The following is a 57,671-nucleotide window of genomic DNA, read 5'->3' as shown; positions in this document are numbered from 1 at the left end:
GCTACTGTGAAACGGCTACTGATTTTCATATATTAACCTCCATGTAACAATTATAGTTACAACAAAAACAAAATGTCAAGTTGCAGTTATTCCTAATTTCTTATCAAATAATAAGTTTTTTCGTAGTCTTTATTTAAGAAAACTCTGAAGCAAATCTTTTTACATTTTAACTATAATATTAAATAATAATTAATACAAATTAATAATAAATGTAAAAGGAGATGAATATATGTCCATCTATCACTTTGAAGTAAAAAAGCCTAACGGCCAAACAGTCTCATTATCTGATTATAAAGGAAAAGTGCTTTTGATTGTCAATACCGCCAGCAAGTGCCACTTTACCCCTCAGTTTCAAGACTTGCAGAAGCTTTATGAAAAATATCGCGACTATCATTTTGAAATTCTCGGCTTTCCGTGCAATCAGTTTGGCGAACAAGAACCAGGAAGCAATGAAGATGCCGTTGCCTTTTGTCAGCTCAATTACGGTGTAACGTTTCCGATTTTTTCAAAAATTGAAGTGAATGGCAATAATGCTCATCCATTATTTCAATATTTAAAGAAAGAAGCACCTTTTAGAGGTTTTGACGAAACAAGCGCAACTGCAAAGATTTTAAAACTAATGATTTTGGAAAAAGCACCGCAATGGCTAATGGGCGATGAAATCAAATGGAATTTTACAAAATTTCTTATTGACCAAAATGGAAAGGTAATTCGCCGATATGAGCCAAATGAAGAACCTGTAGATTTTGAAAAGGACATTGCTGAACTGCTCGTTTCACAGATGCAAAATCATTAGTCAATATCATAAAGATGACCTGCTTCATTTACTGAAGCAGGTCATCTTTATGATATTGACTTAAGTGTTCCTCTTCACGTTTTTCTTGTTAATACAACATTCCTTACGAAAGTAGCGGGATTTTACAAAACTCAACACCCAAAAATATTATTAATACATCACATCTTACTTTCCTTTATGAGGCCACTAAGATTGAAAAAACAGCCTTATCGTGTGTCTAAATACAATAAGATGTCTAATTTACTTGATTCTGGCTTGACACGCCAAACGCATGTTTACATTCTGGGATTTTTCCAGCTCTCTTTTCGTTCTCCGATATAATAAATTCTGTCCCTCAAGAACTTCAACCGCACACCTCCCGCATGTTCCCTTCCTGCATTTATAATCCAGAGGTATCCCTTGCTTTAAGGCTATATCCAGCAATAACTCATTTGAAATAGGTAACAACTGAAAAGGTCGATTATTTTGTTTTATTTTAATCACACTTTGCATTGCACTAGGAAATTCTGCGATCTCCATTCTTTGTTTGTTTTTTATTAGTGACCCCACTGTTAATCTTCTCTCCATATAATATAACCCCTCCCTAAAATTACCACGTGTTTTCGAAAATGAATATCATTTATAATTTAGTTGAGAATTGTTATCATATCCAAGAATGGAGGCATCTTTGTGAGGATCCAAATTAATGGTTTACGGGATATACATGCGATTTTATCCAACCAAAGAAAACTCGGCGGAGTCATCGAAACTTCTTTTCTTCGTCTTCGTTCAGGAGAAGAATATCCATATGCCTGCATTACCCATGTAGACCTTTTAGGTTCAAATTATTATTCCATTGGCTTTGTAACAAATGAAGGAAAAAAAATGATTGTAAACGTTAACGAAGTGAGTGTCATCTCCTCTCCAGAGCATAAAAAAATAGCCGAAGTAAAAAATTCAGTATATAAAAATTTGGTTATTAAAGAAAAATTCAAATACTTAAAACGTCTTTTCGATATCCATCAAGGAAGTTATACCATTCACTTTCTAAAAGAAGTAAAGATGATCATCGATGATATAGGCTTTGATATTCCTGACCCAGAGTTATCTTCCATGATTTTAAAAATAAAAGATCAATTCAAATCGATTTCATAAAATTCAATATAAACAGCAAACGCTGTTTATATTGAATTTTATTATTTTTATTCTTCCCCTGGATCTTCTAACGTACAGATAGCGCTTGGACGTTTTATTCTCGGTACAACTGACTCATAAACGCGGAAAATATAATTCATATTCTCAACATCTAAAAACACTGTTTGGAAATCTACGGCAATGGTTAAGTCTATATTTTGTTTTCCTGCATCAATCACCACACCTCTTCTCCCTTTAATCACTGGTGTTTGATAAATACCTGCAGGCATTAACTCTCTAATATGTTCAATTTCCAGTACATGGGTACCCTCATGCACTCTATGAATAAGAGCATACAATTCGGGTGAAAGCACTAAAGCATATGGACCCGTATGTCCCAGTTGCAGCAGTTTGTTTCTGGCTTCTACCACATCGGAAAAAGCGTTTCCTGACTTCATCCAGTCGCTACGTATGTGAGCAATCTTTCCTTTTACGTTCATAATCCCAGGAAGATCAAATTGAGCAGATCCATTAAAAATTAAATCATCCTCTAGTAATGCACACTGCTGAGCAGCATTCGCAGCAGCTGAAAAGTCAATAGGGCTACCAAGCTGTTTCGCCAGCTGAATATCACGCCAATACAAAATAAAATCTTTGTGTATAAGCGGAATCGTCAAATGCACACGGCGCGTTGGCTCTGAAAGATTTAGCTCTCCGCCATGAAAGCTGATTTCCCCGCTTTCAGGATCTTCATATACGTCATTCGCAACGGATTGAACTCCTTCACCGAGTGGGCCATATATATCAATAAATCTCCTGCCTACTAGTTGCCTTCGAGCACTATCAATGACTGTTTGATCCAACTCTCTCCATTGTTCACTATTTAACGAAGATTCGGAATACGCTAGCGCTTTATCCATCGTTTGTTCTCCTCCTTACATATTTTTTAAACTACCGACAGTTAGATACTGCTTTCTCAAAGTAGCTTGTTGAATTATGTTTTGATTCCCTGTTGTATACTCCTGTATTTTTAAAAGCTCCGACTGGTTCTCTTTTTCATCTGTAGGTACTGAAGCTTCAAAATGAACAGATGCATCGAGCTCTTTGTTCAATGCCTCAAATGTATATTTTATTTTTTGATAATCCTCAGCCGTCATATTTCTTAATGATTCAATAGTCTCCTGATATTCCGTATCCTTATAATGAAAAAGAGATAAATCAAGGTGCTCTAAAAAATTATGCAGACCAAACTTCTCAAGACTAATGTCTTGCAGTAAACGCAGGAAATCACCATTCCCTTTCGAAACAGCAGAACTGTTTTGGATTTGCGATTGCAGTTTCGGTAACAACGCCTCCAAACGATCAAAACGATGTTCTTCTTCCTCATAAATATGATGCCAATACAAGCGTTCATGGTCATCTTTTGCTTGTTCAATCGCCGGAACTAAAATATCCTTAAACTTATTCAGTGCATCTTTTGAGCGGACTAAAATATCTTGTATCTCCATTAGATTTTCAATCAACAAAATCCCCCCAAGCTTTGGTCTTTTAAGGTAATTTTTTAACTATCTTTTCCACATTAAAATGTATATAAACCTTAACTTTAGCAAAATATATGATGTTAACCAGCTATTTTAACGTATTATGCAGGTTGGATAATTCTCACAAAAATACAGCTGTAATGATTGGCATTAAAGAAATAATAAAACGGCAGCTAATTATCTGCCGTTCACTCCGTACTCAATATTCCATCTGCCGCCGTTCTTAGGGTTCATAGGTTTTTACTGTTTTACTCTCTGGATTAGTGCTTTTTAAATGACATCTTCCAGAAGAGATATGAAAAAGAGTGGAATCTGCTTGTTAGAATTTATATACTTTCCATTCATTAAAGAACTACCTAATTCGCTAGTTTATGATTTGCAAGGTGAATGAGCCTCCCCCCTTTCTTAGAGTAGGAAAATAAAAAGTGATATCCAATCGGATATCACTTTTTTCGATTATCCTATTTGCTTAAACTGACCAAATGATAATTAATGGGCAGGAGCTGTCGGACTTTTGCTATTTTGAATAAGGCATGTGACCCAGATGATGAGAGCCGCGCCAACAAGATAAGAAAGTAAAATGAACGTTTGTTGTTGTAATTGAGACCAATCCCCTAATAAAATGACATCTTGAAACCCTCGAACGGAGTAAGTCATCGGCAAGCATTGACCGATGCTTCTCATAATTGGAGCATTTAGCTCTATTGGGAATGTTCCTCCACATGTTGCAAGTTGAAGAATTAAGAGCGTAATAGCGGCAAATTTTCCAACCAGCCCAAATACTGTTGCTAGCATCAGAATAAAGGTCATAAATGTAAAGGAAACTAGTAAACTAAAAAGAATAAATAAAGGTATGCTCGTCACGTGTAACTTAAATACACAAAGAATGAGCGTGTCCACAATAGCTGTTTGGATCAATCCGATTGAGTAAAATAACCCCAATTTGTTGATAAAATGGGCAGTCCCAGAAATTTCTTCCCTACGAACGAGCGGAAGAATGTTAGCTCCCATGATTCCGCCAACGTAAAGACCTAAAGAAAGAAAATAAGGTGCAATTCCGCTACCGTAATTCGGAACATCGGTAAGTTTCGATTCGACAAGTTTCACTGGCTGTGAAAACATAGTCGTTACTGCATCGCCTGTATGAATCGTAGATGTTTTTTGTGCAGCCTCATTTAATTTCGTTGATAGCTCACTCGTCCCGTCAGTAAGTTGAGTAAGTCCATTTGATAGTTTTTCTGCCCCATTATAGAGTTGCTGTTCTCCGTTGGTCAGAGCGGTAATTCCTTTGCCCAAAGAGAAAAAGCCATTTTCCCATTGTGAAAAGCCGTCAGCTAGTTGCACTGCTCCAACGGACAATTGTTTCGCCCCTTCAGTTGCTTGGTTCATCTTAACTCCAAATTGTTTCATACCTTCTTCTATTTTCCCTTGTGCCGCATTTAATTTTTTTGCACCTTCAACGAGCTGAATCTGTCCATTGTGTAACGTATTGGTCGCAACAGCTATCCCTTCAGAGATTTTAATAATCTTTTGCATATCAGCATCCCGCGCGGCATCTGGATGTTTTTGAACATACTGGTCCAGTGCAGCTTTTAAGATGTTGGCCGTGTCTTCTAGTTGAGCTTGCCCTTGTTCAACCTTCGTATTTCCATCCACCCATGCTTTTGTTCCTTGAGTCAATTGATCCATACCATTTTCTAACTTTTGATGTCCGATAGCCAGTTGACTCATACCGTTTGATAAATTAGTTGTCCCTTGTTGGAGCCTCTGGAGCCCTTGATCTAACTTTTGCACTCCAAGAGAAAGACGATTGCTTCCTTGTTGGAGTTGTGTAGCCCCATTCGTTAAACGATGAATCCCATTCGTCAATTGTACCATCCCATTTTTCGCTTCTGAGGTACCCTCATTTAACTTCTTAGCACCATCTGCTGCTTTACCCAGCCCTTTTGCTAATTCAAGCATTTTATTAAATACGCCTTCCGTATAGGATTTCGTAATACTGTTCGCAAGTTTTGTTTTCATTTCTTTCACAGCAGTACTGCTAATCTGGGACGCAACGAAGTTTTTTCCTGGATTGATTTTATACACAAGTTGTGCCGGTTGTGGGTGTTTATCCATCAACGTAGTTACCTTTTTTGAAAAATCTTCAGGGATCGTAATGGTCATGTAATATCGTCCATTTTTCAGACCGTTTTCAGCCTCTTTGGAAGACACAAACCGAAAGTTCAAGTCTTTGTTTTCTTTTAATTTTTTTACAAAATCATTACCAGCATGAATCGGTTGATTGTCCATCACAGCCCCTTTGTCCAAATTGACCACAGCTACAGAAAGTTGATCGAGTCGACCATATGGATCCCAATATCCAGTTAAAAAGAATCCTGCATAGATTAAAGGAACAATGAGTAGAAAGCCTAGTGCGATCCGTCCATGTTTATTACTTAGCAGTAATTTCCAATCTTTAAAAATCAATTTTATACCATTCATGTCTGTTCCCTTCCTCTTTCATTATTGCTTCAGCGTTAATCCATTCAGGAGAAGGAGATTAATGTATTGTTTGACTACTTCTTTATCCAATGATGGACGAGTTCGATTCCACTCCAAAGTAAGAGCTATGTAAAGCTGAACAATGGAATAACTTACAATTTTCGTATCACAGGGCACAATTTCTCCTTTCTGTAAGGCATCTTGCAATAAATGTTCGATAAAACGTTCCAGTGCTTCTTCATATTTTTTTTGCGCTTTCAGAACAACAGGAGTACCTGCAATACGGATTTCTTTCAATAACTTGTCAAGCAATCTGCTCTTTTTCCGAAAAGTCATTACCTCATCAAAAATCGCTAACATATTTTCTTGAAATGAACGCTCCGATGAAATGGCACTTTGAGCAACACGGACTACTTTCATGATTGCCCTATTAATCACTTCATCGAATAATTCTTCTTTACTTGAAAATATGGTATAAAGAGTTCCTTTACCAATATTAGCCATCTTCGCTACCTGATCCATCGTAGTCCCTTTATATCCAAAGAGAGCAAAGGCTTCCGCAGCGGATCTAAGGATAGCTGTTTTTTTGTCTGCTGTCACATGTACTTTTCCTTTCTTTTTTGACTATAAAACTAAAATTTAAATTTAGTCTACATTACCGTAAATTATATTTAATTACACTATAAAAAATGTGTCAATAGTTTTTTTATCCCTCCATTTTTCACTAAACGTTGTAAACGGCAGAAGCAGAAGTCTTCCCAGCTGTCATGATAAAATAAAAACGCTGCCATGATGATGGCAGCATAGCGAAGAATCAATATAATTTAAGTACAAAACCGTTCCCTTATCCTTTTAAGACGAATTCGTTTCCATCAATGTCTTTAAATTGTACAAATGTCCCCCATTGCATTTTTTGCGGTTCTCCTAAAAATTCTACACCTCTTGCTTTCATCGTTTCGTATGTTCCTAAAACATCGTCGCATTCAAACACAATAGACGGCTTTCTCTCATTCCAATCTTTCATCATCGTTTTTGGATAAATGACTAGTGCTGTTTGGGCTCCTTTTGGAGCTACTTCCAACCAGAAAGCATTCGGCCCCATTGGATGCTCGGCAACAACTTCAAATCCTGCTTTTTCTGTCCAAAACTCTTTCGCTTTTTGCTGATCTTCTACATAAATAGCAACAGTCGCAATTCGTTTAATCATGAAATTTCCTCCCTTGATCTTATACAAGACATTTCCACTATAGCACATATGTTCTTGTTTTACCACACAAAAAACAGCTCCTTTCTCACTTATTTTTCATGATTGTAAGCAAATTTGAGCCAATTTCGTATCTCAATGAACATACAATTTATTAGGGATGTTGGGTGTCATTGTCCGAGGGATAGCTGGCAGAATATTCATGGCAACAATCTGCGAAAGGACCGACGGATTCGGAGGACAGAGAACATGAAGAAAAAGAAAGATTGCGCATGACTTACCGCAGTAACCCAGCTTACAACCAATTAGAACACTTCACAGATCTTCCTTACTGTTTTATATGACTTTTGAAGAAACAGCAAAATTGCCGTCCCCCTATTCATAATAAAAAAGTAGCCGGATAACGCGATAACCAAAAAAAGAGGGTGCTATATCACCATCAGCACCCTTTTTCCTTTTATATATACTTCCGATGCACCATTTTTCCATCATACGTAAACAAGACCGGCTTGTTTTCCACAACCGTTTCGATATGCACTGCTCTTCCCCATAACTGATAAATGTATGGAAGCACTTTTTCCAAATACTTAAGGTCTAATTCAATGCCTTCATACCAATGTTTTAAATACAGCTCACCATTCCGCATATAATCTCCGTCATTGACGGTAATGTACGGAAACCCACCATTTACGCGTATGCTCACTAATTGATCGCGAATGTTTTCCCAATTCTTATCGATGACTTTGTAATCTTTTCCTTGTTTTTGAAACAAGTACATATCTTCACGCATCACTAATTCTTTTGTTAAATAGTTGCGCAAGAAGGAAATGTCTGATTCAAGCTCACGTACTTCAAAAATCTTTTCGCGACCTGAACCCGGTTTGACGCCGCGTTGTTTCATTTCCTCTGTTGGATTGTTCCATCGTTCTTCAATGTCTTCAAAAATTTTCAACCCTAAATAGTACGGGTTAATGCTTGTACGTGATGGCTGAACGACGCTGGCATTTAATTTAGCGAATTCAATCGCTTCATCGCTCGTTAAATCCATCTCCCGTAAAATTCGCTGATGCCAATACGAAGCCCAGCCTTCGTTCATGATTTTTGTTTCTAGCTGCGGCCAAAAATACAACATTTCTTCGCGCATCATTGTAAGAATATCACGCTGCCAATCCTCTAATTCACGGCTATACTCTTCAATAAACAACAGCATATCTTTTTCCGGTTGTGGCGGAAATTTTCTTCGTTTCCTGCGAGGTGGTGGAGCCGGGTTATTTCGTTCATCAAGCGACCACAAATCGTCATACGGAGTCGTTCTTGCCGGTTCTTCTTCATACACTTCTGTATCTTCAAGCGTCCATGATAATTTCGAGCGAAGGAGTGATGGATCGATATGCTCTTGAATCGCCAATACCGCATCTAAAAACTTTTCCACTTCTAATTTTCCGTATTGATGTTCATACTGTTTAATACGTTCAGCAGTCGCTGCCATGCTTTCGACCATATCGCGCTTTGTATTACTGAAGCGAATGTTGTTTTTGAAAAAATCGCTATGTGCCAAGACGTGAGCGACAATTAATTTGTTTTGAATAAGTGTATTTGTATCAAGTAAAAAGGCATAACACGGATCAGAATTAATGACCAATTCATAAATTTTACTTAGCCCTAAATCATAATGAATTTTCATTTTATAAAATTGCTTCCCGAAACTCCAATGGGAAAAACGCGTCGGCATGCCGTAGGCACCAAATGTATAAATAATATCGGCAGGGCAAATTTCATAACGCATCGGATAAAAATCCAACCCAAATCCTTGCGCAATTTCCGTAATCTCGGCAATGGCACGTTCCAATGCTTTCAAGTCATCTTGGCTCATTCGCATCTCCCCCCTTTTTCCTCTTATCACAATGTATGAGGGAAAAAGAGATTTGATACTTATTCAGTTTTTGCAAATGGAAAAGCAATATGTCAGAAATCGTTTTTCTTTTATCTGCCTCATCGTTTATAATGAAAAATAGCTTACCATAAAGTGCGGTGGTTAGATGGAGTATTATTTACATCATTGGATTGAACAATTTGGATATATCGGTATTATGATAGCTCTAATGGGCGGGATTGTCGGTCTTCCGATTCCTGATGAAGTATTGTTAACATATGTTGGCTACAATGTTTTTACAGGAGCGATGTCCTTCCCGCTCACATTAGTATGTAGTTTCATTGGAGCCATCATCGGCATTTCCATCAGCTATTGTTTAGGGATTAAATTAGGACTACCTTTCTTGCATAAATTCGGACCAAAAGTACATATTACTGAGGCACGAATCGAACAAACAAAAGTTCTTTTTGCCAAAATGGGGCCATTTGTTTTAGTGATCGGCTATTTTATTCCGGGCATCAGGCACATTTCTGCCTTCCTTGCGGGAATTAATGAGTATAAATTCAAAAAATTCGCCATTTATGCTTACAGCGGTGCGTTACTTTGGGTCTTGACATTTATTACATTAGGAAAAGAATTAGGGAAAGATTGGAAAAATGTAAAACATTACATGGAACACTATAGCACCCATTTACTTCCATTATTAATTATCGCTTTACTGATTGGGGCTTGTGTGTCCTATTGGCGTCTTGGAACAAGCGCCAAAAACGATGCATGAACACAAAAACACCGGTTTTTGGCAACCGGTGTTTTTTCATGCTAACACAAACGAATTTACGCACTTGTCTCCGTTTTTTGATATGTTTCCGTTAGAAGCCCCATAAATGTTCCAAATCCGAACATAAACATGGAAGCTCCCATAATTCCTAAACTGATAATGGTGAGGAAAAAGTCTTTATTGTAAGCGCTCGCAATAAAACTTAATAAAAATAAAGCGAATCCAACAATTAATCCTACTGAAGCAATCATTTTGCACATTTGCGTAATTGCTTTCCCTTCACACCGTTCCTTCATTCTCATCATCCCCTTATCCCCTTTCTTTAAAGATAATATTTTTGTCACAAAATTGCAACATTTACATTCAAAAATACAGCCCATTTTCGTTTATAATTTATTTTTTACCTAATCACGTAACATTTACAGCGCAAAAAACACATGAACTATCACACACTAAATGTGACTCCTCAAATGAAGGAGGAATACACATTGAACACAATGGATTATGATAAAGCATTATATTATACCCATCGTTCCGAGTGGGATAACCTGCTTATTTTAATGGTACGCACAAAAGACGATTTACTTTCAAAAAAAATTGAGCATTTTCTTCACGCCTATAATTTTGAACACGATTATTCTGTTATTCAAAAACGCTTAACCGCTCTTTTGCGCTACATTGACCATGCGCTTGAAGTAAGTGAACAAAAAACGGGGATAGAGCAGTATGCTTACTTCTATTCGTAAATAAATAAAGGAAGGGAATTTCCCTTCCTTTTATAGCGCTTTTGAGATATCCGATTGTTCTTTTTTTACTGATGTTCCGAGCCTTAACACAGCCAGTCCAGAAATGACTAGCAGCCCGCTTAATATCGCATACGGAATGAGAACGTTTTGTAAAGAAACCGCACCAGTAAACACACTCAATAAGAACGCGCGAATCATGAATCCTACCGCGCGGAACAAACTATCGACTCGCCCGATTTTATCATTAGGAATTCGGTCCATCATCAATGAACTTCGCGCGACCCTTGTTCCTGCATTTCCAAACGCTGTAAGTCCAACGAGCACATAAAAAACAAGCGTGTTTCTCACTAAAAGAAACAGCGTAATCGCACAGGCATAAATCAACACCGTCACTGTGATGCTCAATTCTGTACCGATTCTCTTCAACAAAAAAGGAACAACCGCTCCTGCAAACGCCGCACCGAAACCGTATACCATACTTTGAATTCCATATACAGAACCATCTTCCTTTAATACGTCAGCGATATAAATTGGATGAAGATAATTCGTCATCATCACTCCGATAAAAGGCATAAACGAAGCAAGTAAAAACCAAAATAATGATGGATGGGCTCTCATGTAACAGCATCCTTCTGTCATCTTCTTCCAAAAAGAACTTTTTTCTGCCTTTCGCATGGAGCGATGATACGGAATGAACAACAGACAACAGATTGCTATTCCATAGGTTAACGCATCTAACGATAAAATCCAGCAAAGCGGCACTTTCGTAAGAAGCAAGCTCGCCGTTCCTCCAGAAATAACGGTAGCCAGTTGCCCTTGAATTTCCATGACTCCATTCAATGCCTTGTATTGATCGCGGTCAAATACTTCCTGATTAAAGGCAAACAGCGTTGGATAAAAAAGAAAATAATAAAGTGAACCACTTGCAAATAAGATAGCTAGATGCCATACATCATACTTCATTCCTGCTATTCCGCACAGCGCAAAAATAGCAACGATAATCAAGCCCATCGCCTCACCAATCAGTAACATTGCTTTTCGGGAAATGTGATCAATCCACATCCCTACATATGGTGTCAATAAAAACATAATGATCGTCATGGCTGTTGTAATATAGCCAAACAGTGTTTCGCCACCGCTTTTTTGAATCAACAGCCAAGGAATAGCGGTCATCGTAATTCCTGTTCCGACAGAGGAGAACAGATTGGCGACGAGCAATGGATACAAACGGCTGTCGCGATAGAGGCTATTCATTCCTGTTCCCTCAACCACTTTGCCGCGTGAATATAACGCTGTAACTCGGAAAGGACGGCATCCACTTGCACAGCCGCTGCTTCTGTTAGACGCTCATGAACAAAGCAAGGCGGATCTAAGACGATCTGCTTCGGAATGGCATTCGCGTATACTCCACGCATGACGGTGCGCATATTGTTTAATGCATTAATGCCGCCTTTTCCCCCTCCTCCTACAGCGATAAGAGCGACAGGCTTATGTTCAAATTCATCACTGCTTAAAAAGTCAAGGGAATTTTTTAACGCTCCGCTCATTGCGCTATGATACTCTGGAGAACAAAGGATAACGCCGTCTGCTTGTCGGATTTGTTGACGCAGCTGCCGAACAGCAGGCAATTCGTTTTGGCTTGCTTCGCCATTATATAATGGCAATGTACCTTCACTCAAATCAATGAGCTCTGCTCCGTACCGTGCAGCAATATACTTTGCGACAATTCGTGTTCTTCCCGATTGGCGCGGACTTCCGTTGATCACAACGATGTTCATGTTTCTCTCTCCTTGTTTATCGTTTTCCTACTTATAGTGTAACCAAGATAAACGCTTCATCCATCGCCAAATCGGGGGAGCTTTTCCTACGAAATTAGCCAAAGAAGATGCTACGACTAAAGTCTGAGATGCTTCACCGCATAAAGAGCAGCTTGCGTGCGATCAGCAAGATTTAATTTTGCGAGAATATTCGACACATGCGTCTTTACTGTTTTTTCTGTAATCATGAGTGAGGCAGCAATTTCTTTGTTGCTTTTTCCTTTAGCAATTTCCGCAAGCACTTCCTTCTCCCGCTTTGTTAGTTCCTCTAATAATCGTTCTTCGTGAGTCTCTCGCTTTGATAAGTGGGTCATGAGATGAGTCGTAGCTTTTGGGTGAAGCTGGTTTTCGCCTCGATAGACTAATTTGATGGTCTCAACAAGCTGGTCCGGTTCAATATCCTTTAACTGATATCCCGATGCACCAGCACGAATAGCTGGGATGACATAATCTTCATCGGCGAAACTCGTTAAAATAAGAATTTTTGTGTTAGGGGATATTTCCTTTATTTTTTTCGTTGCTTCAACACCATCCATGACAGGCATAACTAAGTCCATTAAAACAATATCCGGTTGAAGCTCTTTCGTTCGTTGTACCGCTTCCTCGCCATTGGCTGCTTCGCCAACGATGTCGATCTCTTTTTGTGTTTTTAAAAAAAACACTAATCCCCGGCGAACAACGTGGTGATCATCCGCAATGAGCACTTTAATTCCCATTATCCTCTCCCTCTTTTCAATGGAATCATTACTTGAATGGTCGTCCCTTCGCCAATGGTACTTTTGATGTGAATCTCACCGTTTAACGATGTTACTCTCTCTCTCATGCTGCTTAAGCCAAGAGAAAGTGTATTTTCTCCAATGTAGTGAAATCCGCATCCTTGGTCGTGAACACTCATTTTGACCTTATTGCTTTGTACACTAATGACAATATAGACCGTTGAAATACCAGCATGTTTTTTACAGTTGTTCAGCGCTTCCTGTCCAACACGCCATAAACATTCTTCCACTTCATTTGGTAAATCAATAACTCCTTGAATATCAATGTCTATCTTCAATCCAAGCATGTTTCCGTAATGCTTAAGAGCGCTTGCCAGCCCATTTTCTAACCCTTGTGGACGAAGCTGCCAAATGAGCGCCCGCATTTCATGAAGAGCCTCTTGCGCCAATTGCTGAATGTAAGTAAACGTGTCTTTCATATTTTCGTCTTCCGTCATTTCTTTTGCACCGCGCGCCGTTAAAAGCAGTGAAAACAATAATTGATTAACGGAATCGTGCAAATCACGCGCTAACCGGTTTCGTTCAGCTAATAACGCAAGTTTTTGTTCATTTTCTACAAGCTTTATGCGCTTAATAGCGGTACCGATTTGGTAAGCAACAGCTTCAAGCAATGCCAGTTCCTCGCTCGTAAAGTGGGTTTTGTGAGGGGCAGCAACATTTAATAATCCAAATTTCTCTTCACCGGCACGGAGCGGAATGCTGGCATGATGTGTAATGCCATTAGTGTCTCCCCATTTCTCCTCTATGGCATCTTCTAGCCGCTTGCACTCAATGACATTGGCTGCCCGCTGCAATCGTCCATCCTTGCATCTATCCAAACACCAACAATCACCTTCACACATCGGCTTCTTGTTTCCCCATGTAAGAGCAGGCGGCAATTCATAGTCAGCAACAAGTGAAAAATCTCCTTTTTCGTTAACAAAAAAAACCCATCCGCATTGTAATTTCATCACTTGCATTAATTGTTTTAATACCGCCTGTAGCATTTCTTCCAAATCATTGGCCTCATTCAATGTTTCCGCAATTAATTTTAATGTTTGCAATTCTTGAATACGCTGCTTTTCTCTTTCCATCTCCCTCTCCCCCTTTCGTAAAGTAGATAGAAAAAGACAACACCGCTATCGGCATTGTCTTTTCACATTAAGCAATAGGATACTGTTGAATGAGCGGATGAAGAACAATTTCATCAATGAGCATATGTTTCGGGGCACCGGCCATGTACACAACGGCTTTAGCAACATCTTCCGCCTTTAACCAATCTTGTTTTTCCGGTACACCTTGCACAGAGTTGGCAAAGTACGTATCAACCATTCCCGGATTAATCGTGCCGACACGAATGCCGTAGTTTCTTACTTCTTGTGCCAACGAACCAGAAAAGCCTTGCACTGCATATTTCGTTGCTGTATAAGCGGCACCGTTTGGAATCGTATAACGCCCGACATCTGACGAAATCGTAATAATCGTTCCTGATTTTCTTTCTTTCATATGCGGAAGTACCGCTTTAACTCCAATAAAGACACCTTGTACATTGACCTCAAATACTTTTTTCCATTCCTCGATGGTTGTTGATTCTATCGATTTAAAAAAGCCGATTCCTGCATTGTTGACGAGTATATCGATTTGTCCGAATCTTTCAAGTGTCTTTGCCACCATTTCGTTCATTTGTTGTTCGTTTGCCACATCGACTTGAAATGTTTCAATATAGTTAAATCCTTTTTCTCTCAATTCCTTGCCTGTTTGATAAATGTCTTCGGAACTTCCGACAAGCGCCAACTTCGCCCCTTGCTCTGCAAATTTAAGGGCGATCTCCTTTCCAATCCCTCGAGAAGCACCTGTAACAATAGCCACTTGATTTTTTAACATTAAAAACATCCTTCCACACGCAAACTATCTCTAATTTATATGCCATCTTTATATAATATAGTAATCGTTTACATGATGATAAGCAACTAAAACAACATAGGAACAATTTTTCGCATGGTTCGCAAAAACAGAAAGAAAACTGTCGAATTTTTATACGCCGACTTTAATTATTTGATTGCCTTTTAACCTTTTCGCCCGGATTAAATTCAAGTTTTGCCGCTTTCGCAATTAATTTTGATATATCGGTGTTATCTAAAACTCCCTCAAAAATTTGACTACCGACCCCCGTGGCAAATACCGGAACCATATTACCCGTATGGCCACCTGTTGAGCTTTCCGCACGAATCGCTCGGTCAACGATGCCGACTTTATAATGTTTAGCAATAACTGAACCAATTTCCCACGCTACTGCAAAAGATGTATAAACTTTTCCTTTAGTCTCCCTCACATTACGCAAAAACTCTGTTATTTCTTTATCTGTTAAGTCAATGTAGGCATATGTTTTAAATACTGTCTTTACACTTTCCCTTGTAAACATACCTGTGGTCTTGTCTGTTACTAGTTTTGCTGCCATATATTCAGGAGAAACACGAATTTTCTTAAGTCCCTTTATGTTCATCGGTTCTGTCGCAGAAATTCCCATCGTTTCATGGTCAGCCAATACAACAATTAATGTGTCATTCCGTTTTTTCGCCCAGTTGACCACATCGCGCACTGTATTATCTAATTCAATCGTCTCCTTCCAAACACCAGGAATGTCTGCAGCATGTGATGCATGATCAATACGGGCTCCTTCAACCATTAAAAAGAAGCCGTTTTTTCCTTTAGAGAGTACGTCTAATGCTTTCGCTGTCATTTCATTTAGTGTTGGTTCATTGCTGTTGTACTCTTCTCTATCCTGTTTATAACTCATATAAGACGGATGAAATAAACCAAGCAATTTATTCGGTCTTCCCACCTTCATTAGCTCATCGCGGTCCGTGACTACGGCATAGCCTTTTTTACGGAATTTTTCAATTAAGTCTTCTCCATTTTGTTTTTTAGGACTGAAATATTGTGAACCTCCCCCAAGAAGAACATCGTATTCATTCTTAACCAGTTGTCTTGCTACTTCTTCTTGACCCCAGCGGTTTGCTACGCTTGCCGTGAACGCAGCAGGCGTTGCGTCTGTTACCGTATTTGTAGAGATAACCCCTACTTTTTTTCCATTTGCTTTAAATACGTCCAAAATGCTGTCAATCTCACGACCGTTTTCATCAACGCTAATCGACTCATTCTTTGTCTTTTTTCCTGTTGAAATCGCCGTTCCCCCTGCTCCAGAGTCTGTCACAATATTATTGGATGAATATGTATGCATTAAAGCGACATTCTCTAATGATTCCATAAAGAGGCGTCCATTTTTCCCGTATTCAAATAACCGAGCGATTTCAAGTTGTCCAATTCCCATGCCATCTCCAATTAGCAAAATCACATTTTTTGGAACATCACGTGCAATTACTGATTCACTTGCTGCTTGAACATTAGGAAAAGAGGATTCCTTAAGCGAAAAAAAGGGGCCGATAGTTGCTAAATTGCCAAGCAAAATGGCGACAAGAACTTTAGATTTGAGTGACATGAACATCCCTCCATCATTCGGAATATTTGTCGTTAATATCCCCAAAAAACTATAAAAATTTCGTACGACATAAAAACAAAAACAGCTGATAAGGCATTACGCCTTATCAGCTGTCGCATTTAAAAACGCATGAACTTGCTTCATAACAGCGTTAGAAAGCTGCTCAAGTTGTTTTTCGCTATCTGCTAAAGAATGTCCTTTTACCCCAAAATAAACTTTCGCTTTTGGCTCTGTTCCTGAAGGGCGTAAGCAAAACCATGAGCCGTCTTCTAAGAAATATTTCAGTACGTTTGATTTTGGGAGTATAATCTCTGTTTTTTCTCCAGTGGCTGTGTCGAAGCGTTCGCTCGTTTTATAGTCCTCAATAATCGTTACTTTTTTTCCTGCAACTTCTGCTGGCGGTTCATGACGAAACGCTGTCAAAAGCGCTTGAATTTTTTCTGCTCCTTCTTTCCCTTTTAACGTTAATGACTGTAATCCTTCACGATAATATCCATATTTATCAAATAATTGCAACAATCCTTCGTATAATGACATACCTTGCTTTTTATAAAATGCACATACTTCCACCGCTAACACCGCTGCTTGAACTGCATCTTTATCACGAGCGAAATCACCAATTAAATAACCGTAGCTCTCTTCATATCCAAACTGAAAAACATATTGTCCGGTTTGTTCGTATTCTTTAATCTTTTCTCCGATAAACTTAAACCCCGTTAACGTATCAATCGTCTCTAGCCCGAAAGACTTGGCAATCGCCCGTCCAAATTCAGATGTCACAATCGTTTTTAACACAATGCCGTTTTTCGGTAATGTTCCTTTTTCTTTCTTTTGTGACAAAATGTAATGAAGCAATAAGCCACCCGTTTGATTTCCTGTCAATACGATATATTCACCGCTGTCATTTTTGACAGCAATCCCCAAACGATCGGCATCCGGGTCTGTAGCGATTAATAAGTCAGCATCTATCTCTTTGCCGACTTTTCTCGCTAATTCAAATGCAGTATGTTCTTCTGGATTTGGTGACTTAACCGTTGAAAAGTTTGGATCTGGAAATTCTTGTTCTTTCACGACGACGACCTTCTTATATCCAAGCGCTTCAAGAGCGTGACGGACTGGCTTGTTGGCTGTACCGTGAAGCGGTGTAAATACGACATTTACGTCTACTTCTTGTGAAAGCTGTGGGTTGAGTGAAATCGTTTTTACAGCTTCGATATAAGCACGATCGACTTCTTCACCAATAATTCGAATGAGTCCTTTTTCTTTTAGCGTCGACTCTTCCTCGACTGGAATCGTAAGTTCATTTTCCACTTCATTAACATATTGAATAACACGATCAGCAATATCCGGTGGAAGTTGTCCTCCGTCTTCTCCATACACTTTATAGCCGTTATATTCAGGTGGATTATGACTCGCTGTAATGACAATTCCAGAAAACGCTTGTAAATGACGGACGGCAAACGAAAGTTCCGGCGTCGGCCGCAATTCATCAAATACATAAGTTTGAATGCCGTGTGTTGCAAGCGTTTTCGCCGCTTCCATTGCAAATTCCGGGGACTTATGACGAGAATCGTACGCAATGACGACCCCGCGCTTTTTGGCCTCCTCACCAAATGATTCTATGTATCGTGCCAATCCTTCTGATGCTTTACGTACGGTGTATATGTTCATCCGGTTCGTGCCGGGACCGATTTCGCCACGCATTCCTCCTGTACCAAATTCCAAGTTTTTATAAAAACAATCCTCTAACCATTGATGATCATCACGATGTTCTTGCAGCAGTTTTTTTAATTCTTGGTCTAAATGTTCATAAGTGCTCCATTGCTCATACTTATTTTTCCAACTCAATCCATATCCCTCCGCATTTTGTTCCTTTACTCTTTTTATTCGTTATCATCATACGATATTCCTTTTATAATGAAAAGGATGCCCCATGAAAATGAGACATCCTTTTTGAGTTAAGCTTGTGGTTGGGATGGTTCAGAAATATTTGTAAGAGCTTGTTCTGCCGCTTCGTCATAAGCATGGTTCGTCGCAATGTCACCTAAGGCCACAATACCACGAAGTTGATTGTTTTCTACGATTGGTAAGCGGCGAATTTGATGCTGCGCCATGACATTTGCTGCTTCTTCTATGCTCATATCTGTCGTTCCTGTCACGATGTTTGTCGTCATGACTTGTGATACAGGAGTGGAAGAAGCATTTTTCCCTTGTGTCGTTGTACGAAGAGTAATGTCACGGTCTGTAATTATTCCTTTTACTTGACCATTTTCCACTACTGGAAGTGCACCAACATTTTTCTGGCTCATTAATTGAGCTGCTTCTTGAACTGTTTGGTTAGGAGAAACAGTCGCTATATTTTTTGTCATAATGCTTTCGACTTTATTATTATTGTTCAATGTGATCCTCTCCTTTCACCGATTAGTCTGACCATTTTTCGTGTGTATATGGGTAGAAAATAATGCTTACATATTTACTTTTTTGTATGAAAAAATAAAAAGGGCGGCTTTTTTACTGAAACCGCCCCACATGGTGTTATCGAATTTTGTAGACACGTGCTTCCCACGGCTGTAAACGAATTTCGCGGAGATCTTCTTCTTCGCTGACCTCATAATTGCTGATAAGCAGCTCTTTTGTCGTATACGTAATTTCCTCAGGAAGCAGGAAAACTGGTGTTTTACCAGAGAAGTTGGTGATGACGACTAATTTTTCATCTCCTAATGTGCGCGTATACGCATAAATATATGGGTCATCTTCTAAAATTAAGTCGTATGTGCCATAGACGATAATATCATGCTTTTTCCGCAGCTGGATCAACTTTCTATAATAATGAAACACAGAATTCGGATCTTCCAGCGCAGCCTTCGCATTAATCTCTTTATAATTTGGGTTGACCTGAATCCACGGTGTACCTGTTGTAAAGCCGGCATGTTCACTGTCATCCCACTGCATCGGAGTTCGCGCATTGTCACGACCTTTATAATAAATTTTCTCGAGCACTTGTTGGGGATCTTCCCCATATTCTCCCACGCGTTCTTTATACATGTTTAATGTTTCGATATCCCGGTAGTCCTCGATTGATGGGAAGCGCACATTCGTCATTCCTAGTTCTTCCCCTTGATAAATGTATGGCGTGCCTTGCATCATATGCAGGAACGTGCCAAGCATTTTTGCTGATTCGACTCGATATTTTCCATCATCACCAAAACGAGAAACGGCACGAGGCTGGTCATGGTTATTTAAGTAAAGGCTGTTCCAACCTTTTCCTTCTAATTCCTTTTGCCATTTCGTCATCGTTTTTTTCAAATCCGCTAATGACCACGGTTTAATATCCCATTTTCCGCCTGAACCTGAATCTAAGCCAACATGCTCGAATTGAAACACCATATTTAGCTCATGACGATCGGGATCGGTGTATAAAATTCCTTCCGCTGGCGTTACACCAGGAGTTTCACCAACAGTCATAATGTCATATTTCGATAACACTTCCCGATTCATTTCCTGCAAAAACTCATGCACACGCGGTCCATTCATAAAATATTTGCTGCCTGATGCATATTTTTTCCCTTCTTGAGGCTCACCATCTGGCAATCCCGGCACTTTCGAAATCATATTAATGACATCCATACGGAAACCGTCGACACCTTTATCGAGCCAAAACTTCATCATTTCGTATACTTCTTGGCGCACCTTCGGGTTTTCCCAGTTTAAGTCAGGCTGTTTTTTTGAAAAGAGATGCAAGTAATATTCACCTGTCGTTTCATCATATTCCCACGCCGAGCCACTAAAAGCAGACTCCCAATTGTTCGGCTCCTTTCCATCTTTCCCTGAACGCCAAATGTAATAATCGCGATACGGGCTATCCTTCGATTTTCTCGATTCAACAAACCACGGATGTTCATCAGATGTATGGTTAACGACTAAATCCATGACTAGTTTTATACCGCGCTTATGCATTTCCTCCAGCATTTCTTCCCAATCTTCCATCGTCCCAAATTCGTCCATAATTTCACGATAGTCGCTAATATCATAGCCATTATCATCATTTGGTGATTTATAAACAGGCGATAACCAAACAACGTCAACTCCGAGCTCTTTCAAATAATCAAGTTTGGAAATAATGCCGCGAATATCTCCGATTCCATCACCATTGGCATCTTTAAAGCTGCGCGGATAAATTTGATACACAACCGCCTCTTTCCACCACTTTCGCTCCACGTCTCTCACTCCCATCTATGTATATGAAAACGATTTCATATTTACATTGTACTATAAAAAGATATATGTGCCTATATATTTTACATTCCTTTTTCCCTCTACTATAATAAAAATGGTAAAAATACTTAGGAATAAGGGGATTTATATGAATAAAAAAGAAAAAGCGCTCGAAAATTTACTTATTAGCGCTTGGGGGATTTCTCTGATCGCAACATTAGGCAGCCTCTATTTTTCAGAAGTTCTAAAATTTATTCCATGCGACCTCTGTTGGTTTCAACGCATTTTCATGTATCCTCAAGTGATTCTTTTAGGACTAGCAGCCATTCGAAAAGAATACGGGATTGCGCGCTATAGTTTGACACTATCAATCATCGGAGGAACGATTTCTCTTTATCATTACTTAATGCAAAAAATCCCTTTTTTTCAAGAACATTCGATTTCGTGTGGTCGTGTTCCATGCACGGGACAATATATTAATTGGTTCGGTTTTATTACGATTCCGTTTTTAGCATTGATAGCCTTTTTCTTGATTAGTGTGCTAAGTATAATCATTATTCGTAAAGCGAAAGAAGGGAACTAAATTGAAAAAACTGATCATTTTTGGCGCGGTCATCATTGGGTTATTTGCCGCTATTGCTTTTGTCACGTCCTATCAGCAAAAAGAAGAGGTAAAAGATAATCCATATCACAAAAAAGAACTTCATCCAGCTACTGTTGAACAGCTTGACGATCCAAACTATCAAAACATTATTTTGCCAGACGAATTAGAGAAAAAGCTAGCAAATCACGAAACGGTGACCGTCTACTTTTACAGCCCTACTTGTCCGCATTGTCAAAGAACAACTCCAATTGTCGTGCCGATGACAAAAGAAATGGGCATTGACTTAAAAATGTTTAACTTACTTGAATTTGAAGAAGGCTGGGACAAATACCATATTGATGGAACACCGACGATTGTTCATTATGAGCACGGCAAAGAAGTGAAACGAATCGATGGTTACCATGATGAAGCTGTCTTTCGCGAGTGGTTTCAATCATTAAGAAAGTGAGCTGGGCAAATACTCTCCCCCCGAACATGAGGCATTTAGGACTTTTAAAATTTATGCTTTCTTACCTTTTATAAAATGGAAGAGGGCTCTTATTCAAAGAGCCCCTAATCTTAACTGCATCTACATAAACCAATCGTTTTCCCGTGGTGCATACTTGCTGAAGATAAACGGTCGTTTCTTGCTAAATTGCTCAAGCGTAAATGGAAATACAATGCCATACTGACTTAGTAAAGTAACATTACGCTCAAATAAATTTCGGTATTCATCATACCCTCCATTCTCCTCTATGCATTCAATAATGGTAATCAATGATTGTAGTGATGAAATAATGTGAAACGCTTCTCGCATTGTCCCATTATATGTAAATTCTCCTCCTTGAAAAGAAAGAATTTGTAAATGTTGAAATTCCTCTATTTGCTCGTCATCAAAGTAACGTGGAAAAATATGACTATAAAAATAATGAGCTAAACTGCTGATATACTCCTCTTGTTCTTTTGTTGCTGCGTAGACAACTCTCAACGTTCATACCACCTTTTTCATTACGCGACTTCATCCCATCTCACTTGCATACCGTAGCCATCAAGCGATACTATGAGTGTATCATAACTTATCAACTCGTGACGGTAGAAAGTGTTTCCACTGTTAGTGAAAATTTGAGGTGAGAAAATTGATTACAACTCGAAAAGGAGAATGGATCGAATTTGTTATTCCTCCTGATTGGCAGGGACACTCCATTGAAAGGTTATTAAAAGAAACATGGGGAGTCCCTAAAAGACTTATGCATCAATTCCGTATCGAAAAAGGTGTTAAATTGAATGGACAAGTCATTCCATGGCATACGTTATTACAAAAAAACGATCGCTTGCAATTATGGCTTTACAAACCAGAACATTTAGACATTGTTCCGCAATATCGCGAGCTTGAGATTTTATGGGAAGACGAGCATCTTCTCGTCATCAATAAAGAGGCTGGGATTGACGTTCATCCGACGGAACAAACCAAAACCGAAACATTAACCAATGCGGTCGCATTTTATTTGCAATCGCAAGGTATTTTTACAAAAGTCCGTCATATTCACCGTTTGGACCGTGATACATCGGGAGCCATTTTATTTGCCAAACACGCGCTGGCAGGAGCGATGTTAGATCGAATGCTTGAACAGCGAAAAATTAAGCGGACATACGTGGCTCTTGTTCATGGAATTGTGAAGAAAAAAACAGGAACAATCGCTGCACCGATTGGTCGCGACCGACACCATCCGACAAGAAGAAGGGTGTCAAAAACAGGAGCATCAGCCGTTACTCATTACCGTGTTCTTGATCCATCATTTCAACAACAAACATCGCTAGTAGAACTTTCTTTAGATACGGGGCGCACTCATCAAATTCGCGTTCATATGAGCTACATTGGACATCCGTTAGTCGGTGATACACTATATGGTGGTTCTTCAGAACAAGCACAAAGGCAAGCCCTTCATGCAGTGAAACTTTCGTTTTCTCATCCGTTCACGAATGATCCCATCACGTGCATTGCCCCTGTTCGTGATAATGTATTTCCCAAAGACATCACTCGCTTTTACTAGCAACAAAAAGGCAGACTTGATAGTAACCAAGTCTGCCTATAAGTGCAATCGTACTTCTTTATCCATTTCACTTGTCTCATCTTCTACTTGTTCAGGCTCTCGCTTTGTCACTTCTATCGTCTTGACATGATGGCCATCCATTTCCAACACTTTAAATGAATAACGATCAACTTCTACACTATCTCCTACTGCAATATCATAGTGTTCTGTTAAAATCCAACCACCGATCGTGTCCACATCCGTATCATCAATCGACAAACCAAACAAATCGTTTATTTCACTGATCAGCACTTTTCCGTCAATAATCGTATGCATCTCATCAATTTTTTGAATCATTGGTATTTCGTCGACGTCAAACTCGTCTTGAATTTCACCAACGATTTCTTCTAAAATATCTTCGACAGTGACAAGCCCGGATGTACCACCATATTCATCGACTAAAATCGCCATATGAATGCGCTCTTTTTGCATTTTCACAAGCAAATCATGAATGGCAATCGATTCAATTACTTGAATAATCGGGCGAATATAATCTTTCATTTCTTTTTCTTGAGAAGGATTCGTTACAAGGTCTGTAAACACTTCTTTCACGTTAATTAATCCAAGAACGTGATCTTTATCTCCGTCGATAACAGGATAACGTGTATATTTTTCCTCTTTAATGATTTCTAAATTTTCTTTTACACTTCGATGAATATCGAGAGCTATAATTTCCTTTCGTGGCACCATAATTTCTTTGGCAACACGATCATCAAAACGAAAAATGTTATTCACGTATTTGTACTCCGATTGATTAATCTCCCCACTTTTGTAGCTTTCTGATAAAATAAGACGCAATTCTTCCTCAGAATGAGCAATTTCATGTTCCGCAGCAGGCTTCAAGCCAAATATTCTAGTAACAATACGGGCAGAATTATTCAGCGTCCAAATGAACGGATACATGACCTTATAAAACAAAATGAGCGGTTGAGCGGTAAGAAGCGTAATGGCTTCCGCTTTATGAATGGCAAACGTCTTTGGAGCAAGCTCCCCAACAACGACGTGGAAAAAAGTAATACTGGCAAACGCAATCGTAAATGATAGAATGTGGGAAAGCGACTCCGACAAATGAATCCGCTCGAATAACGGCATTAACAATCTCTCTACGGTCGGCTCCCCAAGCCATCCGAGTCCTAAAGACGTAATCGTAATCCCTAGCTGGTTTGCCGATAAATATCCATCGAGGTTGGAAATCACCTTTTTGGCAGCAACCGCTCGTTTGTTTCCCTCACTAATTAATTGGTCAATTCGTGAGCTACGGACTTTGACGATCGCAAATTCCGATGCGACAAAAAAGCCCGTACATGCAATAAGTAATGCCACCATCACTAAATTAAATATGTCCAATTGGTTTCCGCACACGATGTTCGCGTGCGGATTACACCTCCTACAGACAGGGTTTTATTTCTTTATTCTTCACTATTATTACTTTGCGTAAAAATAAGAATGTATTTTAGTAACTCAAGCACTGAAATGAGCGCTGCTGCCACATACGTTAATGCGGCTGCTCCTAGCACTTTGTTGACGCCGCGCTCCTCATTATGACCAATGATTCCTTCCGCAAGCATAAATTTTTTCGCTCTTGAACTTGCATTAAACTCGACAGGAAGCGTGATAAGTTGGAAAGCTACGGCAAATGAAAAGAAAATAATTCCAAGTCCAAGCAAAGAAAACTGTTTAAAAAGAAATCCTGCTAAAAGTAAAAATGGCGCGACTCCAGACGTAAAATTAACAATTGGAAACATACGGTGACGGAGCACTAGCGCACCGTATGATTGTTTATGTTGCACAGCGTGTCCGACTTCATGCGCTGCCACTGAAATCGCAGCGATCGAACGACCGTAATACACCGGTTCTGATAAGCGAACTGTACGTGAAATTGGATCATAGTGGTCAGTCAATTTTCCTGGTACTACTTCTACTGGTACATGGTAAAGACCATTGCGATCCAAAATCATGCGCGCGACTTCCGCACCTGTTAACCCAGATGATGCATGTACTGTTGACCATTTGTTGAAGTTTCCTGACACTTTAAATTGGGCCCATAGCGAAATGCCGAACGCGATAATAATTAAAAAATCCATTGGATGGAAGAACATGAATACACCCTCCGTTACTTTTCGTATAACATACTTAGAAATATGTTTATACTAATATTTATTTTACTTTAGGGATAATTCATACGTCAAACAATGCGGCTTATTTACTACTTAGTATGGAAAATGCGAATACATATACAACTTCCATTTTATCCTAGTTATTTTATTTACAAAAAAGAGGCTTCTTTTCAATCCGAAGCCTCCATATCGTTTCAAATAAAAAAACAAAATTATCTACGTACTTGTTCATAGTTAATGATCGATTTTCGTCGAAAATATCGGCGTTTTTTTTTTAATTCGATGATACTTTATACGGCATGCTAACAAAGAATAATTTGTACTAGTGACTTTCCACATTTACAACTTCAACAGGAAGGTTCATCCAAAAGCCTGCCTTGCATAAGCGATGACCATGCCTCTAGTTGAATGTCGTGCTGTTTACAGAATACCCGAGGTTCTTTTGTCATAAATAGCAAATCAGATTAATCATCGGCCTAATTTCACAATCCGCTAACAAAACTTTTAAATGATAAACATGAAAATGATCTACAACATTGTGCACACTCGACCATCTTTGTATATAGCCTGTCCATCGCGTTATACGTTTCCGGTACTTTTCTTTGACAGCCCAGTGTACTATCGACATACTCAAGTCCAAGTTTTTGTAAACTTATTTCAAGCTCTTTTTATGTCGTCTCCACATCCTCGATCAAAATTCCACACTTTTGTCATAATAAACACTTCTTCTTTAGTCACGCCGGACTCTCGAATCTCCTGTCTCTTCTTCTTCGTTTTGGTATACAGCGTCTGCATCAATATGGTATATTCTACTTCAAGCCGCTGCTTTGACGGAATTGATGATTTTCTCACCATTTTGCATGCTCTACACCCACTAAACCATGGCGTTTGTACTCCATTATGTAAAGTCATGTGGCCTCGCAAACTTTCCATTTGCTCTCTGCCTTTATATAAGAAAAAGATGAGGAAGCATCCCCATCTCCATATCAATTACAATAAAATGAAACTATATAAGATCGCAATGACAAAGCGGTAAATCGCAAACGGAGTAAGTTTCACTTTCGAAATGAGTTGAAGGAAAAATTTAATAGCCAGTAATGCAACAATAAACGCAGTAACGAATCCTATTGCAAAAATCGGCAGATCGTGGGCTGATAAATATTGATAACTTTTTAACAAGTCTAGGCCGCTTGCAGCAAGCATCATCGGTACAGCAATGATAAAGGAAAATTCCGCTGCAGTTTTATGGTCTGTTCCAACAAGTAAGCCGCCGGAAATCGTTGAGCCTGAGCGAGAAAATCCAGGCCACAAGGCTAAACACTGAAAAACACCGATACCAAATGCTTGCTTGTAAGAAAGCTGGTCAAGGCTACTTGACGTAACTGTTGTTTGTTTTTTCTCCGCAAAAATCATTAATAACCCGCCAGCAACAAGACCTACTAATACGGTGTAAGGTGAAAATAGGTATGTCTTAATCGCATCATGCAGAAGAAACCCGAGGACAACAGCCGGAATCATCGCATAAATAATATGCAAAAGATTTAACTCTCTGCGTCCCCCATCTTCTTTCATTAACCCAAAAATATTCAAAAAACGTCTCCAATACACAACAACAACAGCAAGGATCGAACCTAATTGGATAAAAATTTCAAATGTCTTTGCTTGTTCACCTTTAAAATGGATAAGTTCTCCTGTCAAAATTAAATGCCCAGTCGAAGACACTGGGAGAAACTCAGTTAATCCTTCTACGATTCCCATAATGATTGCCGATAAATAATGCCACAACATCGCTACACCCCTAAAGTCTAGATGTTTTGAAATAGCTCCTACGTATACATGCAAGATATACCCCTATCCAAGGAAGCGGGGGCGAATCTCCTCTTCAAAGCAAGATACGAGCATATAGTGTCCAAATAGCTCTTTCAATGATAACAAGATCAATAAGCTGCCAAGTAATATCCTTAGCCATCGTGTGAGAATACTGCCTGAAAAGAGAAAACTTTTCATGACGTCAACAAACAAAGATGTTACCTCCAAAACTACAGCAGTTCATAAAAATTAGTTAATTTCTCTTCAGGGAAAAAGAATGGGAATAGAACGATTCTTATTGTTCCGCAGTTTCTCACACTCTTTCATACTTTTGTTACATTACAATAATGGCAGACATTGAGCCCCTGTTAGATTTAAACACAAATAAATGAGACATACATAATAAAAAAATTAAAAAATTCTCATCAAACAATAAAAAAGATGAGGAAATAGATTCCTCATCTCAGATCGTCTTACTGCTGTTGCAATCCATTTTTTACCCATTGCGCTACTTGTACAGTGCGCCGTGCTTGATGCTTGACCGCTGCTTCGGCATTTTCAGCAATGTTCCCATTTTGATCAACAGTAACACTTGTGCCGTATGGATTTCCACCCGCAGCAAAAATAGATGGATCCGTATATCCCGGAGCAGCAACAATTGCTCCCCAATGATACATGGTTGTATATAATTGTAAAATTGTTTGTTCTTGGCCGCCATGCGGATTTTGCGCCGATGCCATCGCGCTCACTACTTTATTCGCAAGCTTTCCTTGGAACCATAAACCGCCTGTCGTATCTAAAAATTGCTTCAATTGAGAAGGAACGTTTCCGAAACGAGTTGGCACACTGAAAATAATTGCATCGGCCCATTCTAAATCGTCTAATGTAACCGTTGGAACATCCTTTGTCGCTTCAACATGGGCTTTCCATGCTGGATTGGACTCGATCGCTTCTTTTGGCGCAAGCTCAGGTACTTTTAATACTTTGACTTCTGCGCCAACCTCTTGTGCGGCTTCTTCTGCCCATTTGGCTAATTTGTAGTTCGTTCCTGTAGAACTGTAGTAAATAATCGCTAAACGAACGTTTGACATTGTCACTCTCTCCTTTATTATAATGTATCATTTCTCATTGCCTCTTATGGGAGATCAATGAGCATGAAACGTGAGTTAGCATTAGCGTCGATTTTTAATTGCGGCATTTCTGTTATTCGCGCAGAATCACGCTTATATAGTATAGTCGTATCATTTAATACTAATTCCCCTTCAATGAGGAAAACAAAAATACGTCGACCTTCTTCTTGTTCAAATACAATCTCTTTGCCCTCTTCTAAATCCGAAAGATAAATGGTCAAATCCTGATGAATATGGGCAACATGAGGAGATGATGGATTTTTAGCCACAACCGGAAGCAATTGATTTTTTAATTGGCTTATATCAAAATCTGTTCGCTCATAAGATGGAGAGAGCCCTCTTCGTTCTGGTAAAAACCATAGTTGCAAAAAGTTTACTTCTTCTGTTGCCGACGGATTCACCTCTGAATGAACAATCCCAGTTCCCGCCGACATTCTTTGAATGCCACCAAATGTGGTAATCGCCTCATTTCCTAAGCTATCTTCGTGCTTCAATTGTCCGCGAAGCACAATAGAAACAATCTCCATTTCTTGATGTGGGTGCGCTCCAAACCCTCGCAATGGTTGAATGACATCATCATTTAGTACACGTAAAGGTCCAAAATTCATGTTGTTTGGGTCAAAATATTCTGCAAATGAAAAACTAAAATACGTATCTAGCCATCCATGATTAGCATGATACCGCTCATTTGCTGGGTATACTCGAATCATGCGATTCACATCCTTCCCTAATTCGGACATCTACAACGGTAATTTATTCATTTTAATCCATATCATTCATCTTGAATTCAAGATAATAAAAAATAATATTTAATCCATATATCTCGATTTCAAGATTATTATATAAAACGGCCAAACCGTTGTCAATCTATTTATTAAGAAAAGAACAAGCACTATTTAAGGACGGACAAACGCTCTTTGCCCCCGCTAGACAGCTTTCCATCTCGAGATCGAGCTCTCAAGCTTCGTATGAGCACCTATTCAAGAAGCAATTTGGTTAGGTGCTTATACTGCGTAATGTCCGTTTCACCTTTATACTTTCTTATCTAAAAAACGGATAGCTGTTAGCTATCCGTCCTCTTTATTTTGCAATCGTCATATTCGTCTCTTCTAATTTTGGCTCGACTGGAGGGTGAAACTCATTTTCCATTTTTGAAACTACTACTGTTGCGACGCCATTGCCGATTAAGTTTGTAATTGCACGCGCTTCAGACATAAAACGGTCCACACCAAGAAGCAATGCGATCCCCTCTACCGGAATCATTGGAAACGCGGACAACGTGGCTGCTAAGGTAATAAAGCCGGAACCAGTCACTCCAGCTGCCCCTTTTGATGTTAGCATTAATACTCCGAGAAGCGTAAGTTCTTGCCAAATGGTCAAATCGATTCCGTACGCCTGGGCGATAAAAATAGCCGCCATGGAAAGATAAATGGAAGTTCCATCAAGGTTGAACGAATATCCTGTCGGAATGACGAGACCGACAACCGATTTTGAACATCCGTATTTTTCTAATCTTTCTATCATTTTAGGTAATGCCGATTCAGATGAAGACGTTCCGAGTACAAGTAAAATTTCTTCTTTAATGTAAGCAATAAACTTGAAAATGCTAAACCCATAATATTTTGCAATGGCTCCCAGTACAACAACAATGAATAAAATCATCGTAATATAGACAGACACCATTAATTTTCCAAGCGATACTAAAGAGCCCAGTCCAAACGTACCGATCGTATAAGCCATGGCACCAAAGGCAGCAATCGGCGATACTTTCATAACCATATTAACGATACCGAAGAAAATATCAGCCAACCGTTCAAATAACTCAACAACGGGTTTGGCCTTTTCGCCTAATGATGCTGTCACTAATCCAAATAACACAGCAAAGAATAAAATCGGTAATAATTCTCCTTTCGCCATTGCCGCTACGACATTATCGGGAATAATGCTAAGCAAAAATTCGACAGCACCGTGATTCACCGCTTCTGCTTGTTGAGTATATTGCGAAATATCACCGCCTTTGACAGCCTCTGTGTTAAACCCAACACCTGGCTTTATAAGATTGACCACGATAATTCCGATTGCCAATGCAAATGTTGTGACAATTTCAAAGTAAATGAGCGCTCTTCCGCCAATTCGTCCTACCTTTTTTAAATCTCCCATGTTGCCGATCCCAATGACGACGGTAAAGAAAATAATCGGGGCAATAACCATCTTAATTAATTTAATAAATCCATCGGCGAGCACCTTCAGTTTCGCCCCAAACTCTGGAAATAAAAAGCCAACTACAACCCCTAAAATAATGCCAATAATAACACGTACAGTTAAGTTTTTAAAGTTAATTCTCATTTCCCCTTCTCCCCTCTATATATGGTAACGCTTTCAAAAGATTATTCCCCTTTGTTTGTTTTTATATTAACAAAATGTTCAAAAAATATAAATATTACGTTAATAATGGTCTTTTTGTTCATTTTGGTCTAAAAAATAATAGACCCCATTATCAAGAGCTAAAAAAGGTAAACACATATCAGTTGCCAGCTATATCGCCCCTATTAATAATTATAGAAGATTCATTCATTGCATCTCGTCATTCAACAATACCCACCTCATGTGGTCTTCCCACTTCCCGTTAACTTTTAGAAGTTTTTTGGCTATCCCTTCATTTTCGAATCCTAATTTTTTTACGACTCGAATAGAAGCTTCATTCCTCGGCATGATTGGAGCCTCAATTCGATGAAGTTGATATTCGTTGAATATAATCTTGATACCTTTTCGTAGTGCTTCTGTTATGTATCCCTTATTTAACTCATCTTTATCCAGCTTATACCCCAAAATACACGATTGTAAAATGCTTCTCACAATATTACTAAAGCTGATGCAACCAATTGTTCTAGCAAAATCTTTATCATCCTTATGAAATAACCATAGTTTAAGGATGTGTCCTGATTTCGTTAATTCGATATCTTTCTTTAATCTTTCAGATTGGTATTCTAATGTAAAAAAATCCTCTGGCTTTTCTGCTTCCCATTCCTTCAAGAAATCTTTATTCCTTTGATAATAATTTAATACTGTCAAAGCAAAGGTTTCATCTAATTCCCTTAATATTAAACGGTTCGTTTCATACAACCTCATCCAAAAATCTCTCCCTTTCAAAAAAGAAACGTATGTTTTTGTATGTTATAGAGGAGATATGCCCTTATGTTGAACATAGCGCTAAGATTCCCCCTCTTCTTTTTGAATTTGCCGTAATAAATGGTTGCCAAACTCTTTTTCAAATTCTTGATATAAAGGTGCAAATTGAGATTTCCACTTTTTCCGGTCTGTATTTGTCAATTCGTAAATATGAATGCGATGATTTTTCCTTAACTGAGCAAGCTGCTGTTCGTTTTGCCGTTTGGATTGCTGTAAATTCCAAATCGTCGTTTCTTTCATAGCTTCAGTAATTTTTTTCTGAATCTCTTTCGGCAAGTGATCCCAAAACTGTTTATTGACCATCACGGCATAACCTAAATACCCGTGATTACTGATCGTCAAATACGGTTGAAAGCGGTAAAATCCTTTTGAGTAAATGTTAGAAATCGTGTTTTCTTGGCCATCAAGCTCATGGTTTTCAAGGGAACTATATACATTGTCAAACGGAACAGCAATCGGTTCACTACCTAACAGTTGAAATTGCTTTTTAATAACATCACTTGGCATAATTCGAAATCTCAATTCATAAAAATCACGGGGTTCAATCAAAAGACGACGATTACTCATCATTTGTTTGAAACCGTTGCTCCATAATGCCAAACCTTTGATTCCTTTGCTCTCTAACATCGCTAATAGCTGCTTCCCTACATCCCCAGTAAATGCTTTTTCTACATCATGATAGTCTTTGAAAATAAACGGCAAATCGAGCACTTGCCATTCAGGAATGAGCTCGGTCACCTTCGAAAACGAAGGAGCGATCATTTGGACATCACCGCGCAACAGCGCATCGATTTCCTCATCATCAGAATATAAGGATCCATTCGGAAACACTTCGACTTTGACACGACCGTTTGTTTTTTTCTCGACAAGCTCCGCAAACTTTTGTGCCGCCAATCCTTTCGGCGTATTTTCGGCAACAACATGACTAAAATAAATGACGATTTGTTTATTTAACCCTTCTTGTTCGTCATCATATACAAGACTTTCTTCTGAAAAATGATAGATAATAAAAGTAAGGCTACCTATAAACAAAAAAAATCCAGCTACTATAACCGCCCAGCGTTGTTTCATGTTCCACACCACTTTTTTTAATTTAAGAAAATTCTATCATATAAAACCGAAAATGATAAAATGGGAACGTAGTAGACCATCTCGATAAAAAAAGAGGGATTTCCATTGCTGCGACGATTATCTATTCGCTGGAAAATTACAATCCTTATTTTCTTTATTGTCAGTTTTTCCGTATTGTTAAGCGGCATGTTCGTCATTGGAGATTTTTTTCATACAAAAGAGGAAGAGTTGAGACAACGAGCACTACTTACTGCTCGGACAGTCTCGGAGCTTCCTGAAATTAAACACTATATCACAGGAACACAAAATGAGAGATCCTTGATTAATGTGATTGTTGAGCGCGTCCGTATTATTCATGGCGCCAATTACATCGTTGTTCTTGACATGAACAAAGTTCGTCTTTCCCATCCCGTTCCAAAAATGATCGGCCGTATCTCCCATGGAGCGGATGAAGGCCCTGCCTTTGCAGAGCATACGTATACATCAAAAGCGCGTGGTGAAATCGGAACGGTCATTCGTGCTTTTGTTCCGGTTATGAACCGTGAACACCAGCAGATTGGAGTAGTCATCGCTGCCTATCAATTGCCGAGCTTTATCGAAGTACTGGCCTCCTTAAAAGCAGAAATTTTCATCACCACTACGCTCTCCTTGTTATTTGGTGGAATGGGGGCATGGCTCCTTGCCTCTCATATAAAACGACAAATGTTTCATCTTGAACCGCATGAAATTGCTAAACTGCTCGTCGAACGAACGGAAACGTTTAATGCGATGCACGAAGGAGTCATTGCCATCGATACCGATGAAAAAATTACGATTTTTAACGATAAAGCTAAACAAATGCTAGGCATTCACGGAGACGTCATCGGCAAACCGATCCGTTCGGTTATTCCTGATACGCATTTGCCAGAAATTTTAACCATTAACCAACCGATTTATAACAAGGAACTACAACTCGGGAGTTTAACCATTTGGAGCAATCGAATTCCCATTAAAGTAAATGGCCAAACGGTCGGAGCAGTTGCCATCTTTCAAGATCGAACTGAAGTGAAAAAGCTTGCCGAGGAGTTAACTGGCGTAAAAGCATTTGTGAGCGCCTTGCGCGTGCAAAACCACGAATATATGAACAAACTTCACACAATTGCCGGTCTCATTCAATTGGGCTATAAAGAAAAAGCGCTTGAATATGTGTTTCACATGACAGAAAAACAAGAAGAACTAACACGATTTTTAAGCAAACAGATTCACAATGAAAGCATTTCTGGACTTCTACTCAGCAAAATTAGTCGCGGTAAAGAGCTCGGCATTCGTGTCATCATTGATCGCCATAGCCGACTGAACGCATTTCCATCTCCATTAGATCATCATGATTTCGTTATCATTCTTGGAAATCTTATTGAAAACGCCTTTGATTCCTTTCAAGGTATCATCGATCGAGAGAAAGAAATATATATCAGCATTGAACAAAACGAGGAAATCCTTTCTCTCTCCGTTGAGGATAACGGCTGCGGCATTGATGCCCAACACCTGAAACACATTTTTGACGAAGGTTTTTCGACAAAAGCAACAAGCGGCCGTGGCATCGGTTTACACCTAGTAAGACAAATTGTAGAAAAAGGGAAAGGACAGATTCACGTAGAGTCAGAAAAAGGAAAAGGAACGATTTTTACGATTACATTTGAGATGTAAGGAGCGCTGTTATATGTATAGAGTGCTGCTCATTGAAGACGACCCAATGGTGCAAGAAGTCAATCGACAATTTATTGAGCAAGTAAAAGGATTTAAAGTGATCGGTATAGCCGGAAACGGCATAAAAGGCATGCACATGATTCGCAAACTTCAACCTGACTTAGCTATCATTGACATTTATATGCCGCACCAAGATGGGCTTGAAACATTGCAAAACATTCGCACAGAAGGACATGCAGTAGATGTTATTGCCATTACAGCAGCAAGCGATATCGATACTGTACGACGCGTATTGCAAAACGGAGCCTTCGACTATATTATGAAGCCGTTTAAATTTGAACGGCTTCAGCAGTCCCTTGAAAAATACCATTCGTTCCGTCAAAAACTAAAAGAAAAAGAAACATTGACACAGCAAGATTTGGATAATCTTTTGCAAATAAATAAAGTGGAAGCGCGCAATAGACTTCCAAAAGGATTAAACGATATTACTCTTCAGAAAATTATCCACTATCTTTGTCAACAAACAGAGCCGGTTTCAGCGGAGGAAGTAGCCGAAGGAGTGGGCATCGCACGTGTGACGGCACGCCGCTATTTAGAATATTTAGAGAAGCAGCAAAAAGTTACACTCGACGTTCAATACGGAGGGATCGGTCGCCCGGTTAACCGTTACATCATGAAAAACGCATATAGACAAGCAGAACAGTGAATATATGTGTGCCCTGTTCTGCTTTTGTTAGCTATACCGATGAGCGCTCAATGAGACGGGCATCCAATTTTTCCGATTTTTTTGCGATTTTGCCGGTTTCCAAACACTGATAAATCATGCGAAACGCTTTCGTTCCCATGAGCGAAAGCGGCAAATCCATCGTTGTAATTTCCAGGGCTTCCGCAATTGGATGATTATCAAAACTGAATACAGCAAGATCTTCCGGGATATTTATTCCTTCGCGCCTTCCCCATAATACGATGCCAGCTGCTACTTGATCGCTTGACACTAACAATGCCGTTGGTTTTTCCGGCAGCGCAAGCCACTCATTCACGACTCTTTTTCCATCCTCAATATACAAACAATGGTCGAAAATCCATTCTTTCCTTGGCGATTCATGGATGTTCCGCAAAGCATCATAATAGGCAGCCTCACGAGCTTTACTATTCGTTCCGGTTGTTCTCCCAATACAATATCCGATTTTTCGGTGACCTTTGTTCATTAAATACTTCATCGCGAACAGAAAAGCCTCGTAATGATTAATGTAAACAGATAATACGTCTCTTCCTTTTACATCTTCACATAAAACAATAGGCCCGTCATCTTTATACACGTCAATCACATCCCAACTGACTATGCGCGAACAAATGATCAGTCCGTCTACTTGTTTCATTCTCAACATTTCAAGCGCTTCCAACTCTTTCTGTACTTCGTAGTTTGTTTGGAATAAAAGAAGATGGTAACCGTACCGAAGCGCTTCTCTCGAAATCCCTTCTACAATCGCACCGAAGTACGGGTGATTTACATAGGGTAACACGACCCCAACTATCGATGTTTTCCCCTTGGCTAAATGAACAGCATTAATGTTTTTCGTGTAATTGAGCTTCTCGACTGCCTCCCAAACCGCTTTTCTTTTTTCCTCTTTCACGTAAGGGTACCCGTTCAATACCCTTGACACCGTAGCAACCGAAACACCGGCTACTTTTGCAATTTCACGAATGTTTGCCATCATCCTCACCTTTTCCAAAAAAGCTATTGCATTGAAACGCTTTTCATACATTATAGTTTCAACAAACAAATAAAGGGGGAATTTTTTCTATGGGTGGAATATTCATTTTTCTGCTTTTATGCCTCATTGAATGGTTTGGAGCACACATCGCTTTACAGGCAAACCCAAAAGCTGAACAGGAATATTACAACGAAAACGATCCATTCAAAACATTCTTTATGTAAACTTGCTTATTCTCCGGTCTAGCAAGGAGAAGCTTTTGCTTATATTGATCTATATTTCGATTTGAATTATAAATTCATACGTTTCAATCAGCAATTGTGATAACCAGATGATACTTTCTTGCGGATTGTCCGTCCATACGTTCATCATTCTCTTCTCCAAATTCACCGGGGCAATCCGCATCTCCCGAATCAATTGACAAACTCACTTAATGCCGGATAATGCACGTATATGCTATTAAGCCGAACAGCATTTCTAACATTTTTTCTGCATATCACCCATCACATCATAAAACATTAGCTAAGATACATTTCTCTTTTTTTCTTCCGTATGCGTATCTTCTTCTCTCCATATGATTCTAATAGAGGCAACGATACATTGTTTATCATAATCGATCACAAAACACCCTGTCACCTTTGAAAAAACCTTCTCAATCGTGTTCATCAAAAAATTGCTTACTTCCTATTTGATTCCATCGGCAATACGTCGTCTTCATCCGGACAAAAATCGATGATTTGCCTATCCTTTGAATCGGAACAATCCTCTCCTCATCAGTAGATGATTCTTTCAATTAAGATATATAATTTAATAGTAGCGCAGGCGTCTTCCCATCCTTACGCAATCGGACCAGCCACCGCTTTTATCTTTGCGTTTTTTGATAAATCTCGGCTATTTCCGTCGCTTTTCTTCTTAAAACGCCTGTTTCTTCCTTCGTATTTTTTGTTCTTCATAACTATTTTAGCAGAACTTCTGCAAACGTAACCTTTCCAATGATGTTTCGACTAATATAATACAGGGTACTTGATAATCAAGGGGGAATCACTAATGAAAATGACGTGGAAAGCTTTAGCCGCATTTCTATTCAGCATAGCACTTATTTCCGGATGTGGTACAAAGGAAAGCAGCGAAAAAGCAAACAGCAGTGTCCCTGTAAAAGAGCAGAAAGAAAAAGAAAATCACCCTCTTTCTACCAATGAGCAGAACCAAAAAGAAAAACAAACCCCTTCTTCTGAAAAACAGTTATCCTATACTATTGATGGAAAAAAATATGAGGAAACAGCATTTCTGAAAACCAGCGATAATCAAGGGTTTTCCTTATACACGCTCAAAGGATGGGAACTCGAAGCAGAAGAGCCAAATTCAGATGTTTTACTAAAAGATGATATGGTCGTTAGAATTCGTCTTATTCATCCAGAAGGAAGCGAAATGGATTACACCCAACTCGTTGAAGATCAAGCAAAAGCGATATCTTCTAGCGCTGTCCGGCAAGATACGACTCATCTTAGCGGAATGTTTCAACAATCCGTTTGGTATAAGGCCCATACAGAAGATACAGCGGTAAACGTCATTGGAGTAAATAAACCGATTCCGATGATGTTCACAATTCAAACACCACGAAACAAAGAAGTGCTTGCACCGATTTTGGCCATGTTAGAAACGATAACAAAAACAGAGACTTCAAAGTCAAAAGAAAAAACGACAAATCCTGATGAACCAACTAGTTCGCCTGCTAGCAGTCTTCCTTCAACACACACGATAACATATACCGTCAATGGTCAGGAAACAAAAGCAACAGGGACCCTTTATACAAGCTCGAATCAACCATTCCATCTATACGTGCTACCAAATTACAAAGCAGATGCGGTCGAACCTCATCTCGACCGCATTTACATCAAAGGTGACGAACAGTATTATATGGACATTGAATGTCTTGGAGATGATGTTGATTGGAATCAAGTAGAATTCGAAACAATGGAAAAAATGAAAGCCATTGATAAACAAGTAACAACATCGATCTCCTCTGAATCTCATCCTCTTTTCGCAGGAATGGCTGTCTATCATACCCATAACGAAGATCATTGGACAGAAGCATTTCTTATTAAAAACAATGCGCATTATCCAAATATGCGCATAACGATTCATCTTCCAAAAGAAGACAGTCATCTTGCTGAATTTTTAGCCATGGCAAAAACGATATCAAGTCAATATTGAGTTACTCCCGCCTACTTCCTTATTATTGGTTGTAGGAGGTTCCTCCGTTATTGATGATAAACTTGAATGGGGCTATCCTTCATGAAAAGCGGGCCCCATATTTTTATTGCCTCACATAACAAGCTGTTTTCGTTTGTTCACCTTTTGGTTCATCAGAAGAAAATGAATGAACATGATCAAACCAGTCCTAGGTATTACGAGTATTCCAATCGAACTCACTAGACCAATTGTGCCCGTATGAAGTTCGCGGATGAATCTTTGTAACGAATTTCTTTCTCCTCTTCTATTGCAACATCACCATTCAATGACCCTATATTAGCTGGTTTTGCCCAAGTTCCCGCTTCGCGAACCGGTCAGGAATCCCTGTTCACTAACCATTTTGAAATTTTCCTTTCCTCTCTCTTCTCCGTTTACATACATAATAAGAACAATAAGACCAATTCTAAAAATGAATGGCCCGTATCATTCTCCTTTCCTTACTTATTTGAGGAATACACCCATATGTCCATCTTTCCTTAACTTTTCCTAAAAAATAAAAACACCCTGCATATGAAATGCGAGTGTTCGTTCATCTTTTTGGATACTTCGGGAAAGTAATTTCAAAGCGCGTTCCCTCACCTAATTGGCTATAAACTTTTACTTTTCCCTCGTGCTTCTCAATAATCCACTTAGCAATGGAAAGCCCTAATCCGGCTCCATCTGATTTCGTACGCGCTTTATCGCTTTGATAGAAGCGGTCAAAAATTTTCGGAATCTCTTCTTTCGCAATACCAATCCCATTATCTTGTACCTCAAGCGTAATCGAAGAAGCAGTTTGATGACAAGAAAGGTGAATTCTTCCCCCTTCTTCAGTATATTTCATCGCATTATCTAGTAGAATGACAAGCAACTGATGAATTCGTTCTTTATCCGCAGTAAATAAAATTGGAGACTCTACATTTAATGTCATATCTTTTTGCTGATAAGAAGCAATTTCCGAATAATGATCAACAATTTCTCTTAACAACTCATCTAATCGAAATGCTTCCTTTTTGATTTCAATTTGATTAGAATCTGAACGTGCCAATGTAAGCAAGTTAGCGACTAATTTGGAAAGTCGTCTACATTCTTTAGAGATAACGGAAATATCAACAATTTTTTCTTCAATCGTTGCGGAAAGAGAACGGAACAATAAATCCGTTTTCGCTTGTATCACCGCTAACGGGGTTCGCAATTCATGGGAAGCGTCTGAAACAAATTGCTGTTGTTTTTGCCATGCCTGTTGAATCGGCACAAGAGCTCTTCCCGCAAGAAAATATCCGGCTGCTACTGCACAAAGTCCCCCGATTATGCATCCAGTCACAATGATCAACAAAAGCTGATCTAAAATTTCTCTTTCGGAATTAACATTTCGCAAAATTTGTACCGTTATTTTTCCGAAGTCCGTATCCATTTGGATCGCAATCGCCCGAAAATAAAAGTTTTCAATGTTCATATCGTATAGTTCATTCAATTGTTTAGGCGGAACGATATGAGCTTGTGTGAAAATCGTTGTGTCGCGATTCAGGTCCATCATTTCGCCTTTTTCATTCCAAATCACGATAAACACACGTGGATCTCGTAAAAAAGGAACGTCCCTTTCCCATGGTTTTCCATATGCTATTCGTTCCGCTACCCTCATAAGCGCTGCATCCACTTCTTGGTACAAGCGGGCATGCATATACGAATATAGTGCTGTCCCTAAGACGCTAATTAAAACGAAAAAAACTAACGAATTTAACAGCGTCAGTCGAAGATGAGTGCGTTGAAACATCGTTTTCTCCCCTGCCCTACTGGTCTGTTAACATATATCCGACGCCACGAACCGTTTTAATATCCGTATGATAGCCAAACGGTTCAAGTTTTTTACGAAGATGATGAATGAACACTTCGACAATCGCAATCGTTGTATCCGAATCAAATCCCCATACCCGATCATAGATTTGTTCTTTTGTTAAAATCATTCCCTTATTATGGATAAGGTACTCTAATAACTCATATTGTTTCGCTGTTACTTTGATAGGATGCCCATCTACAATGACATCCTTTTCTTTTCCGAATAGCTCAATCCCGCGATAGCGAATGGTCTGTTTTGTCGTAAAACCGCCGCTGCGCCGTAGCAATGCCCGAATGCGTGCCTTCAGCTCAGGGGCTTGAAACGGTTTGACTAAGTAGTCGTCCCCGCCAAAATCTAACCCTTTCACCCGATCTTCGAGGGAATCTTTTGCTGTTAAAAATAAAACTGGCGTAGCAATCTCTTCTTTTCTGATTCGTTGTACAATTTCAAAACCATCCATTCCCGGCAACATCACATCCAATATAATCGCATCGTAAATGTTTTGCAGGGCTAAAAATAACCCTTCTTCGCCATCTGTGGCACTATCAACGACAAACTCATCAGATAAGATTTCAATCATCGCCTCAAGTAAATCAAGATGATCTTCAACGACTAATAGTCTCATCGATTGCTCCACCTTTCTCCTATACTAATAATAAGACAAAGCGGTCGCCAAAAGCGATCGCTTCCTATGGCCGAACTCTTCATCCATTGCGACATTCTGCTGACAAGAGAGGGGCGTCAGATTATCTAAAATAACCTTCTCTCTTGAAGTGACAAGCACCTTCTGCGATCAAAGAACATTTGCTCCGAGAGCTATTTTGCGCCGCCTCTGCTTTTTCACTGTCTCACTCGGCTCGCAGCGCCAACTTTCCGCTATCGAAATCAAGCATTTCTCGGCGGGAGAACATTTTTTAACTCGTCCTTTCTCCTTCTATTCATATCTTAGCGCTTGAATCGGGTCAAGTTTTGCTGCTTTGTTAGCAGGAAATACGCCAAATACCACTCCGACGAAAAGAGAGAATAAAAAGGAAATAAGAGAAACGGAAGTAGAATAAGAAATCGACAGCCCCATCGCAGTTGCTAGCACTTTTCCAATGATAAATCCGAGTCCCACGCCAATGACTCCTCCTAAAGCGCTTAGCACAACTGATTCAATTAAAAATTGCAGCAAAATATCTTTCCGCTTCGCCCCGATTGCTTTTCGAATCCCGATTTCCTTCGTTCGCTCTGACACAGACACAAGCATAATATTCATAATCCCAATTCCGCCTACTAAAAGAGAAATGCCGGCGATTCCTCCAAGCATCAGCGTCATCGTGTTGGTTACCGAACTCATCGTCTCCATTAAATCTTGCTGGTTAAAGACGCTGTAGCTATCTTCGGTGTTAGGAAACATGCGTGCTAATGTTCTCTCCACTTGTGCCATAACAAAATTGACTTGTTCTGCATTTTTTCCTTGAATGTATACCGTTTGAATACTTGTGTTTTTTACCAACCTTTGTGCAGTCGAAAGCGGCATTATAATCACATCATCGCCGCTTTGTCCAAGCGAACCACCTTTTGAAGCAAGGACTCCGACTACTTTGAACGATGTCCCTTCAACTTGTACATATTTTCCGACCGGATTATCAAGACCAAATAGTGTCTGCGCTGTGTTAGCTCCTAAAACGACAATTTTTTGCCGATACGCTACATCGATATCGGACAAAAATCGACCTTGGTTGGCTTGAACATCACGCACAGCTTGATAGGAGGAGGTTGTGCCAATTAAAGATACTTGCGCAGATGTCGTGCCATTTTTCACATTGACCCGTCCGGACACAACTGGAGCAATTTCTTTTACTCCTGGAATATCTCGAATTTTTTCAACATCGTCTGTCGTCAATTTGACACTATCGGAGTTCATAACGTTTACCGTTAATAAGTTCGTTCCTAGCTGATTAATTTGATTTGTTACTTGTTCGCTCGAACCTTGACCAATCGAGATGAGAACAATGACAGAAGAGACGCCGATAATAATTCCTAGCATCGTTAAAAATGCCCGCAATTTATTCCCTTGAATACTGCGCAGCGCCATTTTAACGGATTGAATAAGTCCCAACGAAATCACCTCTCTCTTCAAACAATTGGCCATCTTGAATACGGACAATCCGCTTTGCTTCGTTTGCCACTTCCCAATCGTGCGTAATCAAAATAATCGTATGTCCCTGCTCATTTAATTGTTTCATAATTTGAATAATCTCTTTGCTTGTCTTGCTGTCGAGTGCCCCTGTCGGCTCATCGGCAAGCAAAATCGGCGGGCTGCCGACAAGAGCTCGAGCGATGGCAACTCGTTGCTGTTGTCCTCCAGAGAGCTGGTTAGGTAAATGATGGGCGCGATCTTTTAAACCGACTTTTTCTAGGCATTCATAAGCGATTTTTTTGCGTTCCTTCACTTTCACTCCACGATATAATAAAGGTAGTTCGACATTCTCTAACGCTGTTAGTTTTGCTAATAGATGAAAGTTTTGAAAAACGAATCCGATTTTTTCATTTCGAATAGTCGCAAGCTCATTGTCTTTCATTTTTTCTATTTCTTTTCCATCAAGAATATAGCTCCCTGAGTCAGGGCGATCAAGACAACCAATCATATTCATGAACGTGGACTTCCCTGAACCAGAAGGACCGATAATCGCAAGAAAATCTCCTTTTTCAATTTGGAGAGAAACGCCCCGCAGTGCGTGAACCACTTCTCCTCCGAGCGTATACGTCTTTGTCATATTTTCAATTTGAATAATCGGTGCAGCCATTCTCGATCATCTCCCTCCATTCATTGTTCTACGATTCATGCCGCCTGAAGAGCCCATGCCGGGTATTCCTCCCATTCCGCCCATCATTCTGCCGACGCGCATTTGTTCATTATTCGAAGACGAAGCGGATACTCTTGGCAACTGGACAACCTCTCCTTCTGTGAGACCTTCCGTAATTTCTACATAATCTTCATTGTTAATTCCTGTTTTCACTGCTTGCCGTGTTGCAGTGCCCTCTCCGTCAGATGATGGATTAGCAACAAGCACAAACTTTTCGTTATTTACTGTATGAACGGCTTCAATCGGCACATATAATACATTGTCTTTGCTTTGTACTAAAATGCTCGCTTCAGCTGTCATCCCGACTTTTACATTCGTTGGTTTGTCAATATGAACAGTCACATCAAATGTCGAAACCCCATTCGACACGGTTCCTTCATTTGCAATTGATGTCACTTTTCCCGTATATGTTGTATCCGGAAAGGCATTTATCTTTATACTTGCTGTTTGTCCCACTTTTACTTTTGGAATATCTAACTCATCGATTTGCACCGTTACTTGCAAGTCATCATAATTCGTAATATGGGCGACAACTTGCCCATTTGCTACACGATCTCCTTCCGCCACGTCAAGCGATGTTACTGTTCCATCTGCCGGTGCTGTAATTGCCTCACTTCCATCCGTAAATGTGATTAACTCTTGCCCTTCCTTCACCTTCTCTCCTTCAGAAACAAGTACTTCGTCTACTTCTTTGGTAGCAGTCGCTTTGATATCCGTACTCGTAACAGGTTGAACAGTTCCAGAACCACTCACCTTCACTTCCAGTTTTCCTCTTTGTACAGAAGCGGTCTGCACCTGCGCCATCGTTGGTTCTTCTTTTCCTTTGGCAAAAAACCACACACCGCCTCCAATGACTACAATCGCAATGACGAAAATGATCACCCATTTTTTCAACATCAATTCTCCTTTCCTTATCTATAGGTAACTTGGATAAGCCTATTATGTAGACTGTTTCTTAATTTTTTCTTAATAAAAAAACCTAACCGAATCCGGCTAGGTTCCATACAATCATTATTTGTTCGGAAAGCCCTGCTCTGCATGTAGCAACATAGACATTCCTAAATATGAGAAACATTCGTAAAATTTTCGGAGAAGAAAAATCTCTCTCTACCACTATTACTCCCCCTTAGCTAGCTTGTATATCATTTTCCGCTTCTTATCGAGATGCCAAAACAAAAATCCCCTGCTTCATGCAGAGGATTCATACGAACGCTTTATTCTCTTCTTTACGGAAGAATGTTTTCATCGCATAGAAGACATCAGATTTTTGTTTGAGGATGTAATAGCGGAATTTTTCGTCTTTAATGTTTTTATAGGCGGACATTAAAGTAGAATGACGGTTGTACTGATACAACTATACACCCTATATACTTTTTTGATTTATAATAGCCTAATAAATATTATACACTTCTGTAATACCGATTGAGCTTTAGGATCATTAAAAAAAGGCATCATATTTTTTTCTTCCTTTCTTATGCGAAATTTCATACTTGCTTGCACCATTTCTCCAGCTTCTCTTTTCTGACTGATGGGGCAATGAATACACAATAAAGACTCATATAAACCAGGATCTCCGCCCCCCCTTTTTTCAACGGCTCTGGTTTTAGTTTTCCTGTTCAACTAACGGAGCAGTATAATCCAATAACAAATAATCAGCATTCGCGGAAAATGATAAGAGTCCAATCAAACTGATAAAAAGTCCCGTATTATAAACTGTAGGCTAATAAATGGAGGTGTCATTAAATGAGTGGTGGAGGATATGCAGGTGGTGGCCTTGCATTTATCGTCGTTCTGTTCATCTTATTAATCATTGTTGGTTGTGGCTGCTTTGGCGGTTTCCGGGGAGGATATGGCTTCGGCGGTGGTTATGGACCAGGATTCGGATTCTGGTAATCCCCTTTCTGAGTATTTGAGGATTGCTAAAATGCTTGCTTTCCGTTTATAAGTGCCATGGTTGGAACAACACACAAAAAGACTGATTTATTTCGATCTTTTTATGTGGTCTAAAACTCAACACCGCAATTTAACAGGCCAGCTAAAAAGGGCGGAGTCTTACTCTAAATAGTTCCGTTTTTGTGGAGAAAATCTTTAATCACAACATCAATTCCACACTCATTCGTAGCAAAAATCACATAGTAAGTTGCTCATAAAAAAGCTTGAGGAAAATCCATCCTCAAGCTTTTTTAAAGTTACTCTTACCATTTAAACTAAAGCATCCGTTAACACAATACACAAATACTATTTTCAACAATCACTATTGTTTAATTTTCTGTACCCTATTTGTTATTTTCTAATTGACTAATTCTTTGTTCTAATTCTTCAATTTTTTTCTTGGAACTTAGTGTAGTAGTAAAAGCCAAAATTCCAAAAACGAAACCTAAAATTCCGAATGTATTTAACAATATCTCTCCTTTAAATACTTTAGTTATCTGATTTTAAAAAGTTTATTTATTCTATTTTACCATAATTAACACCAACGTTCGTTCATTAGCTTCTCACAATAAATTTCCTCGTAACCTTTCAATTCCAAGAGAAAATTTCGTTTCAACATCCCTTTTAACACGCCAATTCGCAAGTTGAATCAAAGCATGCCAATGGCTGTTGTCATTGCGCGAAATAAGGTGCCAATTAATTTTGATTAATCTATACGAATTTTACACTCGATTTAACTATGTTATTTGTATTGTTTCTCCATATTATCAGAACTATACTTAGTCTTACTCCGCCTTTTTTATGCTTTCTCCTCTTTGATGGTGTTGCAAAACTAGAGTAAAAACTCGAAGTTATGCATAAGGATGCAACATAACACATGCAGTAAATATCGATGAAATCCATACCATCGGGGTTGCTCCACCCCATCACTCTTTAGCTCGTTAAATACCCGTTCAATCTCGCGGAGAAGCCCAAACAGCCATTGGCCAAATCTCGTTTTCAACAAGACAGGAAGAACCCGGCCATAGGCATCTTTTCGTTCCTTGCTATTGCGGCGGTTGATGGGGGAAATGAATAAGATTCCTGCTTGCTCAGCAGTTTGTCGAACCTTTTCGCTGTCATACGCGGCATCCCCTAACACGAACTCAATATCCCATTGCCCCAAAGAAGCAAGCAATTCTGGTGCCACTGCCGCATCATTCCGGTTCGCTGTGGTCAACACGTGAGATAAGATGATTCCCTCGGTAGTGGTACAGAGATGGAGTTTATATCCTTTAAACCAGTGATATCGGGTGGACACTCCCCACTTTGCCTGTGAATCGTAAAGACTGCTTCGAAGGGCCGTGCTGTCGATCAGCACGATTTTGGGATACCGTACTTCTAGATCTTTGAGCAGCTGTGCGTGAAAAACAGGAAATCCCTGTTCCCGAAACCACTTTGCCGCACGGGAAAACGTAGAAAGATGAGGAACTTCACTAAGCCCGCAAGCCCGCTGAAAACAGCGAAAACGCTGCAGAATGCGTACTAATTTTCGCAAGGAATCAATGGAAAAATAGGTTTTCAAAAAGAAACATTTCAATAAAGATTTTTTCGACACCGGCGGTCTTCCTGTCACATACGGTGTCTCCGGCAACGACAGCGAGTCGATATATCGAAATAAGGATGCTAAAAGTGGATCGATTTCATAAGACCATGCATGTTCTTTGTTTAAATTGGAAATCATGATAGTGTCCACCCCTTGGTAGTTGGTTTTGGTCACTGTATATGATTTCCAAGGTGGTGGATTTTTTATGTGCATTTATGCATCCATTATGCGTTTTGCAACACGTTCATGACAACAATAAAAACATCATTGGTTATCAATCTTATAGCTTCAGAACAAATATGATGGTTTTGTAGATTTTTCTGATAAAGTCATTAGTACAGGATGTATCATTGCTAAAGCACGTAATTTATATAGATACATTTGACAAGCACTATCAAATACAGCTGACGATAAAGATAAAAATCAGGTCTCTTATGAAGAAAAGAGCTATAAAATCACTATGAATTCAGACAGCAATATTGGTGTCATAGTCTCTGTTAAATGATAATGTTAATAATTTAGTAAATAAAAAAGGACCGCATGAGTCCTTTTTTGAGTTCTTATTAAACTAACGCATCCGTTAGTTCAACAAGGAAGTTTAATAATCCTTCTTGTAAGGTATGATTGGTCTTTCAAGAGATTGTATATCCTCTTCTAAACTTATCATTTTCTGTTCAATCATCTCTTTTGCATCTTTCACGCCTTGGTTATAAAAGTAAGGCCCAATTTCTTTTAAAACAAAATCAAGTAGGTTTCCTGCTGCCAAATCACCAATTTCTTCTGACCATTCATTATAAAAATAATCCTTGATTTTACAAATAATTTGGTCTTTATTTTCCTTCGGAAGCCTAATATACATCAAATTCTCCCCCCTAATCTTTTAGATTTTGTGTTGTCAATTAACTCTTTGAATTTCTGATTTCATAAATGCCACTCTTTTTACTAGCTTTTATGTATTACTTCTTTTTACACAATCCCCCTTTTTAAAATTTTTTTGTCTTCTTGTTCAACTAACCTCCCCCGTTTGTTTACGTGAAATTCCTCACAATTTTCATGCTATATTTTAACATAAATCTCCAGTTGCATTGAAAACATTCCTCAACAATCCAGCTCGATTATTGAAGAGTTCATCATCACTATTCTTCAACTAACAGGACAGTTATGTTAAATAAATAGATATTGTTAAATTTCAGCTTTTAAAGGAGGTAGTTGGCAATTTTAATGTAAAATAAATATAAAAAGTATTGGAGAGGACTTATAATGGGGTTAATTATGATATTTGTAATGATACTTGTTTTTATGGCTTGTACTGTTGGTATTACTTTGCACATTAAAAACAAGAATATTCTCAATAAACCAAGTTGGGGTGTACGTATCTCTCTTGTTTTTCAATTACTTTTGTTTACATTATTTTTTACAGAAGTATTAGCAAGTTTTCCGCAAGTAATCGCTGATGTTTTATGGTGGGGGGCAGTTTTAGGTGGTCTTATTTTTGGGATAAGGGATTTTAAAAATAACTCAATTACGTCTGTTTTAAGCATTCTTTTAAGTGTTTCTTTGGCTGGTCTGATGTTTCTTATGTTACTCATAACTTCTATGTAACAATAATCTTATTGAGCTAACGGGTGGTTTTGTTGAATAACAGACCTTAAATAAAAAAGAGCTTGGAACGTTTTCTTATAACATTTTCCAACTCTTTTTTTGATTTGGATTGTGAATTCATTGGTACTGAAAATAGGGTTTACTCAGGATAATGAAAGAGCATTCATTATTTCTAGGAGAGGGGGTTATCAAAAAGATACTCAACTGATCCAGCAAACAGATAGTTAAAGAAGTGCTTCATTCACTTGAATCCATACTATCCAAATTAGGATAAAAGAACAGGATTTAATACCGTAAAATTTTATTAAAGGATGGATTTGTGTTTAAGGGATTAAATGAGTATAAAACATTTAAAATCGAGCCACTTCCGAGCGAAAAATCCTTATTAAGCTAAAGGTTTAAGATGGAGACTCTACGACAATCCCTTTAGTTTCGTGCAATAAACCATTGCAAAAAAATTAAATGTGGATTTTTTTATTTCACAGCAGATGATCTTTCTCTATAAAAAAAGGCCCGTAGGCCCATGGAAACACTGTTTACATCATTTGCTTAATTAGAATCTGCGTCTTCTTCTTCTCTCTATTTCGAATATTTCAAAGGGGAAAAACCGTCTTTCAAAAGGAAAAAACCGTCTTCTTCTAAAGTCGTCACGAAAAAAGAAGTCTCTTCTACCAAATCCAAAAAACGGCATTTAATTCATCCTCCTTTCATTTCAGAAGTCTATATGACAAAAGGACAGATTAACTCAACCTGCCCTTTTCTTTTTCAATAAACGAAACCACCTATTCCGATTAAATGAGGAAATTAAGAGAGGTTAATGTCACCTTGTGGGGAATTAATAACCGCCTAGACCTGTACAAGAACATCCTACAATGATAAGTAAGACGAATAAGACAACAATTAAGGCAAAAGCACTCATATCTAGCACCTCCTATTTATGGTAAGCAGTCTGTTTTTTATAAGAACGTTAGGCTTATTAGTTAGCTCCAGCTCCAAATAGAAGTTCCTACAATAATTAATAAAATGAACAATACAACAATCAACGCAAAATTGAAGCCACCGCCACCGTAGCCGCCGTAGCCACCATATCCATATCCTGCACCGCCATATCCTCCATATCCCCAACACATAATGTTTCCCCTCCTTATAATATTCTATTGAGTATTGGGGGGATAGCTAATTGCGATCCCTACTTTTAATGTATGTTCTTAAAAAGAGTTAGCTTGGATAAATTCATCAACTGATAAGAAAATTCCACATTTATCTAATAGATATAGATACTATTTCATTGCATTTCTAATAATCCCTAATTTATGTAAAGTGGTATATTACATTAAAAGAGATCAGATCTAGTTTAGATCGAGCCCAGCTTGTCAATTTTGGAGCCAAGCTAAATCCCTGCCAAACGGCAGGGGTGCTATTTTAAACGCAATTTTTGTCCGACAAGAATCAAGTCGGGATTTTTAATTTTGTTCAGCTTCACCAAATTTTGCACCGTTGTATTATACTTTTTCGCAATTGCGGTGAGTGTGTCGCCTTTTTTCACGATGTAAATTTGAGGTTCTTCTTTTTTGGACACAGCTTGCACTTTCACTGGCTTCTTATTTCCGACTTTATCGTATTTATGCAGCCCGTACTTTTCGGTGATATTAATTAGCTTTGTAGCATAATTCGGATCAGTACAATATCCACACTCCTGAATAGCAAGAACGTAGTTTGTTTCTCCAATCACTGCCTTGTATTTATTCCGATCCCAAGAGACTCCGTTTTTGTAAAGTCCAGCGAGGTCGCAGAGAGATTCATACCAGCTTGGATATTTTCTGAATGCCGCGTTCACTTTGATCGGCTTTCCATCTTTATATTCGGTCGTTGACATTTTGTTATCGATTGACCGTTATATGCACCCTTCACACCAAAGAGATTTTTCCCATTTTGAGCTAGTCCTCTTTGTCCAAAGTTCGATTCAAGGCACGCTTGTGCAATCACAAGAGAAGCAAGAATTCTGGACTTTTCTTGAATCCGTTGCGCCACGACTCCTTTCAGCGCAATGCCTTTCACGAGCCAGTTTTCTGTTTTCTTACTGTTTTCATCAAGCTCAATTTCACGATGACGAATGATACCAACCTTGTTCCTGCTTGCACCAAGCAAAATGAGGTTACCGCGTTGCAACAATTCCGTATGCCGATTGATGCGCAGTTCAAATTCTCCTACTTCGTGCCATCATCGAGTAAAAAGAAGTGATTCGTAGCTGTCGATGTCAGCAAGAAGACCAAGTGTCGGCGAATTGGTTTCATTTTTTCACCACCTAATAAAAAAACACCGTTATTAAATCGTTGATGTGTTGCATTATCGTCCAACTGCAACAAAAAAGCCAGCAGTTTACTGCTGACTTCGTATGTTTTATTAAACTATAGCACTTAATAATTAATAGGCACTCTATTACCAGAAATTTCTTACAAAAATATCCCAACAGATATATCTAATGTCTTTTTACTTTTTCAGAACTGGAATCCAAATTTCACATTTTACAGTTGGTGAAGTTAAATCTTTGCTTCCGATCGATAAGATTTCTGGCCCTTCTATTTGTTCATAGTTTGAGGTTGGAAACCATTCAGAATAAATGCGTCCCCATACATCCTGCAGTGTATCAGGAAATGGTCCGATTGCTTCGAATACAGCCCATGTTGAGGCAGGAACTTCAAGTTGTGTAAATTCAGCTGGACATTCCTTAGTTGTTGCCACGCCAATATAATGATCAAGCTCCCCTTTTTCCTCCATTCTGCCTTCAGAAAAGTTCGTGGATGCTTGAATCAGTCCTAATGGCTCGACATTAGAAAGTTTTTTAAGTTTATTGATCTTTTCATCATCTAAGCTTTTCCACATCGAGGCAATTTCCGGATTAACTCCTTTGAAAATGATAGGAACTCTTTTCTTAATACCAACAATGCGAAATGCCTCTTTTTCTACAATTCGATAGTTCATTTCATTCCCTCCTTTAATTGATAACTGGAAGGTCATTCGTGGATAGGCTTTAAGTGAATGGCCATGATTTCTGGCTTCCGACGGTGTTATACCATGCAAGTTTTGAAAAGCTCTTGCAAAAGAATCTGGTGAGCTGTAGCCGTATTTCATCGCAATGTCAATGACCTTTACGTTGCTATCTTTAAGCTCAAATGCTGCAAGAGTAAGGCGTCTGCGGCGGATATATTCTGATAGTGTAATACCTGCAAGAAAAGAAAACATCCTTTTAAAATGATATTCGGAGCAGCAAGCGATCCTTGCCACCTCTTTAAAATCAATATCATGAGTAAGGTTTTCTTCAATATATTGTATTGCTCTGTTCATGTTCTTAAGCAAATCCATTATATGACCTCCCTTAATTAAAAGAATAGCAGGAGCTGAATGTATCCACCCGACATTTTGTGCACAATTATGTAGGATAGATACATGATCATGTGCATCTTTGAGTAACCTACTCAGTTAGTTTAATAAAAACTGTGTTTTATTATTGAACATTTTGTTCCTACTGTGAAATAAAAAAGTCAACATCTTTACAAATGTTGACCTTTGTCCTTCGATTAACGCCCCAGTTAGTTTTATTGATATTCAGGCTTTTCTTTCATAAACATGGAAATAGTAAATATAAGGATTTTTGTCATTGGTTATCCCTTTCTCAACAGATACTTCCTTCCATTCATCAAAATTAGCTTCTGGAAAAAAGGCATCTCCTTCGAATTCGTGATGAATTCTTGTAATATACATTTTGTTAACGTATGGAAGGAACAATTTATATATTTGTTCTCCTCCAAAAATGAAAATCTCTTTTTCATTTTTACATAACTCAAAAACATCTTCGATTGAATGAGCAATTTCACAACCTTCAAAGGTAAAATCCGTATCTCTTGTTAAAACAATATTTTTTCGTCCGGGTAACACCCTTCCAATTGATTCAAAGTTCTTTCTACCTACTATGATCGGATGTCCCATTGTAGTTTTCTTAACATACTGCCAATCTTTTGGTAATCGCCACGGAATGTCATTGTCCTTGCCAATTACTCTATTTTTATCCATTGCAACAATTAAAGAGATATTCATATATAACACAACCCTTTTTTAACTGTATTACCATGTAAATTTCGCATTCCTAATGAAATTCCTTCTTCGACTAATCTCCCCCCATAATTGAACAAGTATTACTTCACGATATCTTCCTACTGCGTTATTAAATTCTCTTGGTCTTTAAGAATCTATCTCTGTTTTGAGATCTGGACGCTTGGAAATGACGTATTCATACGTGTATGCACCATCTAGGGTTCGTTGAGCGAGATAAACAGCCATCTTACATACCTCCTAATAGTAAGTCGTCTAATGCTTGCTGTATGATTTCATCTCGAATTTGTATGTAGTTGTTCCAGCACATGCGACTTGTGATATGTAATGGCGCACCAAAGTTTTAAAGCTTGATAAATCAAGGAAGTTTTAAATGTCATTTACTCCTAATCGCCCCATGCACTCTTTTGTGCGTCGGACGATTCACTCCCATCCAAGTCAAGCAGTTCCCGACGTCTCAATTTCTCTTTTCGTTTTTTCTTCTGCTTTTTCACGTTCATCACTCCAGAGCAACATAAAAACGCCTGTCACATGGACAGACGTTTCTATTTAAATTTCCTCCAGCGCATCATTTTCACTATTTCGGGAGTAGTCCAATAAGGAGCTAGTATTAAAATAATTACTCAATAATATGACGATACGAAAAGAGTATGCCTTTTTATCTGAATGAATGACTCTAAAAAGGAATATATTGGTTATGTGTGCAGGAAACTCTTATAAATATTGATAAAGTTAGGAGGATGAATATGTTTCAAACCTTAGATGATTTCTTTAAATTATGGGAATTTGAAGCAGACGCCACTCAAAAAATACTTAATCAGCTTACAGATGAATCACTATCACAAGAAGTAACGCCTCAAAATTGGACATTAGGACGAATTGCTTGGCATACAGTAACAGCAATTAACATTATAGCGTCTCGAACAGGTCTGTCTTTTAACGCCCCTGCTGAAGATTATCCTGTTCCTTCTTCGTCAAAGTTCATATCTGACAGTTATCAACAAGCAAGTAATGCTTTTGTTGAGGCAGTGAAAACTCAATGGACCGACGATAGTCTTAAAGAAGAACAAGACTTTTTTTGGAGGAAAATGTCAAATGGTCTTATTCTTTTATTCCTGATTCAACATCAAATTCATCATCGAGGGCAAATGACTGTTCTTATGCGCCAAGCAGGTTTAATTGTTCCTGGTCTTTATGGCCCATCCAAAGAGGAATGGGCTCAGATAGGTATGGAAGCTCCTAAAATGTAATCAATAAAAAATTAATTGAGGGTAACTAACTGGTTGCGATAGTTGATAAGACTCACAAAAAAGACCGATTCATTTCGGTCTTTGCTTTGTTCTGTGGTCTAAAAATCAACGTGAAATTTAACAGAGCAAAATACAAACGCCTGTCATTTAGACAGACGTTCCCGTGTATTTTATATGTCTTATTCAACTATCATACTCGTTAGCTCACTTAAAGATATGTGTATCAAGAGTTGATTTTTTTATCAAACCATTCATTTTCTAAAATACTCATCTCCCATAAGCTCCAATATTCATTTCCTATCCTTCTGCAATCTCTGAGTAATCCCTCTTTTTTAAAACCAACCTTTTCATAACACGCAATCGCAGATTTATTGAAGTCAAATACCCCAAGACTAACCCTATGTAATTTTAGTTCTTCAAATGCTATTCTCAGTATTTCTTTTACCATCAATTGACCTATACCCTGACCTCTTATATTTTTGTCTCCAACTAAAACCTTACCTATTCTTGCTGATTTATTTTTTCTATCAATTTTACCTAAAGAAATATGACCAATAACATTTCCTGTTTCTTTATGTATTACTTTATATATCAAAGTATCAGAGGTATCATTATTCGCATTCTCAATGTACTTTTCTAGCTGACTTTCGTTCAGCGGGTAATCAAATTGAGGCCCTCCCCATTGAAGTAAAAATTTTGGTGAATCAATCCAATTAATCAGTTGCTTAAAATCTGAACGCTCAAAATATTTTAGTTCAATCATCACACTGTTCTCTCCTTTAACTATTTGTTATTTTTAATTTACCTAGAGTTGATAATATTTGTAAATTATTTCTATTGAACTAATCTGCCAGTTGAAGAAGAAAAAAGTGATAAAATCAGTATTCACATTTAACAAAGCTTAAAATAAAAAAACGCCCCCCGATCGGAGTGACGCCCCGCTCGAATAAAATATCCACGATACTATCATAATACGCCTAAACAGAAATATTCTGTCGTCTTTCTGTCATTTTTCTTTCAGTTTTCTGTCATCTTAAAACCAAGACTCTGTTATCGCTTGTTGTTGATTTTCTTGTTCAACTCCCATGGAAGAACGAATTAACTTCGTCATCTGTGGTACTGCGGAATGCGGTATAGGTGACTAAAGGACAGGATAATGCAAATAAACTCATTTTCAATGGTTTATGGTAATATTATAAAAAATAGGTTCAAATTTCTTGATGGAGATTGGAGAGGGAGTCTTATGAATACTGCTTTAATAATCATTGATATTCAGAATGACTATTTTCCTAATGGAAAAATGGAGCTTGAAGGTTCTGTTGAGGCAAGTCAAAGGGCTAGACAATTACTTTCTGTTTTTCGTGAGAAATCTCTGCCCATATTCCATATTCAACATATATCAACAAGAAGTGATGCTACCTTCTTTCTACCTAATACTGAAGGTGTTCAAATACATAAAAATGTAGAACCATTTCCTAATGAAGTAGTCATTCAAAAGAATTACCCGAACAGTTTTAGAGATACAAAACTGTTAGAACAACTTAGGAATAAAGGAATAAATCGTCTGGTTATATGTGGCATGATGACTCATATGTGTATAGACGCAACTGTAAGAGCTGCTTTTGATTTTGGCTTTGAATGTATTGTTATACATGATGCCTGTGCAACCAAAAGTCTTCGATTTAATGAAAAGACTATTCCTGCTGAATATGTGCATAACGCAATTTTAGCTTCTTTGAATGGAATATACGCAAAAGTAATCAGTGTTGAACAATTCTTTGCCCAAAATTTCATTGACATCGAATGAAGTCTTGTTTCATCCCTATGGAAGAACAATTTCATCTTAACTTTCATCATCTGTGGTGCCATGAAATGTGGCATGGTGGCTAACGGGACAGGATCGCGATAGAGCTTATACTTGTTAATAGGAGGAGCTTTTGTTGTTAGAACTTGAAAAAATAAAAGAGAAGATTACTCAATTAGATGAGTCGGAAGCGAAAAGTCTGTTAATGATTATTTATGCGAAGCTTGATACTGCAATAAATGGAACTGGTGGAGATGAATTTATTAAAAAAACTATAATAGATTTATTTGATATTTATAAGAAACTGCCTGACAAAAAAGAACTAAAAAATTTGAACTAGCGTTTGTTGAAGTAGACATATAAAAGGACCAAAAACTGATCCTTTTTTCTTTTAATCAATACTAATATTTAACAAAAAAGACACCTACACAGGTGCCTTTTCTTCTTTATAAACTTCGATCCGCAATATGAAAGCCAGCTTATACAAAGCACTTGCTCTCAATCGATAGTCCTTGCTTTCACTCATTCCCATCTCATTGTAAACTTCGTCATCATATACATCGTCTTCCGTCATATAGCATCGGATAAGAATCGTACGTTCCCAATAACCTCAACAATTCACTGCCATCGCTACCCGCTTAATATATTCGCTGCGTTCCCGCTCATAATCGGCGTTTCTTATAGCCATTTCTTCAGTTGAGGAATGGAATTTGTTTGTATTGGAAGGAGAAACGAGCGAATACTGCTGGGTAACTCTTGGCAGCTGATCCAATCGCAACGTAAGTAAAAAAATACGATACTTTTCTAATGCCGCTTCAACTGCTTTTTTTGTAACTTCACAGTCAATTTCCGGTAAGATAAATTCTAATTGTTTTTCCATTTTCTCAACCTCCGAAATGAATCATTATCTTTGACGAAAAACGCCGCTTTGGGAGCGACGATAAATCAGCCGATTCACACCCATCAACTCTTTTAATTCGCATTCTGTAAACCGTTCTTCCGGGCGTTTTTGCTTCTGCTCTTTTTTATGCTTATCTGTCCAGTGCATTATCTTGTTTTCTTGCATCTATTTTTGAAGTTGCTGCTGGATGGTCCTCATGCACATTCCTCTATCTCGTTTTAGTAAAAACAAAAGAGGACACCAATCATACAGAGATGGCCATGCTACCTCTGTACAATCAGTGTCCTCACGCTCTTGATCTTGGATACATTCAGTTTTATTACCATATAAACTAAGAAGACCGCTGATGTAAAAATTTATCATATATGCAATAGTAAAAACTTGTTGTAGCTGATTCATAAGAATCCTCCCCTCTGTATTTACATTTTTCGACTTTCACTCACACTAATCGGCAAAATTCTTGTAAATATTTTTTGAATATTTTCCAAAAAAACTCAAATTATAAAAAATAATGTCGATATATACATAAAAATGTTTAATATATCACAAAGGAGATGTCCTCAATGAGTAATGCACTTGATTATTTTATTGAATTGAAGCCTTTTTTAACTTTTTTAATCACCTTGTTATTAGCAATTGTTCTAAGGTTTTTACAAGATTAAAGATTTTCCTAAGCCTGAAACGATTTCGGAACTAATTAAATATTGTTCGAATGATCCAAAAACCCATTCAGAAGGAATGCTCTTTTTTCTCGTTATCTCAATTATTTATGAATTTTTAGCTATTGTTATTTAGCAAAAGGTGATTTAAATTGTTTAAAACTGCATTAATTGCTGACGATTCAATGTTTATGAGAAATTTATTAAAGAATCTCCTAACCGATAATAGTTACCAAGTTGTCTCTGAGACTTCTGATGGTAGTAATGCTGTGTCTCTTTACAAAGAACATTGCTATACTTGACTTAACTATGCCTATTATGAATGGATTAGATGCTTTAAAAGATATTTTAACATTTGATCAAAAATCAAAAGGAATAATTTGTTCAGCAATGAGGCAAAAAAGCTTAATTATTGATTCTCTTCAAATAGGAGCTAAGGATTTCATAGTCAAGTCCTGTTTAAAACAATTAATTCCATATTTAAATAAATTTTATGTATTACGCACTTCTTTATAGAAGTGCTTTTTTGGAACTCACCTGTCATTTTGTTTCTTTTTTCGAATTAAAATTGGCATTATCTAGAGAAAAACTTTCGAATAGAAAATGAAAAAAGCTGCGTTAAAGGCTCAATCAAAATCAACACATTGTCTATAAATAAAAACGAATCAAGGTTTTAACCTTACACCTTCCTCAACA

Annotated in this window: 62 protein-coding genes and 2 pseudogenes (1 of these 64 running past the window's edge); 17 read left to right on the top strand and 47 right to left on the bottom strand. The window is 38.5% G+C overall.

Annotation, left to right across the window (positions count from 1 at the left end; translation table 11 throughout):
• A protein-coding gene (locus ISX45_RS00305; RefSeq protein ID WP_194519682.1) for an Rrf2 family transcriptional regulator crosses the window boundary here: on the bottom strand, positions 1-29 show its start. The gene continues 412 nt to the left of window position 1, outside the view; 29 of the gene's 441 nt are visible here — the first part of the coding sequence; its start codon is at positions 27-29; its stop codon lies off the left edge, out of view.
• A gap of 200 nt (positions 30-229) precedes the next feature.
• Between ISX45_RS00305 and ISX45_RS00300 the strand changes: the two genes are divergently transcribed.
• Positions 230-796, top strand: coding sequence for a glutathione peroxidase (locus ISX45_RS00300; protein ID WP_181555614.1), 567 nt, complete (start codon positions 230-232; stop codon positions 794-796).
• Between the two features lie 240 nt (positions 797-1,036).
• Here ISX45_RS00300 and ISX45_RS00295 read toward each other — a convergent pair whose 3' ends face one another.
• Positions 1,037-1,363 carry a 2Fe-2S iron-sulfur cluster-binding protein gene (locus ISX45_RS00295; RefSeq protein WP_194519681.1) on the bottom strand — a complete coding sequence of 109 codons (327 nt, stop codon included), beginning with the start codon at positions 1,361-1,363 and terminating at the stop codon, positions 1,037-1,039.
• 102 nt (positions 1,364-1,465) lie between these two features.
• Between ISX45_RS00295 and ISX45_RS00290 the strand changes: the two genes are divergently transcribed.
• Positions 1,466-1,930 carry a hypothetical protein gene (locus tag ISX45_RS00290; protein WP_194519680.1) on the top strand — a complete coding sequence of 155 codons (465 nt, stop codon included), beginning with the start codon at positions 1,466-1,468 and terminating at the stop codon, positions 1,928-1,930.
• Between the two features lie 47 nt (positions 1,931-1,977).
• Here the strand turns inward: ISX45_RS00290 and ISX45_RS00285 are convergent, their stop codons facing one another.
• The 6 genes from ISX45_RS00285 to ISX45_RS00260 all read right to left on the bottom strand — a co-directional run bounded on the left by ISX45_RS00285 (position 1,978) and on the right by ISX45_RS00260 (position 9,011).
• Positions 1,978-2,829 carry a family 1 encapsulin nanocompartment shell protein gene (locus ISX45_RS00285; RefSeq protein WP_194519679.1) on the bottom strand — a complete coding sequence of 284 codons (852 nt, stop codon included), beginning with the start codon at positions 2,827-2,829 and terminating at the stop codon, positions 1,978-1,980.
• Between the two features lie 15 nt (positions 2,830-2,844).
• The gene (locus ISX45_RS00280) at positions 2,845-3,432 is read right to left on the bottom strand and encodes an IMEF encapsulin system ferritin-like cargo protein (protein ID WP_181555610.1); all 588 of its coding nucleotides are present in this window, start codon (positions 3,430-3,432) and stop codon (positions 2,845-2,847) included.
• A 507-nt stretch (positions 3,433-3,939) separates the two neighbouring features.
• Positions 3,940-5,934 carry a YhgE/Pip domain-containing protein gene (locus ISX45_RS00275; RefSeq protein WP_194519678.1) on the bottom strand — a complete coding sequence of 665 codons (1,995 nt, stop codon included), beginning with the start codon at positions 5,932-5,934 and terminating at the stop codon, positions 3,940-3,942.
• A gap of 21 nt (positions 5,935-5,955) precedes the next feature.
• The gene (locus ISX45_RS00270; protein ID WP_194519677.1) at positions 5,956-6,534 is read right to left on the bottom strand and encodes a TetR/AcrR family transcriptional regulator; all 579 of its coding nucleotides are present in this window, start codon (positions 6,532-6,534) and stop codon (positions 5,956-5,958) included.
• 244 nt (positions 6,535-6,778) lie between these two features.
• On the bottom strand, positions 6,779-7,141 hold the full coding sequence (locus ISX45_RS00265; protein ID WP_181555607.1) for a VOC family protein: 363 nt from the start codon (positions 7,139-7,141) through the stop codon (positions 6,779-6,781).
• A gap of 454 nt (positions 7,142-7,595) precedes the next feature.
• The gene (locus tag ISX45_RS00260) at positions 7,596-9,011 is read right to left on the bottom strand and encodes a SpoVR family protein (RefSeq protein ID WP_181555606.1); all 1,416 of its coding nucleotides are present in this window, start codon (positions 9,009-9,011) and stop codon (positions 7,596-7,598) included.
• Between the two features lie 166 nt (positions 9,012-9,177).
• Here ISX45_RS00260 and ISX45_RS00255 point away from each other — a divergent pair, with 166 nt between their 5' ends.
• Positions 9,178-9,789, top strand: coding sequence for a DedA family protein (locus ISX45_RS00255; protein ID WP_194519676.1), 612 nt, complete (start codon positions 9,178-9,180; stop codon positions 9,787-9,789).
• A gap of 56 nt (positions 9,790-9,845) precedes the next feature.
• Here ISX45_RS00255 and ISX45_RS00250 read toward each other — a convergent pair whose 3' ends face one another.
• Positions 9,846-10,091: an MFS transporter gene (locus ISX45_RS00250; RefSeq protein ID WP_181555847.1), complete on the bottom strand. Its 246-nt coding sequence runs from the start codon at positions 10,089-10,091 to the stop codon at positions 9,846-9,848.
• Between the two features lie 186 nt (positions 10,092-10,277).
• On the opposite strand from ISX45_RS00250, the gene ISX45_RS00245 reads away from it, so the two are divergent.
• Positions 10,278-10,535, top strand: a complete 258-nt coding sequence (locus tag ISX45_RS00245) for a YhdB family protein (RefSeq protein ID WP_181555604.1) — start codon at positions 10,278-10,280, stop codon at positions 10,533-10,535.
• A gap of 30 nt (positions 10,536-10,565) precedes the next feature.
• Here the strand turns inward: ISX45_RS00245 and ISX45_RS00240 are convergent, their stop codons facing one another.
• The 9 genes from ISX45_RS00240 to ISX45_RS00200 form a co-directional block, all read right to left on the bottom strand.
• Positions 10,566-11,789: an MFS transporter gene (locus ISX45_RS00240; protein ID WP_194519675.1), complete on the bottom strand. Its 1,224-nt coding sequence runs from the start codon at positions 11,787-11,789 to the stop codon at positions 10,566-10,568.
• Positions 11,786-12,313 (bottom strand): NADPH-dependent FMN reductase, encoded by a 528-nt coding sequence (locus ISX45_RS00235; RefSeq protein ID WP_181555602.1) that lies wholly within the window; start codon positions 12,311-12,313, stop codon positions 11,786-11,788. The genes ISX45_RS00240 and ISX45_RS00235 overlap by 4 nt, the downstream gene beginning before the upstream one ends.
• Before the next feature lie 116 nt (positions 12,314-12,429).
• Complete coding sequence (locus ISX45_RS00230) at positions 12,430-13,068, bottom strand: response regulator (protein ID WP_181555601.1); 639 nt, start codon at positions 13,066-13,068, stop codon at positions 12,430-12,432.
• Positions 13,068-14,201 (bottom strand): GAF domain-containing sensor histidine kinase, encoded by a 1,134-nt coding sequence (locus ISX45_RS00225; RefSeq protein ID WP_181555600.1) that lies wholly within the window; start codon positions 14,199-14,201, stop codon positions 13,068-13,070. The genes ISX45_RS00230 and ISX45_RS00225 overlap by 1 nt, the downstream gene beginning before the upstream one ends.
• Before the next feature lie 67 nt (positions 14,202-14,268).
• Positions 14,269-14,991: an SDR family oxidoreductase gene (locus ISX45_RS00220; protein WP_181555599.1), complete on the bottom strand. Its 723-nt coding sequence runs from the start codon at positions 14,989-14,991 to the stop codon at positions 14,269-14,271.
• A 163-nt stretch (positions 14,992-15,154) separates the two neighbouring features.
• Positions 15,155-16,606: an alkaline phosphatase gene (locus ISX45_RS00215; protein WP_194519674.1), complete on the bottom strand. Its 1,452-nt coding sequence runs from the start codon at positions 16,604-16,606 to the stop codon at positions 15,155-15,157.
• 96 nt (positions 16,607-16,702) lie between these two features.
• A complete protein-coding gene (locus ISX45_RS00210; RefSeq protein ID WP_181555597.1) occupies positions 16,703-18,454 on the bottom strand; it encodes a phospho-sugar mutase in 1,752 nt (583 codons plus the stop codon).
• A gap of 110 nt (positions 18,455-18,564) precedes the next feature.
• Complete coding sequence (locus ISX45_RS00205; protein ID WP_194520578.1) at positions 18,565-19,011, bottom strand: CBS domain-containing protein; 447 nt, start codon at positions 19,009-19,011, stop codon at positions 18,565-18,567.
• Between the two features lie 130 nt (positions 19,012-19,141).
• Complete coding sequence (locus ISX45_RS00200; protein WP_194519673.1) at positions 19,142-20,824, bottom strand: glycoside hydrolase family 13 protein; 1,683 nt, start codon at positions 20,822-20,824, stop codon at positions 19,142-19,144.
• Positions 20,825-20,969: 145 nt separating this feature from the next.
• Between ISX45_RS00200 and ISX45_RS00195 the strand changes: the two genes are divergently transcribed.
• Entirely contained in the window at positions 20,970-21,404 is a 435-nt protein-coding gene (locus ISX45_RS00195; protein WP_194519672.1) for a disulfide formation protein C, read from the top strand.
• A gap of 1 nt (position 21,405) precedes the next feature.
• Positions 21,406-21,873, top strand: coding sequence for a thioredoxin family protein (locus ISX45_RS00190; protein ID WP_194519671.1), 468 nt, complete (start codon positions 21,406-21,408; stop codon positions 21,871-21,873).
• Positions 21,874-21,993: 120 nt separating this feature from the next.
• On the opposite strand, the gene ISX45_RS00185 is transcribed toward ISX45_RS00190, so the two are convergent.
• Positions 21,994-22,392, bottom strand: a complete 399-nt coding sequence (locus ISX45_RS00185; protein ID WP_194519670.1) for a DUF5365 family protein — start codon at positions 22,390-22,392, stop codon at positions 21,994-21,996.
• A gap of 151 nt (positions 22,393-22,543) precedes the next feature.
• On the opposite strand from ISX45_RS00185, the gene ISX45_RS00180 reads away from it, so the two are divergent.
• Positions 22,544-23,455, top strand: coding sequence for an RluA family pseudouridine synthase (locus ISX45_RS00180; protein WP_194520577.1), 912 nt, complete (start codon positions 22,544-22,546; stop codon positions 23,453-23,455).
• Positions 23,456-23,491: 36 nt separating this feature from the next.
• Here the strand turns inward: ISX45_RS00180 and ISX45_RS00175 are convergent, their stop codons facing one another.
• The 9 genes from ISX45_RS00175 to ISX45_RS00135 form a co-directional block, all read right to left on the bottom strand.
• Complete coding sequence (locus tag ISX45_RS00175) at positions 23,492-24,841, bottom strand: hemolysin family protein (RefSeq protein WP_181555592.1); 1,350 nt, start codon at positions 24,839-24,841, stop codon at positions 23,492-23,494.
• 62 nt (positions 24,842-24,903) lie between these two features.
• Positions 24,904-25,593 carry a zinc metallopeptidase gene (locus tag ISX45_RS00170; protein ID WP_194519669.1) on the bottom strand — a complete coding sequence of 230 codons (690 nt, stop codon included), beginning with the start codon at positions 25,591-25,593 and terminating at the stop codon, positions 24,904-24,906.
• 675 nt (positions 25,594-26,268) lie between these two features.
• A complete protein-coding gene (locus tag ISX45_RS00165; protein WP_194519668.1) occupies positions 26,269-26,466 on the bottom strand; it encodes a hypothetical protein in 198 nt (65 codons plus the stop codon).
• Positions 26,467-26,601: 135 nt separating this feature from the next.
• Positions 26,602-27,396: an undecaprenyl-diphosphate phosphatase gene (gene bacA / locus ISX45_RS00160; RefSeq protein WP_194520576.1), complete on the bottom strand. Its 795-nt coding sequence runs from the start codon at positions 27,394-27,396 to the stop codon at positions 26,602-26,604.
• Positions 27,397-27,893: 497 nt separating this feature from the next.
• A complete protein-coding gene (gene wrbA, locus ISX45_RS00155) occupies positions 27,894-28,511 on the bottom strand; it encodes an NAD(P)H:quinone oxidoreductase (protein WP_181555589.1) in 618 nt (205 codons plus the stop codon).
• 44 nt (positions 28,512-28,555) lie between these two features.
• Positions 28,556-29,260, bottom strand: a complete 705-nt coding sequence (locus ISX45_RS00150; protein ID WP_181555588.1) for a pirin family protein — start codon at positions 29,258-29,260, stop codon at positions 28,556-28,558.
• Positions 29,261-29,630: 370 nt separating this feature from the next.
• Complete coding sequence (locus ISX45_RS00145) at positions 29,631-30,896, bottom strand: dicarboxylate/amino acid:cation symporter (protein WP_194519667.1); 1,266 nt, start codon at positions 30,894-30,896, stop codon at positions 29,631-29,633.
• Between the two features lie 225 nt (positions 30,897-31,121).
• Complete coding sequence (locus ISX45_RS00140; RefSeq protein ID WP_194519666.1) at positions 31,122-31,679, bottom strand: GNAT family N-acetyltransferase; 558 nt, start codon at positions 31,677-31,679, stop codon at positions 31,122-31,124.
• An 81-nt stretch (positions 31,680-31,760) separates the two neighbouring features.
• A complete protein-coding gene (locus ISX45_RS00135; protein WP_194519665.1) occupies positions 31,761-32,810 on the bottom strand; it encodes a TRAP transporter substrate-binding protein in 1,050 nt (349 codons plus the stop codon).
• Between the two features lie 108 nt (positions 32,811-32,918).
• Between ISX45_RS00135 and ISX45_RS00130 the strand changes: the two genes are divergently transcribed.
• Positions 32,919-34,496, top strand: a complete 1,578-nt coding sequence (locus ISX45_RS00130) for an ATP-binding protein (protein ID WP_194520575.1) — start codon at positions 32,919-32,921, stop codon at positions 34,494-34,496.
• Positions 34,497-34,509: 13 nt separating this feature from the next.
• The gene (locus ISX45_RS00125) at positions 34,510-35,202 is read left to right on the top strand and encodes a response regulator (protein WP_194519664.1); all 693 of its coding nucleotides are present in this window, start codon (positions 34,510-34,512) and stop codon (positions 35,200-35,202) included.
• Positions 35,203-35,233: 31 nt separating this feature from the next.
• Here ISX45_RS00125 and ISX45_RS00120 read toward each other — a convergent pair whose 3' ends face one another.
• On the bottom strand, positions 35,234-36,211 hold the full coding sequence (locus ISX45_RS00120; protein WP_181555583.1) for a LacI family DNA-binding transcriptional regulator: 978 nt from the start codon (positions 36,209-36,211) through the stop codon (positions 35,234-35,236).
• 89 nt (positions 36,212-36,300) lie between these two features.
• Between ISX45_RS00120 and ISX45_RS19820 the strand changes: the two genes are divergently transcribed.
• Together ISX45_RS19820 and ISX45_RS19335 are read left to right on the top strand one after the other, a co-directional pair.
• The gene (locus ISX45_RS19820; protein WP_258561030.1) at positions 36,301-36,435 is read left to right on the top strand and encodes a hypothetical protein; all 135 of its coding nucleotides are present in this window, start codon (positions 36,301-36,303) and stop codon (positions 36,433-36,435) included.
• An 823-nt stretch (positions 36,436-37,258) separates the two neighbouring features.
• The gene (locus tag ISX45_RS19335; RefSeq protein ID WP_228485597.1) at positions 37,259-38,425 is read left to right on the top strand and encodes a hypothetical protein; all 1,167 of its coding nucleotides are present in this window, start codon (positions 37,259-37,261) and stop codon (positions 38,423-38,425) included.
• A 568-nt stretch (positions 38,426-38,993) separates the two neighbouring features.
• On the opposite strand, the gene ISX45_RS00110 is transcribed toward ISX45_RS19335, so the two are convergent.
• From ISX45_RS00110 to ISX45_RS19330, 6 genes and pseudogenes are all read right to left on the bottom strand, one after another.
• Complete coding sequence (locus ISX45_RS00110; RefSeq protein WP_194519663.1) at positions 38,994-40,217, bottom strand: sensor histidine kinase; 1,224 nt, start codon at positions 40,215-40,217, stop codon at positions 38,994-38,996.
• Between the two features lie 16 nt (positions 40,218-40,233).
• The gene (locus ISX45_RS00105) at positions 40,234-40,905 is read right to left on the bottom strand and encodes a response regulator transcription factor (protein ID WP_181555581.1); all 672 of its coding nucleotides are present in this window, start codon (positions 40,903-40,905) and stop codon (positions 40,234-40,236) included.
• Between the two features lie 309 nt (positions 40,906-41,214).
• A complete protein-coding gene (locus ISX45_RS00100; protein WP_228485596.1) occupies positions 41,215-42,384 on the bottom strand; it encodes an ABC transporter permease in 1,170 nt (389 codons plus the stop codon).
• Positions 42,362-43,072, bottom strand: a complete 711-nt coding sequence (locus ISX45_RS00095; protein ID WP_220129443.1) for an ABC transporter ATP-binding protein — start codon at positions 43,070-43,072, stop codon at positions 42,362-42,364. Before ISX45_RS00095 ends, ISX45_RS00100 begins: the two co-directional genes overlap by 23 nt.
• Before the next feature lie 6 nt (positions 43,073-43,078).
• Positions 43,079-44,029, bottom strand: coding sequence for an efflux RND transporter periplasmic adaptor subunit (locus ISX45_RS00090; protein WP_181555580.1), 951 nt, complete (start codon positions 44,027-44,029; stop codon positions 43,079-43,081).
• 304 nt (positions 44,030-44,333) lie between these two features.
• Positions 44,334-44,480 (bottom strand): annotated as a pseudogene (locus ISX45_RS19330) (sporulation protein YhbH); the annotation flags it as partial.
• Positions 44,481-44,875: 395 nt separating this feature from the next.
• Here ISX45_RS19330 and ISX45_RS00085 point away from each other — a divergent pair.
• On the top strand, positions 44,876-45,025 hold the full coding sequence (locus tag ISX45_RS00085; RefSeq protein ID WP_181555579.1) for a YjcZ family sporulation protein: 150 nt from the start codon (positions 44,876-44,878) through the stop codon (positions 45,023-45,025).
• Between the two features lie 871 nt (positions 45,026-45,896).
• On the opposite strand, the gene ISX45_RS00080 is transcribed toward ISX45_RS00085, so the two are convergent.
• Positions 45,897-46,787 (bottom strand): transposase, encoded by an 891-nt coding sequence (locus ISX45_RS00080; protein ID WP_194519539.1) that lies wholly within the window; start codon positions 46,785-46,787, stop codon positions 45,897-45,899.
• Between the two features lie 460 nt (positions 46,788-47,247).
• Positions 47,248-47,508 (bottom strand): DUF2164 domain-containing protein, encoded by a 261-nt coding sequence (locus ISX45_RS00075; protein WP_228485595.1) that lies wholly within the window; start codon positions 47,506-47,508, stop codon positions 47,248-47,250.
• Between the two features lie 401 nt (positions 47,509-47,909).
• On the opposite strand from ISX45_RS00075, the gene ISX45_RS00070 reads away from it, so the two are divergent.
• Entirely contained in the window at positions 47,910-48,251 is a 342-nt protein-coding gene (locus ISX45_RS00070) for a hypothetical protein (RefSeq protein ID WP_194519661.1), read from the top strand.
• A gap of 835 nt (positions 48,252-49,086) precedes the next feature.
• Here ISX45_RS00070 and ISX45_RS19815 read toward each other — a convergent pair.
• From ISX45_RS19815 to dfr, 6 genes are all read right to left on the bottom strand, one after another.
• A complete protein-coding gene (locus ISX45_RS19815; RefSeq protein ID WP_081260451.1) occupies positions 49,087-49,170 on the bottom strand; it encodes a YjcZ family sporulation protein in 84 nt (27 codons plus the stop codon).
• 61 nt (positions 49,171-49,231) lie between these two features.
• Positions 49,232-49,381 carry a sporulation protein YjcZ gene (gene yjcZ / locus ISX45_RS19810; RefSeq protein WP_194519660.1) on the bottom strand — a complete coding sequence of 50 codons (150 nt, stop codon included), beginning with the start codon at positions 49,379-49,381 and terminating at the stop codon, positions 49,232-49,234.
• Positions 49,382-49,668: 287 nt separating this feature from the next.
• The gene (locus ISX45_RS20135; protein ID WP_374058295.1) at positions 49,669-50,127 is read right to left on the bottom strand and encodes a LysM peptidoglycan-binding domain-containing protein; all 459 of its coding nucleotides are present in this window, start codon (positions 50,125-50,127) and stop codon (positions 49,669-49,671) included.
• Positions 50,085-50,420, bottom strand: a complete 336-nt coding sequence (locus tag ISX45_RS20130) for a glucosaminidase domain-containing protein (RefSeq protein WP_374058294.1) — start codon at positions 50,418-50,420, stop codon at positions 50,085-50,087. Before ISX45_RS20130 ends, ISX45_RS20135 begins: the two co-directional genes overlap by 43 nt.
• A gap of 321 nt (positions 50,421-50,741) precedes the next feature.
• Complete coding sequence (locus ISX45_RS00045; protein WP_194519659.1) at positions 50,742-51,614, bottom strand: AraC family transcriptional regulator; 873 nt, start codon at positions 51,612-51,614, stop codon at positions 50,742-50,744.
• 243 nt (positions 51,615-51,857) lie between these two features.
• Entirely contained in the window at positions 51,858-52,346 is a 489-nt protein-coding gene (gene dfr, locus ISX45_RS00040) for a DfrD/DfrG/DfrK family trimethoprim-resistant dihydrofolate reductase (protein ID WP_194519658.1), read from the bottom strand.
• 761 nt (positions 52,347-53,107) lie between these two features.
• On the opposite strand from dfr, the gene ISX45_RS00035 reads away from it, so the two are divergent.
• Positions 53,108-53,611 (top strand): DinB family protein, encoded by a 504-nt coding sequence (locus tag ISX45_RS00035; protein ID WP_194519657.1) that lies wholly within the window; start codon positions 53,108-53,110, stop codon positions 53,609-53,611.
• A gap of 223 nt (positions 53,612-53,834) precedes the next feature.
• Here the strand turns inward: ISX45_RS00035 and ISX45_RS00030 are convergent, their stop codons facing one another.
• Entirely contained in the window at positions 53,835-54,374 is a 540-nt protein-coding gene (locus tag ISX45_RS00030) for a GNAT family N-acetyltransferase (RefSeq protein WP_194520574.1), read from the bottom strand.
• 480 nt (positions 54,375-54,854) lie between these two features.
• Here ISX45_RS00030 and ISX45_RS00025 point away from each other — a divergent pair, with 480 nt between their 5' ends.
• Positions 54,855-55,418, top strand: coding sequence for a cysteine hydrolase family protein (locus ISX45_RS00025; protein ID WP_194519656.1), 564 nt, complete (start codon positions 54,855-54,857; stop codon positions 55,416-55,418).
• 133 nt (positions 55,419-55,551) lie between these two features.
• Positions 55,552-55,755 carry a hypothetical protein gene (locus ISX45_RS00020; RefSeq protein WP_194519655.1) on the top strand — a complete coding sequence of 68 codons (204 nt, stop codon included), beginning with the start codon at positions 55,552-55,554 and terminating at the stop codon, positions 55,753-55,755.
• Between the two features lie 84 nt (positions 55,756-55,839).
• On the opposite strand, the pseudogene ISX45_RS00015 reads toward ISX45_RS00020, so the two are convergent.
• The 3 genes and pseudogenes from ISX45_RS00015 to ISX45_RS19310 all read right to left on the bottom strand — a co-directional run bounded on the left by ISX45_RS00015 (position 55,840) and on the right by ISX45_RS19310 (position 56,715).
• Positions 55,840-56,295: pseudogene (locus ISX45_RS00015) on the bottom strand (ArpU family phage packaging/lysis transcriptional regulator).
• Between the two features lie 24 nt (positions 56,296-56,319).
• A complete protein-coding gene (locus ISX45_RS00010) occupies positions 56,320-56,463 on the bottom strand; it encodes a hypothetical protein (RefSeq protein ID WP_228485594.1) in 144 nt (47 codons plus the stop codon).
• An 18-nt stretch (positions 56,464-56,481) separates the two neighbouring features.
• The gene (locus ISX45_RS19310) at positions 56,482-56,715 is read right to left on the bottom strand and encodes a hypothetical protein (RefSeq protein WP_228485593.1); all 234 of its coding nucleotides are present in this window, start codon (positions 56,713-56,715) and stop codon (positions 56,482-56,484) included.
• A 515-nt stretch (positions 56,716-57,230) separates the two neighbouring features.
• On the opposite strand from ISX45_RS19310, the gene ISX45_RS00005 reads away from it, so the two are divergent.
• Positions 57,231-57,491 (top strand): response regulator, encoded by a 261-nt coding sequence (locus ISX45_RS00005; protein WP_309505636.1) that lies wholly within the window; start codon positions 57,231-57,233, stop codon positions 57,489-57,491.
• Positions 57,492-57,671 lie beyond the last annotated feature (180 nt).

Source organism: Thermaerobacillus caldiproteolyticus, assembly GCF_015326725.1.
GTDB classification, from domain to species: domain Bacteria; phylum Bacillota; class Bacilli; order Bacillales; family Anoxybacillaceae; genus Thermaerobacillus; species Thermaerobacillus caldiproteolyticus.
The sequence above is the reverse complement of the archived record's forward strand: the minus strand, read 5'-3'. Positions and strand labels throughout refer to the sequence as shown.

Bases quoted from the DNA above. Each gene is read 5' to 3' on its own strand.
- ISX45_RS00300 (WP_181555614.1), top strand. From the start codon at position 230: ATGTCCATCTATCACTTTGAAGTAAAAAAGCCTAACGGCCAAACAGTC.
- ISX45_RS00295 (WP_194519681.1), bottom strand. From the start codon at position 1,363: ATGGAGAGAAGATTAACAGTGGGGTCACTAATAAAAAACAAACAAAGA.
- ISX45_RS00285 (WP_194519679.1), bottom strand. From the start codon at position 2,829: ATGGATAAAGCGCTAGCGTATTCCGAATCTTCGTTAAATAGTGAACAA.
- ISX45_RS00275 (WP_194519678.1), bottom strand. From the start codon at position 5,934: ATGAATGGTATAAAATTGATTTTTAAAGATTGGAAATTACTGCTAAGT.
- ISX45_RS00265 (WP_181555607.1), bottom strand. From the start codon at position 7,141: ATGATTAAACGAATTGCGACTGTTGCTATTTATGTAGAAGATCAGCAA.
- ISX45_RS00260 (WP_181555606.1), bottom strand. From the start codon at position 9,011: ATGAGCCAAGATGACTTGAAAGCATTGGAACGTGCCATTGCCGAGATT.
- ISX45_RS00255 (WP_194519676.1), top strand. From the start codon at position 9,178: ATGGAGTATTATTTACATCATTGGATTGAACAATTTGGATATATCGGT.
- ISX45_RS00250 (WP_181555847.1), bottom strand. From the start codon at position 10,091: ATGAGAATGAAGGAACGGTGTGAAGGGAAAGCAATTACGCAAATGTGC.
- ISX45_RS00240 (WP_194519675.1), bottom strand. From the start codon at position 11,789: ATGAATAGCCTCTATCGCGACAGCCGTTTGTATCCATTGCTCGTCGCC.
- ISX45_RS00235 (WP_181555602.1), bottom strand. From the start codon at position 12,313: ATGAACATCGTTGTGATCAACGGAAGTCCGCGCCAATCGGGAAGAACA.
- ISX45_RS00230 (WP_181555601.1), bottom strand. From the start codon at position 13,068: ATGGGAATTAAAGTGCTCATTGCGGATGATCACCACGTTGTTCGCCGG.
- ISX45_RS00225 (WP_181555600.1), bottom strand. From the start codon at position 14,201: ATGGAAAGAGAAAAGCAGCGTATTCAAGAATTGCAAACATTAAAATTA.
- ISX45_RS00220 (WP_181555599.1), bottom strand. From the start codon at position 14,991: ATGTTAAAAAATCAAGTGGCTATTGTTACAGGTGCTTCTCGAGGGATT.
- ISX45_RS00215 (WP_194519674.1), bottom strand. From the start codon at position 16,606: ATGTCACTCAAATCTAAAGTTCTTGTCGCCATTTTGCTTGGCAATTTA.
- ISX45_RS00195 (WP_194519672.1), top strand. From the start codon at position 20,970: ATGAATAAAAAAGAAAAAGCGCTCGAAAATTTACTTATTAGCGCTTGG.
- ISX45_RS00170 (WP_194519669.1), bottom strand. From the start codon at position 25,593: ATGTTCTTCCATCCAATGGATTTTTTAATTATTATCGCGTTCGGCATT.
- ISX45_RS00165 (WP_194519668.1), bottom strand. From the start codon at position 26,466: ATGGTGAGAAAATCATCAATTCCGTCAAAGCAGCGGCTTGAAGTAGAA.
- wrbA (WP_181555589.1), bottom strand. From the start codon at position 28,511: ATGTCAAACGTTCGTTTAGCGATTATTTACTACAGTTCTACAGGAACG.
- ISX45_RS00150 (WP_181555588.1), bottom strand. From the start codon at position 29,260: ATGATTCGAGTATACCCAGCAAATGAGCGGTATCATGCTAATCATGGA.
- ISX45_RS00145 (WP_194519667.1), bottom strand. From the start codon at position 30,896: ATGAGAATTAACTTTAAAAACTTAACTGTACGTGTTATTATTGGCATT.
- ISX45_RS00140 (WP_194519666.1), bottom strand. From the start codon at position 31,679: ATGAGGTTGTATGAAACGAACCGTTTAATATTAAGGGAATTAGATGAA.
- ISX45_RS00135 (WP_194519665.1), bottom strand. From the start codon at position 32,810: ATGAAACAACGCTGGGCGGTTATAGTAGCTGGATTTTTTTTGTTTATA.
- ISX45_RS00125 (WP_194519664.1), top strand. From the start codon at position 34,510: ATGTATAGAGTGCTGCTCATTGAAGACGACCCAATGGTGCAAGAAGTC.
- ISX45_RS00120 (WP_181555583.1), bottom strand. From the start codon at position 36,211: ATGGCAAACATTCGTGAAATTGCAAAAGTAGCCGGTGTTTCGGTTGCT.
- ISX45_RS19820 (WP_258561030.1), top strand. From the start codon at position 36,301: ATGGGTGGAATATTCATTTTTCTGCTTTTATGCCTCATTGAATGGTTT.
- ISX45_RS19335 (WP_228485597.1), top strand. From the start codon at position 37,259: ATGAAAATGACGTGGAAAGCTTTAGCCGCATTTCTATTCAGCATAGCA.
- ISX45_RS00110 (WP_194519663.1), bottom strand. From the start codon at position 40,217: ATGTTTCAACGCACTCATCTTCGACTGACGCTGTTAAATTCGTTAGTT.
- ISX45_RS00105 (WP_181555581.1), bottom strand. From the start codon at position 40,905: ATGAGACTATTAGTCGTTGAAGATCATCTTGATTTACTTGAGGCGATG.
- ISX45_RS00095 (WP_220129443.1), bottom strand. From the start codon at position 43,072: ATGGCTGCACCGATTATTCAAATTGAAAATATGACAAAGACGTATACG.
- ISX45_RS00090 (WP_181555580.1), bottom strand. From the start codon at position 44,029: ATGTTGAAAAAATGGGTGATCATTTTCGTCATTGCGATTGTAGTCATT.
- ISX45_RS00085 (WP_181555579.1), top strand. From the start codon at position 44,876: ATGAGTGGTGGAGGATATGCAGGTGGTGGCCTTGCATTTATCGTCGTT.
- ISX45_RS00080 (WP_194519539.1), bottom strand. From the start codon at position 46,787: ATGATTTCCAATTTAAACAAAGAACATGCATGGTCTTATGAAATCGAT.
- ISX45_RS00075 (WP_228485595.1), bottom strand. From the start codon at position 47,508: ATGTATATTAGGCTTCCGAAGGAAAATAAAGACCAAATTATTTGTAAA.
- ISX45_RS00070 (WP_194519661.1), top strand. From the start codon at position 47,910: ATGGGGTTAATTATGATATTTGTAATGATACTTGTTTTTATGGCTTGT.
- ISX45_RS19815 (WP_081260451.1), bottom strand. From the start codon at position 49,170: ATGAGTGCTTTTGCCTTAATTGTTGTCTTATTCGTCTTACTTATCATT.
- yjcZ (WP_194519660.1), bottom strand. From the start codon at position 49,381: ATGTGTTGGGGATATGGAGGATATGGCGGTGCAGGATATGGATATGGT.
- ISX45_RS20135 (WP_374058295.1), bottom strand. From the start codon at position 50,127: ATGTCAACGACCGAATATAAAGATGGAAAGCCGATCAAAGTGAACGCG.
- ISX45_RS00045 (WP_194519659.1), bottom strand. From the start codon at position 51,614: ATGGATTTGCTTAAGAACATGAACAGAGCAATACAATATATTGAAGAA.
- dfr (WP_194519658.1), bottom strand. From the start codon at position 52,346: ATGAATATCTCTTTAATTGTTGCAATGGATAAAAATAGAGTAATTGGC.
- ISX45_RS00035 (WP_194519657.1), top strand. From the start codon at position 53,108: ATGTTTCAAACCTTAGATGATTTCTTTAAATTATGGGAATTTGAAGCA.
- ISX45_RS00030 (WP_194520574.1), bottom strand. From the start codon at position 54,374: ATGATTGAACTAAAATATTTTGAGCGTTCAGATTTTAAGCAACTGATT.
- ISX45_RS00025 (WP_194519656.1), top strand. From the start codon at position 54,855: ATGAATACTGCTTTAATAATCATTGATATTCAGAATGACTATTTTCCT.
- ISX45_RS00010 (WP_228485594.1), bottom strand. From the start codon at position 56,463: ATGCACTGGACAGATAAGCATAAAAAAGAGCAGAAGCAAAAACGCCCG.
- ISX45_RS19310 (WP_228485593.1), bottom strand. From the start codon at position 56,715: ATGAATCAGCTACAACAAGTTTTTACTATTGCATATATGATAAATTTT.
- ISX45_RS00005 (WP_309505636.1), top strand. From the start codon at position 57,231: ATGGTAGTAATGCTGTGTCTCTTTACAAAGAACATTGCTATACTTGAC.